Origin of the sequence: Kutzneria buriramensis (assembly GCF_003387475.1) — a bacterium.
Lineage (GTDB): Bacteria > Actinomycetota > Actinomycetes > Mycobacteriales > Pseudonocardiaceae > Kutzneria > Kutzneria buriramensis.
The window spans coordinates 1-57,671 of sequence record NZ_QUNO01000019.1 but is presented as its reverse complement, the minus strand read 5'-3'; the positions used below and the strand labels follow the sequence as shown (position 1 = coordinate 57,671).

Annotated in this window: 46 protein-coding genes (1 of these 46 running past the window's edge); 22 read left to right on the top strand and 24 right to left on the bottom strand. The window is 70.5% G+C overall.

What is annotated here, in order from left to right; all coding sequences use genetic code 11:
* Positions 1-1,383, bottom strand: the start of a protein-coding gene (locus tag BCF44_RS42475) for a serine/threonine-protein kinase (RefSeq protein WP_281283208.1). It extends 3,096 nt beyond the left edge of the window; only the first 1,383 of its 4,479 coding nucleotides appear in the window; its start codon is at positions 1,381-1,383; the stop codon falls past the left edge of the window.
* 169 nt (positions 1,384-1,552) lie between these two features.
* On the opposite strand from BCF44_RS42475, the gene BCF44_RS42470 reads away from it, so the two are divergent.
* The 3 genes from BCF44_RS42470 to BCF44_RS59015 all read left to right on the top strand — a co-directional run bounded on the left by BCF44_RS42470 (position 1,553) and on the right by BCF44_RS59015 (position 4,177).
* The gene (locus BCF44_RS42470) at positions 1,553-1,975 is read left to right on the top strand and encodes a hypothetical protein (protein ID WP_147328844.1); all 423 of its coding nucleotides are present in this window, start codon (positions 1,553-1,555) and stop codon (positions 1,973-1,975) included.
* Between the two features lie 76 nt (positions 1,976-2,051).
* The gene (locus BCF44_RS42465) at positions 2,052-2,912 is read left to right on the top strand and encodes a TIGR04222 domain-containing membrane protein (RefSeq protein WP_116180183.1); all 861 of its coding nucleotides are present in this window, start codon (positions 2,052-2,054) and stop codon (positions 2,910-2,912) included.
* The gene (locus BCF44_RS59015) at positions 2,909-4,177 is read left to right on the top strand and encodes an MbnB/TglH/ChrH family RiPP precursor modification enzyme (protein ID WP_116180330.1); all 1,269 of its coding nucleotides are present in this window, start codon (positions 2,909-2,911) and stop codon (positions 4,175-4,177) included. Before BCF44_RS42465 ends, BCF44_RS59015 begins: the two co-directional genes overlap by 4 nt.
* Here BCF44_RS59015 and BCF44_RS42455 read toward each other — a convergent pair.
* From BCF44_RS42455 to BCF44_RS42405, 11 genes are all read right to left on the bottom strand, one after another.
* Positions 4,080-6,362, bottom strand: a complete 2,283-nt coding sequence (locus tag BCF44_RS42455) for a helix-turn-helix domain-containing protein (protein ID WP_116180182.1) — start codon at positions 6,360-6,362, stop codon at positions 4,080-4,082. The genes BCF44_RS59015 and BCF44_RS42455 overlap by 98 nt on opposite strands.
* 163 nt (positions 6,363-6,525) lie before the next feature.
* Positions 6,526-7,347 (bottom strand): CHAP domain-containing protein, encoded by an 822-nt coding sequence (locus BCF44_RS56090; protein WP_246016134.1) that lies wholly within the window; start codon positions 7,345-7,347, stop codon positions 6,526-6,528.
* 45 nt (positions 7,348-7,392) lie between these two features.
* Positions 7,393-8,265: a peptidoglycan-binding protein gene (locus BCF44_RS42445; protein WP_246016133.1), complete on the bottom strand. Its 873-nt coding sequence runs from the start codon at positions 8,263-8,265 to the stop codon at positions 7,393-7,395.
* Between the two features lie 22 nt (positions 8,266-8,287).
* Positions 8,288-8,752 (bottom strand): hypothetical protein, encoded by a 465-nt coding sequence (locus BCF44_RS42440; protein WP_116180181.1) that lies wholly within the window; start codon positions 8,750-8,752, stop codon positions 8,288-8,290.
* Between the two features lie 23 nt (positions 8,753-8,775).
* A complete protein-coding gene (locus tag BCF44_RS42435) occupies positions 8,776-9,216 on the bottom strand; it encodes a chromo domain-containing protein (RefSeq protein ID WP_116180180.1) in 441 nt (146 codons plus the stop codon).
* A gap of 473 nt (positions 9,217-9,689) precedes the next feature.
* Entirely contained in the window at positions 9,690-11,696 is a 2,007-nt protein-coding gene (locus BCF44_RS42430) for a glycoside hydrolase family 32 protein (protein WP_116180179.1), read from the bottom strand.
* 24 nt (positions 11,697-11,720) lie between these two features.
* A complete protein-coding gene (locus BCF44_RS42425; RefSeq protein ID WP_116180178.1) occupies positions 11,721-12,671 on the bottom strand; it encodes a glycoside hydrolase family protein in 951 nt (316 codons plus the stop codon).
* A gap of 86 nt (positions 12,672-12,757) precedes the next feature.
* The gene (locus BCF44_RS42420; protein WP_116180177.1) at positions 12,758-13,663 is read right to left on the bottom strand and encodes a carbohydrate ABC transporter permease; all 906 of its coding nucleotides are present in this window, start codon (positions 13,661-13,663) and stop codon (positions 12,758-12,760) included.
* A 3-nt stretch (positions 13,664-13,666) separates the two neighbouring features.
* On the bottom strand, positions 13,667-14,620 hold the full coding sequence (locus BCF44_RS42415; RefSeq protein ID WP_116180176.1) for a carbohydrate ABC transporter permease: 954 nt from the start codon (positions 14,618-14,620) through the stop codon (positions 13,667-13,669).
* Positions 14,621-14,677: 57 nt separating this feature from the next.
* Positions 14,678-15,958 (bottom strand): sugar ABC transporter substrate-binding protein, encoded by a 1,281-nt coding sequence (locus tag BCF44_RS42410; protein ID WP_246016132.1) that lies wholly within the window; start codon positions 15,956-15,958, stop codon positions 14,678-14,680.
* A 93-nt stretch (positions 15,959-16,051) separates the two neighbouring features.
* A complete protein-coding gene (locus BCF44_RS42405; protein WP_170218052.1) occupies positions 16,052-17,086 on the bottom strand; it encodes a LacI family DNA-binding transcriptional regulator in 1,035 nt (344 codons plus the stop codon).
* Positions 17,087-17,304: 218 nt separating this feature from the next.
* On the opposite strand from BCF44_RS42405, the gene BCF44_RS42400 reads away from it, so the two are divergent.
* From BCF44_RS42400 to BCF44_RS42390, 3 genes are all read left to right on the top strand, one after another.
* On the top strand, positions 17,305-17,649 hold the full coding sequence (locus tag BCF44_RS42400) for an iron chaperone (RefSeq protein ID WP_116180327.1): 345 nt from the start codon (positions 17,305-17,307) through the stop codon (positions 17,647-17,649).
* A gap of 156 nt (positions 17,650-17,805) precedes the next feature.
* Entirely contained in the window at positions 17,806-18,564 is a 759-nt protein-coding gene (locus tag BCF44_RS42395; protein WP_246016131.1) for a glycoside hydrolase family 75 protein, read from the top strand.
* 195 nt (positions 18,565-18,759) lie between these two features.
* Entirely contained in the window at positions 18,760-21,471 is a 2,712-nt protein-coding gene (locus BCF44_RS42390; RefSeq protein ID WP_147328843.1) for an ATP-binding protein, read from the top strand.
* Here the strand turns inward: BCF44_RS42390 and BCF44_RS42385 are convergent.
* The 5 genes from BCF44_RS42385 to dhaM form a co-directional block, all read right to left on the bottom strand.
* Positions 21,468-22,334: an alpha/beta hydrolase family protein gene (locus BCF44_RS42385; RefSeq protein ID WP_116180173.1), complete on the bottom strand. Its 867-nt coding sequence runs from the start codon at positions 22,332-22,334 to the stop codon at positions 21,468-21,470. The two genes, BCF44_RS42390 and BCF44_RS42385, sit on opposite strands and share 4 nt — an antisense overlap.
* 177 nt (positions 22,335-22,511) lie before the next feature.
* Entirely contained in the window at positions 22,512-23,228 is a 717-nt protein-coding gene (locus tag BCF44_RS42380; RefSeq protein WP_116180172.1) for a YcnI family copper-binding membrane protein, read from the bottom strand.
* 40 nt (positions 23,229-23,268) lie between these two features.
* Complete coding sequence (locus BCF44_RS42375) at positions 23,269-23,817, bottom strand: hypothetical protein (protein ID WP_246016130.1); 549 nt, start codon at positions 23,815-23,817, stop codon at positions 23,269-23,271.
* A 68-nt stretch (positions 23,818-23,885) separates the two neighbouring features.
* Positions 23,886-24,152 carry an HPr family phosphocarrier protein gene (locus tag BCF44_RS58140; RefSeq protein ID WP_116180171.1) on the bottom strand — a complete coding sequence of 89 codons (267 nt, stop codon included), beginning with the start codon at positions 24,150-24,152 and terminating at the stop codon, positions 23,886-23,888.
* Positions 24,136-24,528 (bottom strand): dihydroxyacetone kinase phosphoryl donor subunit DhaM, encoded by a 393-nt coding sequence (dhaM, locus tag BCF44_RS58135; RefSeq protein ID WP_116180324.1) that lies wholly within the window; start codon positions 24,526-24,528, stop codon positions 24,136-24,138. Before dhaM ends, BCF44_RS58140 begins: the two co-directional genes overlap by 17 nt.
* A gap of 8 nt (positions 24,529-24,536) precedes the next feature.
* On the opposite strand from dhaM, the gene BCF44_RS42360 reads away from it, so the two are divergent.
* The 7 genes from BCF44_RS42360 to BCF44_RS42330 all read left to right on the top strand — a co-directional run bounded on the left by BCF44_RS42360 (position 24,537) and on the right by BCF44_RS42330 (position 30,818).
* Entirely contained in the window at positions 24,537-25,361 is an 825-nt protein-coding gene (locus BCF44_RS42360; RefSeq protein WP_211353483.1) for an IclR family transcriptional regulator, read from the top strand.
* Positions 25,362-25,519: 158 nt separating this feature from the next.
* A complete protein-coding gene (locus BCF44_RS42355) occupies positions 25,520-26,278 on the top strand; it encodes an MIP/aquaporin family protein (protein ID WP_116180170.1) in 759 nt (252 codons plus the stop codon).
* Positions 26,275-27,273, top strand: coding sequence for a dihydroxyacetone kinase subunit DhaK (gene dhaK / locus BCF44_RS42350; RefSeq protein ID WP_116180169.1), 999 nt, complete (start codon positions 26,275-26,277; stop codon positions 27,271-27,273). Before BCF44_RS42355 ends, dhaK begins: the two co-directional genes overlap by 4 nt.
* A 95-nt stretch (positions 27,274-27,368) precedes the next feature.
* Complete coding sequence (gene dhaL, locus BCF44_RS42345; RefSeq protein ID WP_116180168.1) at positions 27,369-27,992, top strand: dihydroxyacetone kinase subunit DhaL; 624 nt, start codon at positions 27,369-27,371, stop codon at positions 27,990-27,992.
* Positions 27,989-29,569: a putative PEP-binding protein gene (locus BCF44_RS42340; protein ID WP_116180167.1), complete on the top strand. Its 1,581-nt coding sequence runs from the start codon at positions 27,989-27,991 to the stop codon at positions 29,567-29,569. Before dhaL ends, BCF44_RS42340 begins: the two co-directional genes overlap by 4 nt.
* A 31-nt stretch (positions 29,570-29,600) precedes the next feature.
* Positions 29,601-30,281, top strand: coding sequence for an ArsR/SmtB family transcription factor (locus BCF44_RS42335; protein WP_116180166.1), 681 nt, complete (start codon positions 29,601-29,603; stop codon positions 30,279-30,281).
* Between the two features lie 24 nt (positions 30,282-30,305).
* The gene (locus BCF44_RS42330; RefSeq protein WP_116180165.1) at positions 30,306-30,818 is read left to right on the top strand and encodes a cupin domain-containing protein; all 513 of its coding nucleotides are present in this window, start codon (positions 30,306-30,308) and stop codon (positions 30,816-30,818) included.
* A gap of 51 nt (positions 30,819-30,869) precedes the next feature.
* Here the strand turns inward: BCF44_RS42330 and BCF44_RS56085 are convergent, their stop codons facing one another.
* The gene (locus BCF44_RS56085) at positions 30,870-33,035 is read right to left on the bottom strand and encodes an NEW3 domain-containing protein (RefSeq protein WP_170218051.1); all 2,166 of its coding nucleotides are present in this window, start codon (positions 33,033-33,035) and stop codon (positions 30,870-30,872) included.
* Positions 33,036-33,402: 367 nt separating this feature from the next.
* On the opposite strand from BCF44_RS56085, the gene BCF44_RS58785 reads away from it, so the two are divergent.
* The 4 genes from BCF44_RS58785 to BCF44_RS42305 all read left to right on the top strand — a co-directional run bounded on the left by BCF44_RS58785 (position 33,403) and on the right by BCF44_RS42305 (position 40,253).
* Positions 33,403-36,945 (top strand): choice-of-anchor D domain-containing protein, encoded by a 3,543-nt coding sequence (locus BCF44_RS58785; protein WP_116180164.1) that lies wholly within the window; start codon positions 33,403-33,405, stop codon positions 36,943-36,945.
* Positions 36,946-36,993: 48 nt separating this feature from the next.
* Positions 36,994-38,505, top strand: a complete 1,512-nt coding sequence (locus BCF44_RS42315) for an arabinofuranosidase catalytic domain-containing protein (RefSeq protein ID WP_116180163.1) — start codon at positions 36,994-36,996, stop codon at positions 38,503-38,505.
* Between the two features lie 113 nt (positions 38,506-38,618).
* Entirely contained in the window at positions 38,619-39,056 is a 438-nt protein-coding gene (mscL, locus tag BCF44_RS42310; protein ID WP_211353482.1) for a large conductance mechanosensitive channel protein MscL, read from the top strand.
* Positions 39,057-39,134: 78 nt separating this feature from the next.
* A complete protein-coding gene (locus BCF44_RS42305; RefSeq protein ID WP_147328842.1) occupies positions 39,135-40,253 on the top strand; it encodes a beta propeller repeat protein in 1,119 nt (372 codons plus the stop codon).
* Here BCF44_RS42305 and BCF44_RS42300 read toward each other — a convergent pair.
* Complete coding sequence (locus BCF44_RS42300; RefSeq protein WP_116180161.1) at positions 40,243-41,451, bottom strand: SGNH/GDSL hydrolase family protein; 1,209 nt, start codon at positions 41,449-41,451, stop codon at positions 40,243-40,245. The genes BCF44_RS42305 and BCF44_RS42300 overlap by 11 nt on opposite strands.
* Positions 41,452-41,672: 221 nt before the next feature.
* On the bottom strand, positions 41,673-44,510 hold the full coding sequence (locus BCF44_RS42295) for a GH92 family glycosyl hydrolase (RefSeq protein WP_170218050.1): 2,838 nt from the start codon (positions 44,508-44,510) through the stop codon (positions 41,673-41,675).
* Positions 44,511-44,720: 210 nt separating this feature from the next.
* On the opposite strand from BCF44_RS42295, the gene BCF44_RS42290 reads away from it, so the two are divergent.
* Positions 44,721-45,602, top strand: a complete 882-nt coding sequence (locus BCF44_RS42290) for a hypothetical protein (protein ID WP_147328840.1) — start codon at positions 44,721-44,723, stop codon at positions 45,600-45,602.
* An 18-nt stretch (positions 45,603-45,620) separates the two neighbouring features.
* Here BCF44_RS42290 and BCF44_RS42285 read toward each other — a convergent pair whose 3' ends face one another.
* Complete coding sequence (locus tag BCF44_RS42285; RefSeq protein ID WP_170218049.1) at positions 45,621-46,760, bottom strand: serine/threonine protein kinase; 1,140 nt, start codon at positions 46,758-46,760, stop codon at positions 45,621-45,623.
* Between the two features lie 121 nt (positions 46,761-46,881).
* Here BCF44_RS42285 and BCF44_RS42280 point away from each other — a divergent pair, with 121 nt between their 5' ends.
* The 3 genes from BCF44_RS42280 (at position 46,882) to BCF44_RS42270 (ending at position 51,243) form a co-directional block, all read left to right on the top strand.
* A complete protein-coding gene (locus tag BCF44_RS42280) occupies positions 46,882-47,721 on the top strand; it encodes a DUF3626 domain-containing protein (RefSeq protein WP_116180158.1) in 840 nt (279 codons plus the stop codon).
* 24 nt (positions 47,722-47,745) lie between these two features.
* Positions 47,746-48,534, top strand: coding sequence for a maleylpyruvate isomerase family mycothiol-dependent enzyme (locus tag BCF44_RS42275; protein ID WP_116180157.1), 789 nt, complete (start codon positions 47,746-47,748; stop codon positions 48,532-48,534).
* A 264-nt stretch (positions 48,535-48,798) separates the two neighbouring features.
* Complete coding sequence (locus tag BCF44_RS42270) at positions 48,799-51,243, top strand: DUF7617 domain-containing protein (RefSeq protein ID WP_246016129.1); 2,445 nt, start codon at positions 48,799-48,801, stop codon at positions 51,241-51,243.
* A 147-nt stretch (positions 51,244-51,390) separates the two neighbouring features.
* On the opposite strand, the gene BCF44_RS42265 is transcribed toward BCF44_RS42270, so the two are convergent.
* Positions 51,391-53,616 (bottom strand): RICIN domain-containing protein, encoded by a 2,226-nt coding sequence (locus BCF44_RS42265; RefSeq protein WP_116180155.1) that lies wholly within the window; start codon positions 53,614-53,616, stop codon positions 51,391-51,393.
* Positions 53,617-53,739: 123 nt separating this feature from the next.
* Between BCF44_RS42265 and BCF44_RS42260 the strand changes: the two genes are divergently transcribed.
* Entirely contained in the window at positions 53,740-55,674 is a 1,935-nt protein-coding gene (locus BCF44_RS42260) for a DUF5107 domain-containing protein (RefSeq protein WP_116180154.1), read from the top strand.
* Here the strand turns inward: BCF44_RS42260 and BCF44_RS42255 are convergent.
* Positions 55,647-56,903: an ROK family transcriptional regulator gene (locus BCF44_RS42255; protein WP_116180153.1), complete on the bottom strand. Its 1,257-nt coding sequence runs from the start codon at positions 56,901-56,903 to the stop codon at positions 55,647-55,649. The genes BCF44_RS42260 and BCF44_RS42255 overlap by 28 nt on opposite strands.
* A 32-nt stretch (positions 56,904-56,935) precedes the next feature.
* A complete protein-coding gene (locus tag BCF44_RS42250) occupies positions 56,936-57,376 on the bottom strand; it encodes a tetratricopeptide repeat protein (protein ID WP_211353481.1) in 441 nt (146 codons plus the stop codon).
* Positions 57,377-57,671 lie beyond the last annotated feature (295 nt).

The following is a 57,671-nucleotide window of genomic DNA, read 5'->3' as shown; positions in this document are numbered from 1 at the left end:
CACCGGGTGGACCGCGTCGTCCCCGACGGCCTGGGCGCACATCGCGCCGAGCCGGGACGGCTCCTCCCGGATCACCCGGATCCATTCGGTGGCGTCGACGGCGGTCCGTGCGGCGAGGGCGGCGGCCAGGCTGCCGATCGGGTCGGCGCCCGGGGTCAGCACGATCTGCGGCCACGCGGCGTGTTCCGGCGCGTCCGCGCTGGCCAACGCGGGCAGCAGACCGGCGAGCAGCACCGACGACTTGCCAGCGCCGGACGCGCCGAACAGCACCACCGGTTCCCCGGTGTCGAGCTGTTCGGCCAAGCGCACCAACAGATCCGTGACCACGTGCGCGCGACCGTGGAACCACGCCGCGTCCGCGCTGCCGAACTCGCGCAACCCGGGGTATGGACAGGGCGGCGGATCGGCGTCCGGTGCCGGCGGCGTCGGCTCGCGCACGGCCGTGGACCGCAGAATCGCCCGTACCAGCCGACTCTGGTCACGTTCCCGCGCCGCCGGTCCGGCCAGCGTCGGGGCTGCCTCTCGCCGCGTCTCGCCCGCGTACGCCGCGGACTGCGCGGCAGCCATCAGCTCGGTCACGGACGGGAAGCGGCGCGCGGGATCCTTCGACAGACCACGCAGCACCACCGCGTCCAGTTCCGGAGTGACGGTCGGGGCGAACACCGACGGCGCCGGCGGCGGCCGCAGCAGGTGTGCGGCCACCTTGGCCGCCGGGTCGACTTCAGGGTGCGGCAACCGCCCGGTCAGGCACTCGAACAGCACACACGCCAGCGAATACTGGTCCGCCCGGCCGTCGACCGGGCCGCCGGACAGCCGCTCCGGCGCCATGTAGTCCCATGAGCCGATCAATTCGCCCGACCCGGTCAGCGCGGTCGCCTCCGCCGCCATGTCCCTGGCGATGCCGAAATCGGCCAGATAGGCGTGCCCGTCGCCGTCGATCAGGACATTGGACGGCTTGACGTCCCGATGGACCAACCCGTTCGCGTGCGCCGCGTCCAGCGCCTGGGCCACCTGAGTGAGCACGAGCAGCGCCTGCTCCGGACCGATCGTCCCGGCGCCCAGCGCGCGGCGCAGATCGGTCCCCTGCACCAGCATCATGTCCAGGAACAGCTGCCCGTCGATCTCGCCGAAGTCGTTGACCGGGACCACGTTCGGGTGCTGTAGGTTCGCCACGATCCGGGCCTCGCGCCGGAACCTGTTGCGGAACTCGTGCTCGGCCGCCGACACCGGCAGCCGCTTGAGCGCGACGGTCCGGTCGTGCCTGGTGTCGTGGGCCCGATGGACCAGCCCCATGCCACCCCGGCCGATCAGTGCCACCAGGCGATACGGCCCGAACTCCGCTGATTCGGACGTCCCCGCCGAGCTCCCCGCACCGGACACCATCGCCCACCCCACCAGACCGTCGGCGCAAATCCGGGGGCACAGAGTACCCGTGATCAGCCGCGCTGCCGACGGCCACTCGGCCGCGACAGCGCCGGAAGTTTCCACTAGCCCGCGATCGACGGCCGCCCCGAACATGACGACGAAACGGGAATCACGAAGGAGTGGCGCCATGAGTCAACTCGCCGGTGAACCAGCAGACGCGCACCGCGTGTCCATGCCCGGCCGTCTCCGAGGCGTGCTGGCCGTCCTGGTCCTGCAAGTGCTCGGCAACGGATTCGTCGGTTGGGTGGTCGTCTCCAGCCTGAGCCAGGACGGCGGCAGCGGCACGGGCCTGGACTACCTCGTCGGCTACCTCAGCCTGGCACTGGCCGTGCTGCTGGTGCTGTGCATCGCCTGCACCGTGCGCCCACAGCCCTGGGTCCGGCCCACCGTCATCACCATCCAGGCGCTCCTCATCCTGAGCGGTGTCGTCAACCTGGTCGCCGGCTCGTTGACCGGGTTCATCGGCATCGGGGTCGGCATCGCCGTCATCGGCATGCTGAACAAGAGCGACGTGCGGAACTGGTACGAGTACGGCCCCTTCCGGGACTGACCGGGCCGCAACAACTCCACTGTGGACGCATCCCGACCGTCCACAGTGGTCATCGAGCTCGACGTGGGGTGAGGACATGGGTGATCCGTGGGGAATCTCCGGACCTGAGTTCATCTGGCTCTACATAGTGGGTTTCGTCGTCGCGGTGGTCCTGAACTACACTGTTGTGCCGCCGCTGTACCGGCCCGGCTCGAGCGCGCTCGGTGCCGATGTCCGACTGGACGCGTATCGAGCCGCCTATCTGGCCGACGGATCCGATCGGGTGGTGGACACCGCGATCGCCGCACTCGCCCTCCGCGGCTCACTTCTGGTCAACCGGACGGGCGAACTCAGCGCGGCGGCCGATGCCACCGTGCGCGACCTGATCGAGTTGGCGGTTCACCGCTCGGTGGGCACGGCCGGACAGCGGTCGGCAGCGGTGCGCCGGGAACTGCGCGACGCCCCGTCGATCCGTGCGATCCGTGATGAACTGCTGTCCAGCGGGCTGCTGGTCACGGGCTGGCGCCTGCTGCCGTACCGGCTGGCCTTGCTGCTGCCCGTCGCGGTGTGGGTCATCGGGCTGGTGCGGGCGATCAACGGCGCCCTCCTGGACCGGCCCGTCGGCTTCCTGGTCTTCCTGCTCATCGTCAGCGGGTTCGCGGTCCTGGCCATGGTGGTCATCGAGCTGGTCATCACAGAACGCCCCTCGGCCGGCGGCCGCCGGTACCTGCGCCTCGCACGTGCGGACCACGAGTACGCCGCGTCACCGCAGGCCGACTATCTCACGGCCTCGTCGCCGGGACTGCTGGCGATCGCGGTACTCGGCCTCGGGGCCGTCCCGGACCTCGACCTGCGCCAGGCGTTGATGACCGGCCCGGCCAGCGGAACCGGCGGTGACGGCGGTGACGGTTGCGGCGGCGGATGTGGTGGTGGCTGCGGGGGCGGATGCGGCGGATGACGACACCCAGCCCCGGGCCGGCCGTCGGCATCGGCTGGCGGCCGGAGATCGACCTCACCATCGAACGGCTGCCAGGAGTGGAATTCGTCGAGGTGATCGCGGAAGGCATTCGGCCCCAACGCCTTCCCGAATCGCTCCGCCTCCTGCGGGCACGAGGAATTCCCGTTGTGCCGCATGGTGTCTCCCTGTCACTCGGTGGTGCACAGCGGCCCGCACCGGGCCGCCTCGCCCATCTCGGGGCTTGCGCGGCCGCGCTGGACGCCCCTCTGGTCAGCGAGCACATCGCGTTCGTCCGCGCGGACGGCCGCGAGGCCGGGCACCTGCTGCCGGTACCCCGCACTCCCGCCAGTGTGGACGTGATCTCCGAGAACGTCCGCATCGCGCAGGACTTCCTCGGCGTGCCAGTGGCCCTGGAGAACATCGCCGCCGTGGTGGCGTGGCCGGACGACGAGCTGACCGAGGCCCAGTTCCTCGCCGAGATCCTCGACCACACCGGCGCACGGCTGCTGCTGGACGTCGCGAACCTGGTCAGCTCCGCCATCAACTTCGGCGCCGATCCGATCGCCGCGCTGGACGCGCTGCCGCTGGACCGGATCGCGTACGTGCACGTGGCCGGCGGCGAGTTACGGGACGGGGTGTGGCACGACACGCACACCTCGCCGGTGTCCGAGCCGATCCTGACGCTGCTGACCGAACTCGCCCACCGCACGGCATTGCCGGCGGTGATGCTGGAGCGCGACGGCAACTTTCCCGCCGCGGCAACACTTTCCGCCGAACTGGCCGCCATCAGGACCGCCGTCGGTCGAGAACCACCCACCGCCGGCGCGCCACGCGCCACCATGCCGCACCACCCGGTGCGATCACCCCACCGGCCGGGCCCGTCCGTCGCACCGGCCCTTCGGCGCGACCTGGCGGCGATGCAGTCCCTGCTGGCCGAAGCGTTGGTAGGGCTGACCGAGCCGCCACCGCGCTTCGACGCCGACCGACTCGGCGTCGCCCGATCCGCGTTGGTCCGCAAGCGATCCCACGCGGTCGCCCGCCACGCGCCCGCCGTCGCCGCCGAGCTCGGCGACCGCCTCGGCCCGCTGTTCGCCGACTACGCCGAATCCCGGCCCAAACCGCCCGGCGGCGCGTCCGCCGACGTCGCCGCCTTCCTGTCCTATCTGGCTACTCCGCCAGCAGCGCGCGGACGACGTCCGCGTCGGGGTGGTGCAGACCATCGAGGATGGGCAGAGCTCGCTGCCAGACCTGATGGGCGGCGGTGAAGTCACCCGCGTCCTGGTACGTCTCGCCGAGGCGCATCAGGGTGTCGGCCTGCGGATGGCGAGCGCCCAGCTTCTCGTACAGGTCCAGGGCGTTGTGGTAGCAGGCGACGGCCCGCTGGTGCTCGCCGAGGTTGTGGTGGGCGTAGCCGAGGCTGTCCCACGTGTCGGCCTCGCCGTGCCGACTGCCGACCGCGCGGTGCAGTTCGAGCGCTTGCCCGCAGGAGTCCAGCGCCTCGGCGTGCTGGCCCAGCTGCGTCTGCATCCAGCCGATCGCGTTCAGCGCGTCGGCCTGGCCTGCCCGGTGTCCGGCCGCGTGGAACAACGCGTAGGCGGTCTTGCCGTGCTCCAGCGCCTCCGCGTGGTCGCCCTGCGCGTGCGCCACGATGCCGAGGTTGTTGTAGGTGCGTGCCTGACCGCTCAGGTCGCCGAGCCGCTCGTCCAGTTCGAGGGCGCGGAGCAGGCTGGTGCGCGCGTCGGGATACCGGCCGAGGCGGATGTACGCCCGGCCCAGTTCCCGCAGGGACCACGTCTGTCCGTGCGGTTCGCCGGCGCGTTCGGCCGCGGCGACCGCGACGAGGTGGGTCGTGACCATCTGCGTCCACTGCCCGGCACGGATACAGAAGCTGGCCACGCTACAGGCGAGTTGCCAGGCGTGGGTGTCGAAGCCGGCGCCGGCGGCGCGGTCGATGGCTCCCGCGAACACCGGGCTCTCGGTCGTGAACCACTGCCATGCCTGCTCGTCGTCGGCGAGTTCGTCGACGTACGTGCCCGGCTGGAGTTCGGCCAGGGACAGCTGGTCGTTGGGCGGGTTGAGCAGCAGCGCCGCGGCGTGCGCCGTGTGGAGGTAGTGATCGAGCATGCGGTGCATCGCGGCACGGCGCGCCGGCTCGCTCTCCTCCTGGCCGGCCTGGCCTTCCGAGTACGCCCGCAGCAGGTCGTGGTAGGCGAACCGGCCGCCGCCGGGTTCGGTGAGCAGCTGCGCCCTGGTCAGCTCGGCCAGAGCAGCGCGGGCGTCGCCGCGGCCGGTTCCGACGAGGCTCGCGGCGGCCGACAGCGAGATCACCGGGCCCGGGTGCAGGCTCAGCAGCCGGAACATCCGCGCCGCCCCGGCGCTCAGCGTCCGGTACGACCAGGAGAACACCGCGCTGAGGTTCACGCTGGTGTCGCCGATGTCCAGGGCGTGCAACCGATCCCGGACGTCGCGCAGCTGGCCGGCCAGCTCGGTCAGCGACAGCGTGGGAGTGAGGGTGGCTCGCGCGGCAACGATGCTCAGCGCCAGCGGCAGGCTCGCGCACAGCTCGATCAGGTCGCTGACGGCCCGCGGTTCGGCGGCCAGCCGCTCCGGACCCAGCCGGCTCGCCAGCAGGTCGTAGGCCTCGGCGGCGGTCATCAGGTCCAGGGGGATGGCCTGCGCCCCCTCGCTGACGATCAGGCCGCCGAGGTGGTCGCGGCTGGTGACGACGGTCACGCACTGGGCCGAGCCCGGCAGCAGCGGCCGGACCTGGCCGGCGTCGCGGGCATTGTCCAGCACCACCAGTATCCGGCGGTCGGCCAGCTGGGATCGGTACAGCGCCGCCTGCTCGGCCAGGCCGGTCGGGATCTGCTGGGCCGGCACGCCGAGCGCGTCGAGGAAGCCCCGGATCGCCTCGGCGGGCTGGACCGGCTGGCCGCTGGAGTCGAAACCCCGCAGGTTGACGTAGAGCTGCCCGTCGGGAAACCGGTCCGCGACCTCGTGCGACCAGTGCACGGCCAGGGCCGTCTTCCCGACGCCCGCGGTGCCGCTGATCGTCGAGATCACCACGGCGCCGTTGCGATCCAGCAGGCTGGTGAGCTCCTTGAGCTGGGACGCCCGGCCGGTGAAGCCGGCCACCGCGGCCGGCAGCTGCCGGGGTGCGGCCACGTTCGACCGGGCGGCGGCCGGCGGGGCCGGTTCCGGGGACGGGATCAGCGCGGCCGGGGTGGCGACCGTGCGCGCCGCCGCGAGCAGCTGTTCACGGCGGCCCGGGTCGAGTCCGAGGGCCTCGGCGAGCTGGCTCACCGAGGAGAGCCGGGGCTGTCGCCGCCCCGCCTCCAGCACGCTGATCGAGTGGGCGGACACCCCTGACCGGCTGGCCAGTTCGTCCTGCGTCCAGCCGACCGACAGCCGGCAGTCGCGCAGAAGCTCGCCGAAGGCGTTACCGCCCATTCCTCCCCCTGGAACGGTCAGCCGCCGAAACGGCACAGGCCAGTCGGACCATTGTCGGTCAGAGGCCTGTGCCGGTTCAACCGCCTCCCGTCCAGCGGGGAGGGCGAGCCGCTCGGGGCGCCGGTGCGGACCACCGGCGCCCCGAGGGCGGTTCACCTGCCGATCAGAAGTGGAGCATCCACTGGAAGTCGGCCTGGGCGCTGCTCACGTGCACGTTCTTGCGGGTGCCATAGGCGAGCGGGTTGTTCCAGTTGTACTCCTCGACGTCGAACGAGCCGTCGGAGTGGACCGCGTTGACGTAGGCGACGTGGCCGACCTTGTGGACGTCGTTGACGGCGATGGAGCCGACGGTCGGGGTGGTGTCGACCCGGACGCCGACGGCGCGGGCGGCGTTGTCCCAGTTGCCGGCGTCGCCCCAGGTGACGCCGCCGTAGGAGTTGCTGAAGTTGGAGACGCCGAGCCGGCTGGCGATCCGGTACGCCGCGAAGGCGGTGCAGTTGTCCTGCGCGAAGCCGCGGGCGTTGCCGTCGTAGTCGTTGACGGGGGTCTGCGAGCCGCCGCCGCCACCGGTGATGAACTGGTGGCTGGCGTTGTTGTTCTTCAGCGTGGCGTCGAGGTTGCCCTTCGCGCCGGGCGCGAAGTCCTGGCTGTGGCCGCCGAAGTCGCTGTTGAAGTAGACCCGAACCGTGTACCCGGTGCGGTTCCACACCGACGCCGCGTTGTTCTTCACGCACAGGCCCTGGCCGGCGCCGGCGCCCTTGAACTCGTAGCAGGTCGGCTGGGTCGCGCCGAGGTCGCTGATCGAGCCGGTGAAGTCGGAGACCGAGCCGGCCTCGTTGCTGTTGTAGTAGTAGCAGAACTCTCCGCTGTCGCAGGACCCGTCCCGGCTCGCGGCGAACGCGGGCGAGGCGGTGGCGGCCAGGAGGGGGGCGACCAGGGCCAGCGCGGCGCCGGCGACGGTGACCATCATGCGTGCGTTTTTCACAGTGTCCCTTTTCCGTGAAGTGTCAGTGATCGTGGTGTCGTCCGGTCAGTGCGTGCGCTGGTACTCCTCCCACGTCTGGATCGGGATCCGGGGCCCGTCGTCGGCGCCGTGGTTGGCCAGGCCGTTGAAGCCCAGGTAGTAGTCACCGGTCTGGTTCTGGGCCTGGGTCGACAGGTCGGTGTCGCTGATCGCCGCCGCGTGGATGTGCCACGGCCAGTCGCCCTGCGTCGGGTTGCGGACCCAGGCCGCGAAGCCGACCTGGCGCAGTGCCTTGGCGACGGCGGTGCGGGTGGTGGCGGACATGCCGTCGATGTTGATGTCCACGACACCGCCGCCGTCGTGGGTGCCGGCCGAGGTCGGGTCGCCGCCGGGGTTGTAGGAACCCTGCGACAGCACCAGCTTGAAGCCCAGCAGGCGTTCGGTCTCGGTGAGCATCGCCTGGGTGCGGGTGTTGATGGTGTACCCGTCGCGCTGGAGCTTCGCGCCCGGCCCGATCACGCGGGTGACGGTGAACCGGCCCTGCCCGAGCGCGGTCAGCGAGGTCGCGCCGGGCAGCCCGTTCGCGGCCAGACCGGTGTACCCGAGCGAACGCTGGAAGGCCGCGTACGCCGTGATGGTCGTGGTGCCGAAGTAGCCGTCGACCCAGCGGGCGTCCAGCAGGTTGCGGGCCTGGAGCGCCTGCTCGACGGCCAGCACGGAGTCCTTGGCGCCCGGGGTCAACGTGTTGTCGGCGCGCCGAGGGTCGATCTGGGCCGCCTTGACGACGGCTTCCATGTCAACGACGGGCAGCGCGGCGGTCTGGGCCGCGTGCGGCGTCACGGCTGACGCCTGCGTCGCGCTCAGCCCCAGGGAGCCCAGGACGGCGAAGGTCGCGAGCACCCCCGTGAGGGCGCGCCGGGTCATCGTCATCGTCTTCATGCGGTGTTTCTGTCCGTTCTTGTCAGCCGCACCGCTGGTCGGTGCGACCGTCGGTGGCGTAGGAGCCGTAGAGGAGGGCGGCCTCGGCGTAGGTGCAGCGGCCACCACCGGCGAAGCCGGGCGACCAGGCCTCCGCCTGCCGGGTGTCGGTGTAGCTCATGGAAACGGGGTTCGTCTCCACGCCGGGCGACTGCACCCAGATCTCACCCAGCGAGATGGTCCAGGTGCCGGGGTGGCTGTTGCGGAAGGACTGCCAGACGTAGGCGTAGGCGAAGTTCTCCTGACAGCGCGGCGACCAGTACTGCTTGATGGACATGGCCGACTGCCCGTGCTCGTCGGGCACCACCTTGGTGCTGCCCACCTGGTACGCGTCGGAGCAGGAGCTGATCGTGGTCGCGGAGGCCGGTGCGGCCGCCGCGATCATCGGCGTCACGGCGAGGGCGAGCGCGGCCAGTCCGCCGGCGACGCGCGGAATCGAACGCTGCATGGCTTCTCGTTCCTGTGTGGAGGTCAGCAGCGGACGTCGGTCTTGGCGGTGGCGTCCCCGGGGTCGGGCCAGTCGCCGAGGCCGTTCCATCCCAGAGCCTGGGTGCACTGCGACAGGGTCGAGGCGCCGAAGGACCAGATCTCGACGGGGTTGCCGCTGTTGCCGCAGCTCTCGTCCTCGAGGGTGTGTCCGCCGTTGGTGACGATGGACGTGCACGCGTTCCAGCTGCTGTGGGTGGACCGGTAGCCCTCCCAGACATACAGGTAGGCGTAGTTCTTGCCGCAGCCCTTGTACTGCTTCACCGAGGCCATGGTCTGGCCGCCGACGGTGAGGTACGCGGTGCTGCCGATCTGGGTGACGCTGGAGCAGCCGGACGGGGTCGAGGCCTGCGCGGTTCCGGCGGCGCCGATGAGGACGGGCACGGAGAGGGCCGCGACGGCGGCCATCTTGGCGATTCTGGACATGTGGTCACCTTCGTTCTGAAAATGGGGGCAGTACCCGACTTCCGCGGCCACTTCCTGCCGACGTAAATCAGGCGACGAGCCGGGTTGTCTCCTTTTGCCGGCGAGAGGCAATGGGTCCCTGCTCTCCGCCTGCCGTTGGACAACATCCTGTCGGCCGCGGATCGAAACCTCCATGACGACAGCTTGACGTTCGCCTGGCGTTCGCATGGTGACCAGCACGTCTTTCCCGGTGGCGTCCGCTCGGCGGGCCGCCGACGCCGCGAGGAGCATCGCCGCTCCGACGCCGGATCCGGCTGCGGGCCCAGGCCTCTTTTCGCGTGTTCGCCGCGTGCCGGCACGCGACCGGGAGGCCGCCGAAGGCGAATTCGACCCAACAGGAACTCGTTCGCCCGAAAATGCGATCCCGCCCGGATCGGGGCATAAAAAAACTGGTGCGAGGACGAAAAGCCCTGTCCTCGCACCAGTCGCTCCGCTCAGTCGCTCAGCAGCACCTGGTCGACCACGATGTGCCCCCACCTGCCGGTCGCCTGGTCGATGACCTGCACCTGGGCGCTCTGCCCCTGGAGTTGGCTGACATCCCAGTCGACGGGTTTGAGCACCCCGGTGTCGTCGCCGGTCGCCGTCCGCACCACGGCGCCGTTCACGACCAGGTTGATCGAGGTCTCCCCGTGCCGGCCGTGCGGATGGTTTCCGCCGGCGACCAGGAAGTGCAGGCGGTTGCGGCCCAGGGTGAACGTCGGTGAGGTGATCGTGCCGGTGGCCGGGTCGCCGCCGCCGGCGGACGTGTCCAGCACGGCATTGCCGACCATGCCGGGCAGGTGCTCGACCGACGGCCCGGTGCCCGCGAGGCTGCCGGTGGTGGTCCAGCCCGGGTCGTAGGAAGTGCCTTCGAACCCGGAGATCAGCTCGGCCGGGCGCTGAGCCAGGTTCTGGAACTCGGTGATCGTGGTGTTGGCGAACGTGCCGCTGCCGCCGCTGGTGTAGAGGTTGATGCCGGTGTCGGACGGGTCGGCGAACACCTCGCTGGAATGCACGTACCGCCCGTCGTCCACGAACACCTCGATCGTGGTGCGGTCGACCAGGATCCGCAGGTGCGCGCTGGTCTTGGCCGGATTCCACGGCGCGTGGCTCTCGCCCCGCGCCCCGGAGGTGTCGGGCTCGCCGGTCTGCCGCCGGTTCAGGTAGCTGTAGTCGTGGTAGATGCCGACGTCGGCATGGCGCGTCCCGTCGGCGGACGCCCGCAGCTGCAACCCGATGTTGTCCAGTTGGGTCCAGCTGACGTCGGTGTCCAGCTCGTACGCGGTGCCGTGGTAGGCCAGCGGCACCGGGCCGCCGTTGACCTGGATGGTGCCGAGGTTGGTCACGGAGGCGGTGCGGGAGGCCAGGGCGGGCGTCGGCCGAGAGGCCAGCGCGTACCTGTCCGCGTAGCGCTTCAGGGTGATCCGCCGGACGATCGAGTCGGTGCCGTTGAAGCCGTCCGCGGCCCAGGTCGGCGTGGTGTCCGCGTACGCCCAGTTGTTCATCCACGCCATCCCGAACCGCCGGTCCAGCGGCGCGGCCGGATCCTCCCACGTGACGCCGGCGTACCAGTCGAAGCCCTGGTCCAGCCACTGCGGCGTGGCCGAGTCGGCGGTGAACTTGGCCCCGTCGAAGGAACCGGTCCAGTACGCGTAGGTATTGGGCATCCCAGCCGACATCCCGTTGGCGCTCAGGCCCAGCACCCAGTGCGTGGTGCCGTCATCGGCGCGGATCTGGAACAGGTCCGGGCATTCCAGCGTGCCGTAGCTGGTCACGAAGTCCGACCGTTGCGTCCACGTCTTCAGGTCCGGCGAGGTGAACAACCCGATCCGGTCGCCTTCGGTGATCGCCGCGACCCACCGGCCGCGCGCGGCGTCCCAGACGACCTTCGGGTCCCGGAAGGCGCCGCGGCCGCCGTTGGGGATCACCGGCGTGTCGCCGTAGGGCCGGAACGTCCGGCCGCCGTCGATCGAGTACCACAGGAACTGCGCCTGCGGCCCGGAGCCGTTCGCGATCTGCGCGGCGCTCGGGTGGTCCATCTGCGTGACCAGTTGGACCACCGCGCCGGTGCCGAAACCGGCCGTGTTCCTGGTGTCCACGACCGTCGACCCGGACCAGAGGTCGTAGTTCGCGTTCGTCTTCTTCGGCGCGGCGACGCCCTGATCGGCGAAGGCGACCCCGTCGGTGCTCGTCGCGAGCCGCCAGGCGGTGCCGACCTGGGTCGGATAGTCGGCGTCGTACAGGTAGTAGTAGTTGTACTTACCGTCGACGTAGACCGGCCGCTGGGGATCATTCTTCCAGTGGTCGGGCACCGTGAAGTGGTACTGGGCGCGATACGTGGTCGCCGACGACGCCGCAGTGGCGCCGCCGGGACCGAACACGCCCGTGGCCACCACGGTCGCCGCGAGGGCGACCACGAGCACCGTCCGCAATAGTCGAGGCCCGCTCGTCTTTGAGCTCATGCCAACCTCCGGAACTGAGGAGAACTACACAACACTGAGGCGTTTGCCGTCCCACGCCACCGGCATGGGATCGCTGATGACACCGACGAAGCCGTCTTCGCCGCGGTGGTGGAAGGCGACCAGCACCCAGCGGTCGTCGGACCGGCGGCGGATCAGCCGTCCGCTGTAGAAGCGGTCGTCGGTGACGGGCTCGGCCGCCGCGATGTCGAACGGCCCGAGCGGACCGCCCGCCGGGGCGGCCCAGATGCCACCGGTCGTGCCCGTCGCCCGCCGGTCCACCGAGGCGTGCTCGGCCAGGCAGGAGAACACCAGGATCGGCCGGCCGTCGACCACCTCGACCTGGGTGACCTCCAGCTGCCCGAATCCCCGCGGTCCGGGGGCCGTCAGCGGCGGGCGCGGTTCCCAGCTCCGCAGATCGGCCGAGACCGCATGGCCCACGACGCCGCGCTCGAACGGCTCGCCGGCGGTGGCGCGGGCGGTGATGAGCATGTGCCAGCCGTCCCCGTTCGGGTCGGCGAACACCCAGGGGTCACGGAAGGCCTCATCGTGCCAGACGCCGACGTCCAGCGTCTCGTACCAGCGGGAATCGGCGGCCAGCACGGGATTCTCCGGATTCCGTTGCCAGGTCACCAGGTCCTGGGACGTGGCGTAGCCGATCCGCTGGACGTTCTTGCCGTCCGGGGCGGCCGCCGCGCCGGTGTAGAACAGGAACCAGGTCCCGTCCGGGTGCCGCACCACCGAACCCGTCCACGTCGCCAGGTCGTCGAACGCCGGGGCGTCCGCCCGCACCAGGGCGTCCTCGATCCGGGTCCAGTCGGCCAGGTCGGTCGAGACCGCGTGGCCGATCGACGCGCGGTAGTGACGGGCCTCGGGGTCGTGCAGGGCGCGCGAGGCGTACAGGAAGAACAGGTGATACCGGTCGCCGTCGTCGGCGAACCAGAAGTCCCAGACCCAGGAATCGGGCAGCGAGAACATCCACGAGCCTTTCGGAAAGGTCGGCAGGCACGGCGAACCGACACCGGCGCCCGGCGACGGTGATCACGTCGAGAAGGTGCGGGGCGTTATCCCTTGACGCCGCTGGCGGCGACGCTGCTGACGAAAGCGCGTTGGAAGGCGAGGAACACCACGAGCACCGGCAGCGTGATCATCGAGGTGTACGCCATGACTTCGCCCCAGGCGGTGTTGTCCTGGAAGAAGTACTGCATGCCGACCATGACCGGCCGCAGGTTCTCGTCCTGCACGACCATGCTCGGCCACAGGTACTGGTTCCAGGCCGGCAGGAACGTGAGGATGGCGACGGTGGCGAACGCCGGCCCGGACAGCGGCACGGCGATCCTGCGGTAGATGGTGAACCAGCCCGCGCCGTCGATCCGGGCCGCCTCGTCGATCGCGGTCGGGATGGTCGAGAAGTACTGGGCGAACAGGAATATCGAGAAGCCGTTGGCGATGAACGGGATGATCTGCACCTGATAGGAGTCCAGCCAACCGAAGTCGTACTCGACCTGACCGTGCTGGAACACCAGGGTCGGCAGCTGCGAGACCCAGTAGACCATCGGCACCGCGATGGTCTCGAACGGCACGATCAGCGTGGCGATGACGACGCTGAGCACGACGCCCCGGCCGGTCCAGCGCAGCCGGGAGATCGCGAAGCCGGCCATGGAGTTCACCACCAGCCCGGCGCCGACGATCGCCACCGTGACGATCACCGAGTTGAGCAGGAACCGTCCGACCGGGACCCGGTCGAACACCCCGGCGTAGTTGCGCAGGCTGATGTCGCCCAGCGGCAGGAACGCCCGCCAACCGCCGAGGTCGGACAGGATCTGGCCGTCGGGCTTGAGGCTGGAGACGAACATGAACACCAGTGGGAACAGGAAGAACACGGCGAGTCCGACCAGCACGAGGTAGATCCAGACGCGCCGGCGGCGGCGCAGCACCCGCTCACCCGCCTCGACCACGTGTGCGGCCATGGCTCAGTCCTTGTCTCGGGTCAGGAAGCGCTGCACCAGCGCGACGACGAGCACCAGCACGAAGAACACCAGCGACAGCGCCGAGCCGTAGCCGATCTGCTGCTGGTGGTAGCCCATCCGGACGGCGTGGTAGACCAGCGTCGAGGTGGCGTCCACGGGGCCGCCCTGGGTCATCACGTCGACCTGCACGAACAGGCCGAGCGCGGCGATGGTGATGGTGATCAGCACGAACACCCGGGTCGGGCGTAGGCACGGCCACGTCACGTCGCGGAACTGCCGCCAGGCGCCGGCGCCGTCGATGCGCGCAGCCTCGTACAGCTCCTCGGGGATGGTCTGGAGCCCGGACAGCCAGATCAGCATGTGGAAGCCGACCGCCTGCCAGACGGACAACACGATGATCGCGGCCAGCGCGGTGCTCGGGTTGTCCAGCCAGGCGGTGCCCCGCCAGGCGCCGAAGGTGATCGAGTCGATGAACGAGTTGACCAGCCCGTCCCGCTGGTACATGAACTTCCACAGGATCGACACCACGACGATCGAGGTCACCACCGGGATGAAGAAGATGACCCGGAACGCGACCGCGCCACGGATCTTCTGGTTCACCAGGATGGCCAGCACCAGCCCGAACCCGGCCTGCACCGGCACCACGACGGCGGCGAAGCAGAACGTGTTCAGCAGCGAGCGGACGAAGGTCGGGTCGGCGGTGAACGCCCGGACGAAGTTGTCGAGGCCGGCGAAGCCGACCGGTTCCGGCGAGACCAGCCGGGCGTTGGTGAACGACAGGACGAAGCCGAGGAGCACCGGGACGATCAGGAACGCCGCCAGCAGCAGCACGGCGGGGGCGACCATGGCCCAGCCGGCCCGGCGTTCGGAGCGCAGGTCGGCGCGGATCCTGCGGCGCGGGAAGGAACTCGCGGCCGCGCCGACCGCGCGGGTGTCCGGCGGGGAGATCGCCGTCATGGGAGGAGCCTTCCCTCTCGGCCCGCCCGGCGTCGCCGCCGGGCGGGGAAGGACGGTCTAGAAGCCGTAGTTGTTCTGCGACTTGATGTCGGTGTCGATCGCCTGCACGGCGGTGTCCAGCGTGGACTTCACCTCGGCGCCGTTCATGATGTCCTTGGCCGCCTTCTCGAAGGTCGAGGAGATCACCGGGTAGCCGGGCGTGGCCGGCCGGGCCAGCGCGAACTTCTGCGACAGCACCGCGAACTGGTGCAACGCGCCGGTGTCGCTGAAGTACTTCGACGCCGCCGCGGCCGAGGCGGTGCTCGGGATGACGACCTGGCTGTCGGCGAAGGCCGTGAGGTAGGAGTCCTGGAAGCTGAACTTCAGGTACGCGCGGGCCCCGTCGGCGTTCGGGCAGCCCGCCGAGATGCCCCACTGCCAGGAGCCGCCGCCGATCTTCGGCCCCTTGCCGAAGTCCACCGGGGGCAGGATCAGCAGGTCGCCGCCGACGGCGGCCAGCGCATCCTTGGCATTCCACACGCCGGTATAGCTCAGCGCCACCTTGTTGTCGATGAAGCGCTGGTTGCCGACCGGGCCGGAGTTGTCAGCCCACTTGTTCGTGAACGCCTGCTGGAACCAGGTGAAGAACGTCACCGCGTCCGGGCCGTTCAGCGCGCCGTCGGCGGACTTCATCGTGCCGCGGTTGATCAGGTCGCCGCCGGCGCTCTGGAGCATCGGCGAGTACGCGTACGACCACCACTCCCCCGTGTCGGCGGCGCCCAGGTCCAGCGGAGTGGCGTAGCCGTTCGCCTTCAGGGTGGTGACGGCCGCGTCGAACTCGTCCAGCGTCCACGGCTTGTCGACGGTGGGGATCCTGATGTTGTTCTTGTCCAGCACCGACCTGCGGGCGAAGATCGACAGCGCCGCGTCCCAGTAGCCGGCCGAGTAGACGGTGTTCCTGTAGCGGCCGACGGTGGTGGGCAGCAGGGAGTTGATCAGGCTGTCCGGTAGGCCCAGCGGCTGGAGGTAGCCCGCCCAGGCCCAGTTCGGCATCACCGGGCCGTCCATGTCCAGCAGACAGGGCAGCTTGTGCGCGGCGGCCGCCGCGGTGATCGCGTCGTTGTAGGAGCCCTGCGGGAAGTTCTGTTGGACGATCTTGTACTGGTGCTGGGATGCGTTGAAGTCGGCGATGATCTGCTTGTACACAGCCAACTCGCCGGGATTGCCGGCCGAGTGCGTCCACATCGTGATCTCGCCGGGGGCTCCGGCCGAGTCCTGGCTCGCGCGGGCGCAGCCGCCGAGCGCGAGCGCCGCGGACAGGCCGGCCGCTACTATGATCGAGAGGGACTTGCGCTTCACCGTGGAGTCTCTTTCTCGGAGCGCGACCGGCCGTCGCCTCCGTGCTGGATGGCAGCGCCAACTGCCATGTGAGTGCAGAGATCCGCCGCCGGTTCAGTCGCCAAACTGGGCCGGCGGCGGGCCCACCGAGGCCCGTCGAACGATCGGGCACGGCATGAGATGCGGGGCCGCCGGGTCCGCCCGGCGCAGTCCGAGGGCGACCTCCATCGCCCACCGGCCCATCTCGTAGTGCGGGAGCGCGACCGTCGTCAGCGGCGGATCGAGCTCGGCCGCGACCAGCTGCTGGTCGTCGTAGCCGACGACGGACAGATCGCCGGGAACCGACAGGCCGCGCTGGTGCGCGGCCGCGTAGGCGCCCATCGCCATGCGGTCGTTGAAGCAGAACATCGCCGTGGGGCGCCGGCTCGCCGGCAGGTCCAGCAGCCGCCGGGCCGCTTCCCGTCCGCCGCCCGCCACCGGCTCGGCCCTGGCGTGCAGGAAGGGATCCGGCTCGATCCCCGCCTCGGCGAGGACCTGGAGATACCCCTCGTGCCGCAGCCGTGAGGCGACGAGATCGAACCGTTCCTCCGCGTCCAGGAACGCGATCCGGCGGTGCCCGGCGGCCACCAGCTCGCGTACCGCCGCCATCCCGCCCGCCCGCTCGTCCGGAACGACCGCGGCCCGGTCCGCCGACGCCGGCGCGCAGTCGAGCAGGACCGCGTCCTCGGGCAGCCCCTCCGGCACCTCGACCACGCGGTGCCACATGCACGCGTAGATCATGGCGTCGACCTGCTGCCCGCTCAGTGCCTGCAGCGCCTGCCGCTCGGCCCCGACATCGCCCTCGGTGTCGGTCAGGATCACCAGGCGCCCGTGTTCGCGCGCAACGTCGTTGGCCCCGGCCAGCATCCGCCCGGCGAACGGCGTGGTCGCGATCGTGTCAGAGATCAGGCCGACCAGCCGCGTCTGCTGGGTTCTGAGGCTTCGGGCCACGGAGTTCGGCTCGTAGCCGACCGCCTCGGCCGCCTCGCGCACCCGCTGCTGGGTCTGTGGGGAGATGCGCGTGCTGTTCACCCCGTTGAGGACCATCGACACCGTCGCCGTCGAGACCCCGGCACGGGCCGCCACGTCGGACATCCGGACTCTGGCCATCGCGGCGCCCTCCTTCCGGGCTCCCGGCTGTTTAATCGATTAACTTGAGGTTAAGCGCGTATGCAGGCCGGTAGTTCACCCGTCAAGGGTCGGCAGGCGCCGAGCAGCCATCGACTCACGGCGACCTCGACGAAGCCTCTTCCGGTTGCTGCCAGTCCGCGAGGCGATGGAACCCTCGGCTGCGGCTGCGATTGCGAGACCAGTTCCCCGAGGCCACCATGACGATCGTGGCGCCGGCGACCGTGCAGGACTACATCGAGGCCATCCCGGCCCAGCACCGGGCGCTGTTCGACCGCGTCCACCGGCTCGTGCTCGAGGCCCGGCCCGACGCCGAGGTCGTCCTCTCCTACGGCATGCCGACGTTCCGCGTCGGCAAGCGGCGGCTGCACATCGGCGTGTGGAAGCACGGTGTGTCGCTCTACGGGTGGCGGGACGAGGGGTTCCTCGACCGCCACCCCGGCGCGCGGGCGGCCAAGGGGACCATCCGGCTGCGTCCCGAGGACGCCGCCGATGTCACCGACGATGAGCTGCGCGAGCTGGCGAGGACCAGCCTCGGCGCGTGACCGGATCGCCGCCCACCTCAAATTTTCCTAAAGTTTGATCACGTGACACGGGTCGCCACTGGTGCTCTAATGCGTTAGGAAACCTTCCTAACGATTGTGGAGGCCCTGCACATGTCATCAGCCCGCACGCGCATAGCGGTGGTAGCCGCTGCGGCCATGGCGCTTGCCACGCCGCTCGCTGTCAGGTCCGCCGCCGCCACCGTGAACACTGCCACCACGGTCGGCGACTCGGCCGAGGCCGCTCAGTCCCCGAACGCTCCGGCGTCGTTCACGGCGGCCCAGGTGCTGGCCGGCGTGAAAAAGAACAGCACGACCGCGAACAAGGTCAACACCAAGCCCCACATCAACACCATGACGCGGGCCCAGAACGTCAACGTCTACCAGGTGACCTCGGGCGTCTACGCATACAGCTCCAGCCTGGCCGTGGACGACGACGGCAGCGACCCCGACTCGGATCCGGACCACCAGGACCAGACGACGTTCCAGGACAGCAACGGCAAGCAGCTCGCTGCGCACCACGTGCCGTTCTACGTCCTGGGCGACGACTGCTGGGACCGCAAGAGCCCGTGCCCGCACTTCTTCTACAAGGAGCACGGCATCAAGGGCCGGCAGTTCGCACTGATGTTCTACAAGAGCAAGGTCATCGGCGCGATCTTCGGCGACACGCAGACCGGTAACGACCAGACCACCTCCCAGAACGACTCGCGCGAGCTGGGCGAGGCGTCGGTCAAGGCAGCCGCGCTGCTCGGCATCAACAGCAGCGGCACCAGCGGCGGCGTCGACAACGGCGTGACCGTCGTGATCCTGTCCGGCTCGCAGTGGGTCGTCAACGGCTCCAACGCCAACCTCAACGCCAACGCCCAGGCCATGGTCCAGAAGGCCCTGGACACCCTCGGCGCGAGCATGCACCTGTAAGTCCATGCGAGGCTGAACGCGATCACCAGCAGTTCGTCGGCGGCGGTGAACATGGTGGTAATCGCATTCAGGTAGGTCCGGTTCGACCCGGCTGATGGTGGATCCACCACCGGCCGGGTCGAATTCGTCGAATACCCATCTGGTCACCCGGTCGGCGTGCTGTTGCGGCGCGGCGCGCTGTGTACGTTGCCAATCATGGTGGCCGTGTCGACGCCGAAGACGTTGTCCGGTCGGGACAACGAATGCGACAGGCTGATCGGTTGGCTGGCCGGTATTGCGCGCGGTGAAGGCTCGGCTCTGGTCCTGCACGGCGAGGCGGGCATCGGCAAGAGCGCGCTCATCCGGTTCGCGACGGCCGAGGCAGTGGGTGTCCGACTGGTGTCAGTCAGCGGACACGAGGCCGAGACAGGTATCGAGTTCGCGGCCCTGCACCAGGTGCTTCACCTGCTGGCCGCGCATCTGCCGGGCATGCTGGCGGACCGGGCGGCCGAGTTGGCGCGATCCCTTGCGGCGAAAGAGGATCCGGGGCTGTGGTCGCGGGTCCAGGTGCTGGAGCTGTTCCGGGCGGCGGCCGGCGAATGTCCGTGGTTGTGCGTTGTGGACGACGCGCAGTGGATCGATGAGCCCTCCCTCGACGCGCTGGGCTTTGTCGCCAGAAGGCTGAGATCCGAACGAATCGGCATGCTTTTCGCCCGCCGCGACGAACATAGAGACAATGCGAGCCTGGCCGGTCTGACGGCCCTCCGGCTCGCCCCGCTCGGCCGGCAGGCGAGCATCGAACTGCTCCGTACGGTCGTCGGCACGCCGACCCTGTTGCCGGCGTTGACCGACATCGCCTGCGGCAATCCCCAGGCGCTGCTCGAATTGGCCGACGCGCTCACACCGGGTCAGCTTCGAGGTGAGCAGCCGGCGCCACAAACGCTGCCCCCGAACAGTCTTCTGCGCCGCGACTACCAAGCACGACTGGACCGGCTCCCGGCCGACGCCCGCTGGCTGGTGCTGCTCGCCGCGGCCGACGACGAGGCGGACGTCGAAACCCTGGTGCGCGCGGCCAATCTCAGCGGCCTCGACATTGCCGCGCTGGAACCCGCGGAGGCGGCCGGAATGGTTCACGTGCAGGGACGGGCGGTGGTCTTCCTGCAGCCGCTTCTCCGCTCGGTCGCCTACCACGAAGCGCCGCTCACGCAACGGAGAGCGGCGCACCGCTGCCTCGCGCGGGCGCTCGACCCGCGGACGGATCCGTTACGCCAGGTGCTGCATCGGGCCGCCGCCACTGACGGCCCGGACGTCCGGCTGGCCGCCGAACTGGAGCGGGTCGCGACCGCGGAGACCGGCCGGTACGCCACCTCCTCCCGTGCCCTGGAACGAGCCGCCGAACTGAGCGGCGACGCGACCCGCTTCCTGGCGGCGGCCCACCACGCCTGGCTCGCCGGCGAACCGAGCCGGGCGGCAACCCTGCTCCGGCGGATCCCCGCGTCACCGGTGGACGTTCGGGCTCGGTCCCGGGTCCTGGCCGGCGAGATCGAGATGCGGACGGGCGAGCCCGCCGCCGCCAGCCGGATGTTCCTCGCCGCCGCGAAGGACCTGGCCACCCGCGACCGGCGGCTCGCGATCGCGGCGCTGATGCGGGCCGGCGAGGCCCTGTACCAGTCGGGCGGCCACGAGCGGTATCCGGAGATCGCCCGTCAGGCCCTGGCGTTGCGCCGTCCTCGGGAAACGCCCGTGGTCCAATCGATGTTCGACTACTTCGAGACGTTGTCGGAGACCTTCCAGGGACACCAGAGCCGAGCGACCACATCGTCGCGTCGTCTGCTCGCCCTGGCCACCACGCTCGACGACAGCGACATGCTGAGCCGGACGAGCATGGCCGCGCTCTTCCGTGGCGACGAGCAGCGGGCGCACCAGCTCGCCGGCCGCGCGATGCGGATCGCGGAGACCACCGGTGACCCGCTGGCACTGGCCCAGGCCCTGGACGCAACGTCGCTGGCCGAGTTCGTGCTCGGCAGGTTCGACGACGTGACGACCACCCTGGACGGGCTGCGACTGGCGCAGGACAGCGGCCAGGACACGATGACCGGCAACTACCTCGCCCAGCTCGGCGCGGTCGCCGGGATGATCGGTGACAAGCGGACGTGCCTGCTGCGGCTGCGTCAGGCCGCGGGCCGGGGCACCAGGCGGGCCACGGCGTACCGGATCTGGGCACTGGCCGCGCTCGACCTCGCCGAGGGCCGCTACGCCCACGCCGTGGACCACCTGCGCGACGTCATCGCCGACCACGACAGCCGAGGGCACCTCATACTCCAGATCCACACCACGCCGCACCTGGTCGAGGCCGCCGCGCGGTGTGGGCGGCGATCACTCGCCGCCAGAGCGCTCAGGGTGTACGACTCGTGGGCCGACAGCACCCGCAACCCGTACTGGCTGGCGCTGTCGGCGCGGTGCCACGCGCTGCTGACGGACAACCCGGCCGAGGCCGAAGCGCGTTTCCACGAAGCGATGCGGCTGCATGCCTTGAGCGCCAACGCATTCGACCGCGCCCGCACGGGACTGCTGTTCGGTCAGTTGCTGCGTCGACGTCGCAAACCCAAGCGGGCAAGGGATCTCCTGCACGACGCCCTCACCACCTTCGAGCGATTCGACGCCACATGCTGGGCCGAGCAGGCCGCCGGCGAGCTCCGCGCCGCCGGCCACCCCACCCGGACCACCCGGACCCGTCCCGCGGCCGTCGACGGGGCGCTGACCCCGCACCAGGCCCGCATCGCCCGGTTGGTCGCCGACGGGGCGACCAACCGGGAGGTGGCTGCGCAGCTGCTCATCAGCGCCAGGACAGTGGATCACCACCTGCGCGCCATCTTCGCGAAGCTGGGCGTGCGGTCACGGGTGGAACTGGCGAAGCTGATGGGCTAGCAGGCCGTGCTCCGGAAGGCCGACACCGCCGCGCCGGCGAACCCGCAGGTGAACGGAGTGAACCGGTCGTCGGAGCTGACGAAGCGCTTCAGCCAGGACACCATCGCCCTGGACACCGTGGGGTTGGCGGTGGTCGGGAAGAAGTGGTCGGCGCCGGCGAGTTCCAGATAGGACTTCGGTCCGGCAGCCGCGTTGTAGAACGGGACGGCGTGCTGGGCGGGCGGCGCGATGGTGTCGTTCTGCGCCCCCACGATGAACACCGGCTTGGTGACCTTGCTGAAGTCCTGCCCGATGTCCCACGGCGCCAGTGGCACCCCGGCCTTCACCGTGCCGGTCGTGTCCTTGGCCAGCGCCTCAAGGGTCCCGCCGCCGCCCATGGACCAGCCGGCCACGCCCCGGCGCGTGCCGTCGACCTTGCCCCGCACGGCCGCCGGCGCGGAGTTCACCGCCCAGTTCAACGCCGCGAGCAACTCGTCGGCGCGCTGCGACGGGCTGTCGAACCCGCTGGTGGTGTCGGCGCCCACGACGACGAAGCCCCAGGACGCCACCCGCGGGCCGAGCCAGCTGATCTGGCTCCAGGTGGACACGAATCCGGGAACGACGGCGACCACCGGATACGTGCCGGCCGCCGTCGGGTAGTAGACGGTGCCGCCGCCGAACCCGGTCTGGTTGGTGATCGGGGCGGACGCCGTGGCGAAGCTGCCGTCACCGGTGATGTTCGCCGCGGTGGGGGCCTGGCCGACCTGGTCGGCGTAGGCGGGTGCGGCGGTGGCGGCCAGGCCGCCGGCCGCCAGCGCCAGGACGACCGCCAGCACCGCCGACGATCGGGTGAACCACCGCCGTGCCTTCTGCTGTGGCTGCATGGGGCTTCCTTCCGGCCCCGGACACGGCGACGGCCTCGGTGCCGGCGGCGATCCGGGATCTTCGACCGGAAGGCTGGCGGCGCGGCCCCACCGCCGGCATCGGCGAAATCACCGGCCTCCGCTGCGTGACGAGAGGGGCGGGACGCCGCGGCCTCGGCGTCCCGCCCCCGACAGCCGCTAGTCCTTCGTGCCGCGCCGGCCACGCGCGGCGATGACGATCCCGAGGGCGAGCCCGAGGATGCCGACTCCCAGACCTGCGCCGCCCAGCCAGCGGGCCGTGTCGTCCGAGGAGGACGTGGCGACGGGGGCAGGCTTGGCCGCGCCGGCATCGGCCTCGTCGGAGACCAGGGTGAGCGTCGGCGCGGGGTGCTCGGGCTCCGGCGCGCCGTTCGCGGCCGGCGGGTCGATCCACCGCACCACGTCGCCGTTGCTGTAGGTCTGCAACGCCTTGAACGTCAGCTTGTCGGTGTTGTCGGGCAGCGGACCGGCCAGCACCGCGAACCGCAGGAACTCGCCGGGCTTGATCTGGGTGCCGGGGTCGGCGGTCCAGGTCACGGTCTGCACGGCGTTCTTGACGTCGGAGTTGTTCTGGTGCACCGCCTTGGGCAGCGTCGTCATGGTGACGGCGGCCGTCCAGCCGGGCATCGGCGTCGTGTTCGCCTCCGGCACGGGATGGTCGAGCGGGAAGCTGACCTCCAGCTTGACGACGCCGGCCGAGTCCTCCTCGTTGGGCACGCGGAAGGTGACGACGGACTCGTCGCCCTTGGTGGCCTGGCCCGGATCGGTTTCCACGTGCGCGGCGGCGATGCCGGCGGTCAGCAGAGCGGTGGCGAGCGTGACGGTCGCGACCGCGCCGACCCGTGTCAGCGCGCGCGAGGGTGAACGAAGTGACATGGCTCCTGACTCCTGTCAGTACGGTGGGGTGAAAGGGGATTCAGGAGTCGGACGGGGGTCCGCGGCGGGACCGGACCCGCCGCAGCAGGAGCATGACCTCGGTGCCCGGGCACGGCGCCGTCACCGGCACGGCGACCGGAGCCCAGGCCGGCAGCGCCGGAACCGGGCGCGGCACCACCGTCGAGAGCACGTCGGCGACGGCGGCCAGCACCGCGTCGGCGTGGGTGAGGACGACCGCGAGGACGGCGGTGGCCAGAACGTGCGCGATCGTCATCGGCACCGGCCCGGCCACCGCGTGGCCGGCCAGGAACATCTCATAGCTGGTGGCGTGCATCGCCAGCAGGCTGTGGACCGCGAGCTGGGTGCCGCCCAGGACCGCGAACATGACGCCACGCCCGCGGACCCGCTCGGCGAGCAGCGTTCCCGCGCCGGCCAGCAGCACCGTCGGCAGCAGGAACAGGCCCAGATCGGGGATACCGCCGCCGGCCGCGGCGTGCGCGGTGACCGTCAGGGCGGTCGAGGTGCCGGCCAGCAGGCAGCCCCGCAGCGCGCGGAGCACGGGGTCGACGGGGCGTGGTGCGGCTGGCACCGGCGCAGCCTAGCGATACGGGCTCATCGGTCGGTTACACCGTCGACAAATCACACGCGGGACCGTCGCTACTCGGCGGTGGCGAGGATGTGGGCCAGGGATGTGACGGCGGTGTCGGCGTCGGGCCCGTACGCGGAGATGGTGACGGTGGAGCCGGCGGTGGCGCCGAGGCTCATCACCGACAGCACGCCGGTGGGGTTGATGGCGCGGCCGGCGTGTTCGATCCGGATGGTGCTGGTGAACTGCGCGGCGGCCTGGGCGAGCTTGCCGGCGGGGCGGGCGTGCAGGTTGGCCGGCAGGACGACGGTGGTGTGGACGTCAGAGCTTGGGGACATCGCGGGCCTCCTGGGCGGCTGAGACGACGGCGTTGAGGTCGCCGCCGGCGGCGGCGGTGACGGCGGCCGCGACGGCGCCTTCGACGAACGGGGCGTCGACGACGACGGTGTCGGCCCGGGGGTGGTCCTCGAGGACGGTCCGCGTGGTGAGCACGGAACTGCCCAGGTCGGGCAGCACGACCACGCCGGCGCCCCGGTCCGCCTTGTCGATGGCCTCGGTGACCAGGTCGTAGCTGGTCCCGATCCGGCCGTCGGCGGTGCCGCCGGCGGCCACCACGGGCACGGCGTCCGAGCCGATCTGCCCGAGCAGGTCACGCAGCCCGTCGGCGAGCCCGGCGCTGTGTGACACGAGTACGATCCCGACTGGTCCGGTCATGAACACGGATGCTAGATATCGGAACGCTGTTCAGCAATACCGAATCGGGGTTGCAGATGCTGGTTCAGTCGGTACGCAGGGCGTCGGCCATCCTGCGGGAGCTGTCGCACGGTGGCCCCCGCCTGGGCGTGACCGAGCTGGCCGACCGGATCGGCGTGGCCAAGCCGACGGTGCACGCGCTGCTGCGCACGCTGGAGGCGGAGGGCCTGGTGGCGCAGGACAGCGAGACCGGCAAGTACCGGCTCGGCCCCGGCCTGCTCCAGCTGGGCAACGCCTACCTGGACACCCACGAGCTGCGCACCCGCTCGCTGACCTGGGCCGACTCGCTGGCCAAGCGCAGCGGCGAGGCGGTGTGGGTCGCGGTGCTCACCGGCGACCACGTGCTGGTCGTGCACCACGCCTTCCGCCCGGAGGGCTCCCTGCAGATCCACGAGGTCGGCGCGAGCATCCCGTGGAGCACCTGCGCCCTGGGCAAGGCGATCGTGGCGTTCGGGCCCGCCGCCGACCGCGACCGCCTGCTCGCCGGCGAGCTGCCGGTGCTGACCGGCACCAGCATCACCGACCCGGCCGAGCTGGCGGCGCAGCTGGACCAGGTCGCGACCACCGGCTACGGGGTGGAGGACCAGGAGTCCACGCTGGGCGACGCCGGCATCGCGGCGCCGGTGTTCGACCGGTCCGCCGAGGTCGTGGGGGCCATCGGCGTGGTCGGCCCGGTGGAGCGCGTGCTGGCCGACCCGGCCCGCCAGGAGCTGGCGGTGATGGTCCGCGAGACCGCCCGGATGCTGTCCCGCGACCTGGGCGCCGCCCGCACCCCGGCGAGGCGCGGCGCCTGAGGGCCGTTCCCACCCTCTTGACAGGGTTCTTCCGCGCGCCTAATTTCTCGGAATCCTGTTCAGCAATGACGAACACGGTACGCCGAGTTCGCCCCGTTCCGCCCCTCGCGCGGAGGAGGTGAGACGTCCGCCGGCGCCGCTGCCGACGGACGCATGTCATGGACGACAACTCCTACCTGCAAAAACTTCTCGCCGAACTGATCGGCACCGCGACGCTGGTCTTCATCGGCGTCGGCTCGGTGCCGGCGACCCTGATCGTGGGCGGCGACGCGCCGTTCACGATGGCCCAACTGGGCGTCATCTCGTTCGCCTTCGCGATGGCCGTGGTCGCCCTGGTCTACGCGATCGGCCACATCTCCGGCTGCCAGATCAACCCCGCGATCACCGTCGCGCTGGCCGCCACCGGGCGCATGCCGTGGCGGCAGGTGCCCGGATACCTTGCGGCACAAGCACTCGGCGCCGTCGTCGGCGCCCTGGCCATCGTCGGCGTGCTCGGCGGCAAGGCGGTCACGGTCGGGCTCGGCATCGCCGGCTACGCCCCCACCGTCGGCGTCGGCCAGGCCTTCCTGGCCGAGGCGATCGGCACGTTCCTGCTGGCGTTCGTGGTGTTCGGCGCGATCGACCGCCGGGCCCCGGGCGGCTTCGCCGGCCTGGCCATCGGCCTCGCCGTCTTCGCCGTCATCATCCCGGTCGCGCCGGCCACCGGCGCGTCGATCAACCCGGCCCGCACCCTCGGCCCGATGCTCGTCGGCCAGCTGTTCGGCGGCACCGTCCACTGGGAACAGCTGCCGGTGTACCTGATCGCCGAGTTCGCCGGGGCGGTCGCCGCCGGCCTGGCCTACACCGCCCTCAACCGGCGCCGCCGGGCGGCGACCGTGACCGAGGGCAGCATCGCGAGTGAGGTGGCGGTGTCGTGAAGAAGTTCCTCAACAGCCCGGACACGGTGCTCGCCGACGCGCTCGCCGGTCTGGCCGCCGCTCATCCCGACCTGTCCGTCGACCTCGACCAGAGGATCATCACCCGCGCGCACGGCCCGCACCGGGCCAAGGTCGGACTGATCTCCGGCGGCGGCTCCGGCCACGAGCCGCTGCACGGCGGCTTCGTCGGCGCCGGCATGCTCGACGCCGCCTGTCCCGGCGAGGTGTTCACCTCCCCCGTGCCCGACCAGATCCTGGCCGCCACCAGGGCCGCCGACCGCGGGGCCGGCGTCGTGCACATCGTCAAGAACTACACCGGCGACGTGATGAACTTCCAGATGGCCGCCGAGCTGGCCGGCGACGAGGGCATCGCGGTGCGCACGGTCCTGGTCGACGACGACGTGGCCGTGCAGGACTCCACCTACACCGCCGGCCGCCGCGGCACCGGGGCGACCGTGTTCGTGGAGAAGATCGCCGGCGCCCACGCCGAGGAGGGCGCCGACCTCGACGGCGTCGCCGAGATCGCCCGGCGGGTGAACGCGGCCTCCAGGTCGTTCGCGGTCGCGCTCACCGCCTGCACCACGCCGGCGTCCGGCCGGCCCGGGTTCGACCTGCCCGACGACGAGATCGAGGTCGGCGTCGGCATCCACGGCGAACCCGGCCGGCGGCGGGAGAAACTGGCCGGCGCCAAGGAGATCGTGGCGACCGCGATGGACGCCATCCTGTCCGACCAGCCGCTCGACCCCGCCGACCGGACCATCGTGATGGTCAACGGGCTGGGCGGCACCCCGCTGCTCGAGCTGTACCTCGTGTTCGGCGAGGTGTCCGCGGTGTTGGCGGACAAGGGAATCACCGTCGCCCGCACCCTGGTGGGCAACTACGTCACCAGCCTGGAGATGGCCGGGGTGTCCATCACGGTGTGCCGGGCCGACGAGCAGATGCTGGCGCTGTGGGACGCGCCGGTGCGCACTCCGGCCCTGCGCTGGGGCTGCTGACCCGCCCACCGACCGGGCGTGCCCGCGCGTGTGCCACAGGCGCGCGCGGGCACGCCCATCCATCACCACACATCACCGGTTCGAAGGAGTACCTGGTGGACGCCGCACTCGCCCGGGCTTGGGTACAGGCCATCGCCGCCGCAATCGACGAGCACACCGACCAGTTGACCCAGTTGGACTCGGCCATCGGCGACGCCGACCACGGCGCGAACATGCGCCGCGGGTTCAGCGCCTGCCTGGACGCGCTGGCCGACACCCCGCTCGAGACGCCGGGCGACGTCCTGGTCCGCACCGGCGCCACGCTCATCTCGAGCGTCGGCGGCGCGGCGGGACCGTTGTACGGCAGCGCGTTCCGCGCGATCGGCAGGGCGCTGGCCGGACCGGACGCCGGCGCCGAACAGGTCCTGTCGGCGCTGACCGAAGGGCTCACGGCCGTCAAGCGGCTCGGCGCGGCGGTGCCCGGGGACAAGACCATTGTGGACGCCTACACCCCGGCGGTCGCCGCGTTCGAGCAGGAACTGTGGGAAGGCGGCGGCCTCGCCGCCGCGGCGGCCCACGCCGCGGAGGCCGCCGAAGCCGGGGCCCGCGCCACGACCACCATGCAGGCCCGGAAGGGCCGCGCCTCCTACCTCGGGCCCCGCAGCGTCGGCCACCAGGACCCGGGCGCGACGTCCACGGCGCTCATCTTCCGCGCCCTCGCCGAGGTGACGGTGCGATGAGCCGGACCGTCTACAGTGGAACCACGGCGTCGCCGGGAACGGCGTTGGGCGTTGCCTTCCGCACCGACCGCCCCCATGCCCAGACGCTGCCGCACCGCCGCCTCGACGATCCGGTCGGGCAGATAACGGAAGCCTTCGACGCCGTCACCCGCCGCATGCGGGAGCTGGCGGAATCCCTTCGCGCGCAGGGGCAATCCGAGCAGGCCGACATCATGGAGGTCGCCGGGCACATCGCCGCGGACAACGATCTGCGCGCCCTCGCGATCGGCAACGCCGAGCAGGGCAGCCCCACCACTGTCGCCATCAAACGCGCCGTCGACAGCTACGCCACCATGCTGGCGTCCCTGGACGACCCGATGCTCGCCGAGCGTGCCACCGATGTTCGCCAGATCGGCCGCCGCGCCCTCGCCTGGCTGCACGGGGACGACGACAACGACGTGGACGGCCCCCTTGTGCTGCTGGCGCACGAGATCGGCGCTGCCGACCTGCTCGAACCGCACGCCCCGGTGGTGGCCGCCGCGTCCGTGGTCGGCGGCCCCAACTCGCATGCCTCGATCGTCGCCCGCTCCCTGGGAATCCCCCTGCTGCTGGGGATCGACGAGGCGGCTCTGCGGTGCCCCGACGGCGTCGAGGTGCTGGTCGACGCGCAGCGGGCGGCGCTGGTCGTCACTCCCGACGCCGAGGAGAGGCAGACCGCGCTGACGACGATGGAGTCCGCCCGGACGCGCAAGGCGAAGCTGGTCGCCGAACGCGACCTGCCCAGCGTGACCCGCGGCGGACGCCGAATCGTGTTGCGCGCCAACATCGCGACCCCGAGCGACGCGCAGGCCGCGCTCACCGCCCGCGCCGAGGGCGTGGGCCTGCTGCGCACCGAACTCCCGTTCCTGGACGCCCGCAGCTGGCCCAGCTACGCCCAGCACACCGCTGCCCTGGTGCCGGTCTTCCGGCGGCTGGCCCACCAGCCGGTCACCGTGCGGACCCTCGACTTCGCCGACGACAAGCTGCCGCCGTTCCTGGCCGGCGAGGGCGGGCGGATCGGCCGGGGGCTGCCCCTCATGCTCGCCGAGCCGGACGCCTTCGCCGACCAGTTCCGGGCGATCCTCACCGCCGGCGCGGCCACCGACCTGCGGATCATGATCCCGATGGTCGCCTCCGCCGACGAACTGGCCGTCTGCCGCGACCTGCTCGCCAAGGCGGCCGTCGATGTCGGCGTGGCCCCGCCCCCGCTCGGCGCGATGATCGAACTGCCCGAGGCGGTGGCCGACATCGACTCCATCGCCGCTGCGGCGGACTTCCTGTCCATCGGCAGCAACGACCTGACCTGCCAGGTACTCGGCCTGGACCGGCGCGACCCCGCCGCCACGCCGGCCATGGCGGCCCACCCCGACGTGCAGGCCGCCATCGGCGAGGTGGTGACCGCCGCGCACCGGCGCCAGTTGTTGGTCTCGGTGTGCGGGGACGCCGCCGCCGACGCCGAGGTGATCCCGCTGCTGGTCGCCCTCGGCTGCGACATCCTCTCGGTCGCCCCCAGTGCCGTGGACGAGGTCCGCGCCCACATCCGGCAGCTCGCCGATTGACCAACTCCCATATTCGTGCGATCGTTGGAATATGAGCGCAGAGGACCGGGCCCGCTCCGGCTTTCCCGAGGAGCCGATCTACGCCGAGCTGGCCCGCCTCGGCAAGGCCCTCGCCAGTCCGGTGCGGCTGCGCCTGCTCGACGTGCTGGAGTCCGGCGAGCTGACGGTCGACGAACTCGCGGCGACGGCGGGGCTGCCGGTCAAGAACACCTCCGCGCAGCTCCAGCAGCTGCGCGCCGCGCACCTCGTCCAGTCGCGACGGGACGGGACGCGCATCCACTACCGGATCGCGAGCGAAGCGGTGTCGATGTTCCTGGGCCAGCTACACGACTTCGCCCTGGACACGGCGGCCGAGCTGCGGGAACAGGTGACCGCGCACCTCGGCACCGGCGATCAGCTGGAGCCGGTGACCGCTGACCGTCTCGCCGAACTGCTGGCCGACGGCAACGTCACCGTGATCGATGTGCGCACGGAGGCCGACTACGCCCGCGGCCACATCCCCGGCGCCCTCTCCGTGCCCATAAGGGAGATGGCAGAACGGGTCCAGGAACTGGGGGGCCACGACATGATCGTGGCCTACTGCCAGGGCCCGTACTGCGTCAGCTCGCCGAGGGCCGTCCGGCTCATGACCGAGGCGGGCCACACGGCCCGGATCCTGCACGGTGGCTGGACCGCCTGGGCTCGCGCCGGCCATCGCCGACAGACCGCTTGATCATCCACGAAAGGCTTGTCGCACATGAGTTTCTTCCTGCCGCCGCACGACTACCCGGCCGCCCGCTACGACGGCGAGCAGGGTGAGAAGAGCGCGCGCTGGCGTCCGCAGGACGCGCCGCACGACATCGAGCAGACCAACGGCGGCTCGTGCGACTACCTGGCCACCGGGGCCACCACCCGCGGCGATTACGGGCTCTACCGCTGGAACATGTCCGCCGCCAACGCCGGCCCCGCGCCGCATTTCCACCGGACGCTCTCCGAGTCGTTCTTCGTCCTCGAGGGCGCGATCCAGATCTTCGACGGCACGGACTGGAAGGAGGCGCGGCCGGGCGACTTCTGCTTCGTGCCCGAGGGCGGCGTGCACGGCTTCCGCAACCGGTCCGAGCAGCCGGCCTCGATGCTGATCCTGTTCTCCCCCGGCGCGCCCCGCGAGAAGTACTTCGAGGGCCTCGCCGAGATCGCGGCCACCGGGCAGCGCCCGTCCGACGAGGAGATGGCCGAGTTCTTCGCGGCGCACGACACGTACTGGGTCTGACCGCGTGAGTGGCTCACCTGGAAGCCCAGGCGAGCCACTCACCTGCCGCCGTCAGGCGATCGTGAAACCGTGGTAGCCGATGAGCGCCGGCGAGCCGGACGAGGCCGACACCACGAACAGCCCGGCGTCCTGGGTCGCGGCCTGACCCGGCACGGTCGCGGTGCCCACGGTGGTCCAGTTCTGACCGTCCGTGGAGTAGTAACCGGTGTAGGTCGCACCGGAACGGACCAGCCTCAGGTGCACCGGAACCGTCTCGGGGATGGTGCCGTTGCCCGGGGTGACGGAGTCGATGTACGGATTGCCGTCGCTGTTCCACTCCATCTGGATGCCACCGGACGGGGAGACGTAGAGGATCACGCCTTCCGGCCCGGAGCCGGCGGTGGTCATCCCGTTGCGGACCATGATACCGGCCTTGGCGTAACCGCCGAACGCGCTGGTCGAGGTGACCTGGGTTTCCACCGTGGCGGCGTTGCCGACGGCGCCGGAGCGATAGATCGCCGAGTAGTTGTCGTTGCCGGACCACACGTCCTGGCCGGCGCCGGAGATCGCGAAGTCGCTGCCGACCTGACCGAACTGCGCGGGCGCGTCGGTCGCCGACGAGTACGTCGAATACGGGGCCTGCACCGGCGAGACGAGCTGGGCCTGCCGGCTGGTGGACACGGTGTCGGTCCGGTCCCGCCATGAGTATTTGGCGGTCGCGGTGATCGTGTCCGTCTCGATGGGTGTCGTCGGAGTCGGGGGCGTCACCGTGAACGTCGCGGTGACGGTCTTGCCGGTGCCGACGTTGGTGAACCGGGTCGAACCGTTGGCCGTGACCGACCAACCGGCCGGCGCGGTCAGCGCCAGATCGGCCTGCCTCACTGCGGTCCGGCCGTTGTTGGTGAAGGATTCCGTTACGGCAGTGGGCTTTCCGGGCGTCGCGCCGGACAGGTCGCTCTCGTTCAGGGTGACGTTGGGACCGACGTTCGCGCCGACCTTGCTCGACGCCCGGTACATCACGACGCCGTGCGCCGGAACGCTGGCCGTGATGGCGCCGGCCGTCTCGGTGGCGGTGTGCGCCCACAGGTCCCGCAGCTGGTAGTCGCTCGCCTTGGACAGGCCGACCTCGGCCGCCGTGGCGGAAATGGTGGCGGTGCTCCCGGTCGAGTTGAACAGCACCACCGCGCGGTCGCCGCCGGCCAGCGGCTTGGACAGCACCCACAAACCGTTGTTCCCGGCCGGATTCCCGCCGACCGCCACCGGAACGGCCTGCTTGGCCAGCGGGTCCTGGTCGACGGCGATGACGTCGGCGTTGGTGTAGGTGGCCAGGTCGGCCGCGCTGATGTGCCGCAGGTCGGTGCCGGCGATCAGCGGCGCGTTCATGGCCGCCCACAGGCTGAACTCGGACCGGTACTCCGCGGTGGTCATGTGCCCGTTGCCGACCTCGAGCATGTCCGGGTCGTTCCAGGCGCCCGGCCCGGAGTACGGGTAGAGCCACACGTTCTGCTGGAAGATCGACAGCATGCTGCCGTAGCCGTCGCTGATGTCGCCGGTGGTGCGCCAGGAGTTGCCGACCTGCGGCCCCCAGGTCCAGGGCTGGTTCACGCCCCATTCGCACAGGCTGTAGAGGATCGGGCGGCCGGTCGCGGCCAGCGCGTCGCGCATCGCGGCGTACCGGTCGACGTACTGCTGGGTGGTGCTGCTGCCGGCGTTGTTGCAGTTGTCGTACTTGAGGTAGTCGACGCCCCAACTGGCGAACGAGGCGGCGTCCTGCTTCTCGTGGCCGAGGCTGCCGGGATAGCCGGCGCAGGTGGCGGTGCCGGCGTCCTCGTAGATGCCGAGCTTCAGCCCCTTGGCGTGCACGTAGTCCGCGACCGCCTTGATGCCTGCGGGGAACTTCGCCGGGTCCGGCACGAGGTTGCCGCCGGCGTCGCGCTGCTTCTCCAGCCAGCAGTCGTCGATATTGACGTACCGGTAGCCGGCCTTCTGCATGCCGTTGGCCACCATGGCGTCCGCGGTCTGCTCGACCAGCGCCGCGCTGACGTCGCAGCCGAACGCGTTCCAGTCGTTCCAGCCCAGCTGCGGGGTCGTGGCCAGGCCGTTGGCCAGGGCGTTCGCGGCGGGGGCGGTGGCCAGCGGCACCACTGTCGTCAGACCGGCGACGAGCAGTGCGGCGGTGAGTGCGGTCGGTCCACGGCGGCGTCTCGCGTCGTTCCGTGGCGCCCATCTGATGCCCAATGGATCGCCTTCCGTCCAGGTTGCAGGGAACCCAGCGCTGTTCTGTCATGGGCGGTCATGTTGAAATACCGCTCGTAACCGAACGGAAACAACCAGGCAACCACCTTCTTAGCCCCACGAACAGGGCAATCGCAAGAGCCGATTTCGTGACTGTTCACTGTTGTTTGATTCATCCGTCCGACGTTCGATCACGACAAGCCGACCGCTTGCTTTCACATGTAACCACTTACGTGTGAATGTTCGACATATTGCAGATATATGTCGACCGGATTACGGTCCAGAGCACCTGCCCCTGTTCTGCCCAAAACCGCTCATGTCGAGCTGTCGACGACGTTGTCCAGCACTCCCTGCCGAGAGTGAGCGCCCCATGGTCCGTTTCACGAGAATTCTCCGACACACCACCGTTTTAGCCACGGGCGCCGCCCTCGCCGTCGCCGGCGCGGTCGCCGCGCCAGCGGTGTCCGCCGCGACCGCGACCGGCGGTTCCGGAGCCGCACTGCCCTATGTCGAGCTGCAAGCGGAGAACTCCGCCACCAACGGGACCGTGATCGGCCCCAGCTACACCCAGGGCCAACTCGCCGACGAGGCCTCGTACCGCAAGGCCGTCACGCTCCAGGGCACCGGCAAGTACGTCACCTTCACCACGCCCGTCGCCACGAACTCCATCGACTTTCGGTACAGCATCCCGGACACCGGCAGCGGCTCGGTCTACACCGCGCCGCTGTCGCTGTACGTCAACGGCGCCAAGCAGAACGACTTCACGCTGACCAACGCCTACAGCTGGTTCTACGGCAGCTATCCGTTCACCAACACGCCCGGCAGCAACCCGCACCACTTCTACGACGAGACCCACCGGCTGTTCACCACGACCTACCCGGCCGGCACCACGTTCACGCTCCAGGTCGACAGTGAGGACACCGCGTCCTCCTACACGATCGACTTCGCCGACTTCGAACAGGTCGGCCCGGCGGCGAGCCAGCCGGCCGGCTCGGTGTCGGTGACCAGCGAGGGCGCGGATCCCTCCGGTGGGGCCGACGCCACGGGCGCGTTCAACGCCGCGATCAGCGCCGCGGGCGCGGGCGGCACGGTGTGGATTCCGCCGGGCACGTACAACATCCCGGGCCACATCGCCGTGAACAACGTGACCATCGCTGGCGCCGGCATGTGGTACTCCACGGTCACCGGCGCCGCGCCGGGCTTCTACGGCAACTCCGCGCCGTCGCCGAGCGCAGGCGTGCACCTGCAGAACTTCGCGATCTTCGGCGACGTCCAGGACCGCTGCGACAGCTGCCAGGTCAACGGCATCGGCGGCGCACTGAGCAACTCCGGTGTGAGCAACGTGTGGATCGACCACATGAAGGTCGGCGCGTGGATGGACGGGCCGATGAGCGGGCTGACGTTCTCCGGCATGCGGATCCGCGACACCACCGCCGACGGCGTCAACTTCCACGGCGGCGTCACCGGTTCGACGGTGACCAACAGCGACATCCGCAACACCGGCGACGACGGCATCGCGACCTGGGCCGACTCCGGCATCGGCGCGGACGCCAACGACACCATCTCCAACAACACCGTGCAGTTGCAGATGCTCGCCAACGGAATCGCGATCTACGGCGGACACGACAACACCGTGAGCGGAAACCTGGTGCAGGACAGCGGCATCACGCAGGGCGGCGGCATCCACGTCGGCCAGCGCTTCACGTCCACACCGGTCGGCACGACCACCATCCAGAACAACACCTTGATCCGCAACGGCAGCCTCGACCCGAACTGGCAGTTCGGGGTCGGCTCGCTGTGGTTCGACGGCAGCCAGGGCGCGATCGCCGGTCCGATCAACGTCACCAACGCGCTGATCGAGCAGAGCCCGTACGAGGCGATCCAGTGGGTCGAGGGCACGGTCAGCGGCGTCAACCTCAACAACGTCACCATCGCCGGCGCCGGCACCTTCGCCTTGCAGGAGCAGACCGGCGGCACCGCGTCGGCGACCAACGTGGTCGCCACCGGCGTCGCGCAGAACCCGCCGAGCTACAGCTGCGAGGGCGGCGGCTTCACGATCGCCGACAACGGCGGCAACTCCGGCATCACCCCGACGCAGTGCGCGGGCGACAACCCGACCCCGGTCTTCCCGCCGTACCCGCCCTCGGGCGTCACCGCGTCGCCTAGCGCGCTGAACTTCGGCGCAGTGGCAACGGGTTCGACCAGTCCCGCGCAATCGGTCACGGTTTCCAACCCCACCAACGCGGCAGCTTCGGTCTCGTCCATCTCGATCAACGGTGACTTCGCGCAGACCAACACCTGCGGATCGTCGATTCCGGCGAACGGTTCGTGCACGGTCGGCGTGACCTTCAAGCCGACCGCGACCGGCAGCCGAACGGGCACCCTGACCGTCAACGCGGGTGGCGTCACCAACACAGTGGGCCTCTCGGGCACCGGCACCGCGCCCGGACCGGTTCTCGGCTCGAACCCGGCAAGCCTGTCGTTCGCCGGCACGGTTGTCGGCTCCACGGCGACGGCGCAGACCGTCACCGTGACGAACACCGGCACCACGACCGCCACCGTATCCGGCGTCTCGATCACCGGGGACTTCAGCCAGACCAACAACTGCACCACGATCGCCGTCGGCGGCTCCTGCGCCGTGACGGTGTCGTTCAAGCCCACAACCGGCGGCACCCGCGCCGGCACGGTCACCATCACCAGCAACGCCAACAACAATCCCTCCAGCATCGCGTTGTCCGGGCTCGGCATCGACAGCAGCACCAACATCGCCGCCGGCCGACCGGCCTCGGCGAGTTCGAGCAACGGCCAGTTCGCGCCGGCCAACCTCACCGACGCCGACGCGTCGACGTACTGGGAGAGCGCGAACGGCTCGTTCCCGCAGTGGGCCCAGGTCGACCTCGGCCAGAACTACGGTGTGGGCAAGGTGATCCTCAAGCTGCCGCCGTCGACGGCGTGGGGCGCCCGCACCGAGACGCTGTCGGTACTCGGCTCCACCGACGGCTCCACCTTTGCCACCGTCGTCGGCTCGGCCGGCTACACCTTCGACCCGAACGCCAACAACAACACCGTCACCATCACCTTCCCGGCCGCCACCGCGCGGTACGTGCGGGTGAACATCACCGCCAACACCGGCTGGCCCGCCGGCCAACTGTCGGACTTCGAGGTCTTCCCTAGCGGCGGCGGCTCTCCGGCCACGCTGACCGCCGCCCCGTCGTCACTGACCTTCGCCAGCCAGGCCGTCAACACCACCAGCGGCGCCCAGACGGTGACGCTGACCAACAGCGGCACGGCCGCCGCGGCCATCTCCGGCATCACCACGTCCGGTGACTTCCGGCAGACCAACGCCTGTGGCGCCTCGGTCGCGGCCGGCGCCTCGTGCACCGTCAGCCTCACCTTCACCCCGGCCGCTTCCGGCACCCGCACCGGCACGCTTACCGTCACCAGCAATGCCGGCAACAGTCCCACCACCGTCGCGCTCACCGGCACCGGGGCCGGCGGCAACACGAACCTGGCGGCGGGCAAGCCGACGAGCGAGTCCAGCCACACCCAGAACTACGGGTCCGGCAACGCGACCGACGGCGACCAGAGCACGTACTGGGAAAGCGCGAACAACGCGTTCCCGCAATGGGTGCAGGTCGACCTCGGGGCAACCACCGGCGTCAGCCGCGTCGTGCTGCAACTGCCGGCGGCGTGGGGTGCGCGCAGCCAGACGCTGTCGCTGTCGGGCAGCACCGACGGCAGCACCTTCACCACCCTGGTGGGGTCCGCGAGCTACACCTTCGATCCCGCCGGCAACAACTCGGTGACCATCACCTTCCCGGCCGCCAGCACACGGTACGTGCGGGTGAACATCACCGCCAACACCGGCTGGCCCGCGGGCCAGGTGTCGGAGTTGCAGGTCTGGAACACCTGACCGCCAAGCGCTGTCCCGATCACCCCGACATCGACGACGGAGGTTTTCGTGCCCGCCCTACCCGTACGCCGACGGCGCCCGCGGCTGCTGGCCGCGCTGCTGCTGGCAGTGGCGCTCGCCGTGCCGGCTGTCGGCATCGCGGCAGCTCCGGCTTCCGCCGCGGCAACGCAGAAATCCTGTGACATCTACGCTTCCGGCGGCACGCCCTGCGAGGCGGCGTACAGCACCACCCGTGCGCTGTTCGCGTCGTACAACGGCCCGCTCTACCGGATCCAGCGCGCCTCGGACAACGGCACGTTGAACATCGGCTTGCAGTCGACCGGCGGCGTGGTCAACTCCACGCCGCAGGTCTCCTTCTGCTCCGGCACGACCTGCACCATCACCCTGCTCTACGACCAGACCGCCAACGCCAACAACCTGCCCATCTCCCCCGGCACCTCGTGTTCGGGCTGCTCCGGCGGCCTCAACGGGCCCGGCCCGAACGGCGCGGACATCGGCGCGAACGCGATGGCGCTGCCGGTGACGATCGGCGGCCAGCCGGCGTACGGGGTGCTGATCAACAACATCGGCACCGGATACCGCAACAACGCCGTCAAGAACGTGCCCACCGGCTCGCAGCCCGAGGGCATGTACATGATGACCTCGTCCATGCTCACCAGCGATTCCTGCTGCTTCGACTTCGGGTCGGCCGAGACCAACGACTCCGACGACGGCAACGCGACCATGAACGCGATCTACTACGGCTCCGCGTGCTGGGTCGGCGGCTGCACCGGCCCCGGCCCCTGGGTCGGGGGCGACCTCGAGAACGGCATGTACTTCAGCGACAACGGCCGCAACCCGTCGAACATCACCAGCGAGACCGGCATGTTCGTGTCGGCGTGGGAGAAGAACAACGGCACCACCAACTTCACCCTCAAGTACGGCAACGGCCAGTCCGGTGGCGTGACGACCGCGTATTCCGGCGCCCTCCCGAACGGCTACAACCCGATGAAGGTCCAGCCCGCCATCGAGCTGGGCACCGGCGGCGACAACAGCCCGATGGGCACCGGCGAGTTCTTCGAAGGCGCCGTCACCGCCGGTTTTCCCTCCGACGCCACCGAGAACGCGGTGCAGGCCGATCTTGTCGCCGCCGGATACGCCAACAACACCACCACGTTCAAGACCAGCACGTCAGTGGTGAGCTTCCGGGCCCACGCCAACGGGGAGTACGTCGACGCGGCGAACAGCACCACCTCACTGATCGCCGACGCCACCTCGATCGGCACGGCGGAAACCTTCGACATGTTCACCAAGACCGACGGCACCGTCAACCTCCGGGCGCACTCCGACAACCAGTGGGTCACCGCGGAGAGCAACGGATCCGCGCCGCTGATCGCCAACCGCGGCGGGCCCGGGCCGTGGGAGACGTTCTACCTGATCCACAACCCGGACGGGAGCGTGACCTTGCGCGCGTACAACAACCAGCACCTCGTGACGGCGGAGAACGCCGGGGCGTCGGCGCTGATCGCCAACCGCACGGCGGTCGGCCCGTGGGAGGAGTTCGACCTCATCACCCACTGACACGTCGCTCCGTCAGCCCGGCCGAACCCACTACGCCGACCGGCGTAGTGGGTTCGGCTTCGGCGGCGGGTACCCGATGTCGTTGCTGCCGTGGGCATCGGGAAGGAGTGGCGATGAGGACCGACCGGATCCACCTGCCGAGAATGCGAGGGTTCCGCAACTTCCTCCTGCGCGGCAACGTCGTGGACCTGGCCGTCGGCATCGTCGTCGGCGCCGCGTTCACCTCGGTGGTCAACGGCTTCGTCCGCGCGTTCCTCACCCCGGTGGTCGGCGTGGCGGTCGGCGCGTCCGGCGACTTCAGCAACGACGGCTTCCGCATCGCCGGCGTGCTGTTCCCCTACGGCGCCTTCCTCACCGCCGTGGTGACCTTCGTCCTGGTCGCGGCGGCGGTGTACTACTTCGTGGTGCTGCCCGTGAACCGGCTGATGGCGCACTTCAAGCCCGACACCGACCCGGGCACACCCAAACGCGACTGCCCGGAATGTCTCAGCTCCATCCCCGCCGACGCCCGTCGTTGCGCGTTCTGCACCACGCAGCTGGTCCGCGACTGACCGCCTTTCGAGCGAGCGCAAGGGGGTCTAGCCCTTCGAGCGGGCCCGGACGCCCTGCGACGCCGCAAGACTGTGGGCATGAGAACACTCGTTGGCGCTGTCGCCATGGCGGCCGCCGCCGTGCTCGTGACCGGCACGAGCGCGGAGGCGGCCGCCGGTCTTCAGCCGGTGCCGAGCCCGAACGTCGCCGGCTCGGACTTCAACCAACTGGATGGTGTCTCCACAACGACTTCCGGCGACGCCTGGACGGTCGGGTTCACGCGGCCGGCCGGCACGCTGACCTTCCACGCGCTGGCCGAACACCTCGTCGGCGGCAAGTGGGCCATCGTGCCCACCGCGCCCGTGCCGGCCGTCGACGACACCCGGTTGCACGCCATCGCCTTCCGTGCGGCAACCGATGGCTGGGCGGTCGGCGAGGACACCAACGCGGCCGGCCCCGCCAACATAGCCCAGAGCATGATCGAGCACTGGAACGGCATCTCCTGGGCACGTGTCCCGTCGCCCGGCGGCGAGCCCGCCAACACCCGACTGACCGCGCTGGCCATTGTTTCGGCAACCGATGTCTGGGCGGTCGGCGGCTCGACCATCGAACACTGGAACGGCGTGTCCTGGACCGTCACCTTGAGCGCCCTGCCCGTCGCGCGGCTGCTGGGCATCGCCGCCGTCGCCGCCAACGACGTGTGGGTCGTCGGCTCCAACGGCGCCCGCCACCCCACTCCGGTCATCCAGCACTGGGACGGCACCTCGTGGTCGCAGGTGCCGCAACCCGTCACCGGCTTCGACAGCGTCCTGCACTCCGTGTCCGCCGTGAGCTCCACCGACGTCTGGGCCGTCGGCGAGCAGAACCTCAACCAGACCGTCACCGAGCACTGGGACGGCAAGTCGTGGACGCTGGTGCCCAGCCCGTCGATCAGCGCGAACAGCGCCCAGGACACGCTCGACGGCGTGATCGCCCTGGGCCGCGACGACGTGTGGGCGGTCGGCCAGACCCTCCAGGGCTTCACCACCGACCAGACGCTGGCGCTGCACTGGGACGGCACCGGCTGGCAGATCGTGCCCTCCGCCAATCCCGGACCGGGCTCCAACGCGCTGAACGCCGTGGCCGGGGCCGGTGCGGGACAACCGTTGTGGGCGGCGGGCTTCGCGACCGGCGGCACCCCGCAGTTCGCGACCCTGATCGAGACCACTACCGGCTGAGCAGCTTGAGGTCGACGGCCCGGCCCATCGCCTGGTAGCCGGCGTTGTCGGGATGGAGGTGATCGCCGCTGTCGTACGCCGGCCGCAGGCGCAGCGGATCCGCCGGATCGGCGACGGCCGTGGCGAAGTCGACCACGCCGTCGAACGCGCCGCTCGTCCGGATCCACTCGTTGACGGCCTGGCGCTGACGTTCCATGTTCGCGTCGTAGCGGGCGCTGCCGGCCACCGAGGTGATGGTGGCGCCGAGAATTCGCGCGCCGCGGGCATGGACCCGCGCGATGACCTGCCGGTAGCCGGCGATGATCTGCTCCGCCGTGGCCGGCGGCGTCGTGCTGCGCAGGTCGTTGATGCCCTCCAGCATGATCACCGTCCGCACGCCGGGCTGGGACAGCACGTCGCGATCCAGGCGATGCAGCACGCTCTGGCCGCTCACCGGGTCGTCGGTGAGCACCTTGTTGCCGGCGATCCCCTCGTCCGCCACGGAAAGGTGGCCGCCCGGCGTAGCGGCGACGCGGTCGGCCAGCACGTCGGGCCAACGGTGGTTGCCGCCGGAGGATCCGGAACCGTCGGTGATGGAGTCGCCCAGGGCGACCACAGTGCCGACGTCGGAGGTGCCGGTGACGGCGACCGAGTCCAGGAAGAACCAGTGCCCGGCCGTCGTGGTGAAGCTCGTGGCGGTCGGATCGGCGGTGTGGTCGCCGGCCGTCGACACGTAGTTGGTCTGGAACGCCGCCCGGTGGTAGGTCGCCGGGCCGGTGTCCGTCGGCAGGTACACACTCACCGCGAGATCCGCACCGGCCGACACCCGCAGCGGCACGGGGTCGCTCGCCACCTCGTGGCCGACCGGCACCGTGACCGAAGCCGCCCGGCCGAAGGTGATCGCGCGCAGCGTGCCCGCCGCCACGGCCCCACCGCCCGCGCTCAGGCCCACGGTGGCCCGGCCGAACGTCACCGGCCGGTCCCCGAAGGTGTTGGACAGCCGGATCCGCACGGCCTTGCCGTCGGCGCGCGAGTGCACGATCAGGCGGAGGGTCTGGTTACCAAACATCGGAGGTGGGATCAGCGTGGTGGTGGACTGCTGACCCGCAGCCCACGCCGTCACCCAGGACGTCGACGCGGTCGCCTGACCACCGAATGCCACGACACCAGCGACCGCCGCGGCCACCAGCATGCTGCGGCGCAGCCCGGATCCGAACATCACACACGTCCCCTCTGGCTCGCGCGGCGGCCACCCCACCGTAGGAAAGCTCCGATGTCTGGTCAATATCGACCAAAGGCCACATCCGGGTCGGGCGCGACCACCATGACGCCGACCACTTCGCGGAGATCCTCGAGTTCCCGTCCTACGACGAGGCCAAACGCAACTCCGAAACGCCGGCAGCCCGCCGTGCGGCACGGGACCGCACGGCGGGCTGGAGGTCAGCTGTAGGCCTCGAACTCGTAGATGCGGGCGGCACCGCCGCTGCCCTGCTCGGGCGTCAGCACGTTCAGTCGGAGGAATCGGGCGGTGACGTTCACCGAGTGCGTGGTGACGTTGGCGGTGTTCCCCCGCGCCTGGACGATGGTCGTCCACGACGTGCCGTCGCTGGACGCCTGAACGTCGTAGTCACGGGTGTTCCAGCTGGTGCTTTCCCCGCCGGCGCCGGCGTGCTGGACGGTGACGGTCTTGACGGGGACGGCGCCGCCGAGGTCGACCTGCCACCACTTGGTCGCGCCGGTCGAACACCACTTGTCGCTGGTGCCGCCGGACACGCTGCCGTTGACGGCCTTGGCCGGGCCCTCGTTGCTGTTGCACGAGGAGTCGGCGGTGGCGGGCTTGTTCAGGGCCACGTCGGTCGCCGACGTCGAGCCGGTGTCGAACGACGGCGGGGCGTCGGCCGCCGCGCTGCCCCACGAGGTGTTGGCGGCCGTGCCGAGCGTCATGTCGACGGTCCCGCCGCTGCTGACCACCGACTCGGGCAGCCAGGGCTTCGTCGAGGTGGTTCCGTTGAGCCGCAGGCTCTGGATGTACGGGGCGCCGGTCGCGGCGCCGGTGGCGTTGAGGGTGAGCGTGACGCCGTTGCCGCGGTGCACCACGACCTGGCTGAACAGCGGGCTGGCCAGCAGCAGGTCGGCCCGGCCCGGGGCCAGCGGGTACACACCGATGGCCGCGAAGACGTACCACGACGACATCGCCCCGAGGTCGTCCTGGCCGGGAATGCCTCCCGGGCCGGTGGTCCACAGGGTGTTGACGACCTGACGCACCGTCAGCTGGGTCTTGTACGGCTGGCCGGCGAAGTCGTACAGCCACGGCGTGCCGATCGACGGCTCGTTGCTCAGGTCCGAGTGCGTACCGTCCGAACTGGACAGTGCCCAGCTGCCGTCGGCGTTGTGGAAGAAGCCGTCCAGCCGGCCGGCGGCCGCGGTGCTGCCGCCCACCTTGGTGAACAGACCCTTGGCGTTGAAGGGAACCATCCAAGTGTACTGGGCGGCGGTGCCCTCGGCGAAACCGTCGTCGCTGGCCGGGTCGAAGGGCTGCCAGGCTCCCGACGAGTCGCGCTGCTGGATGTAGCCGGTGGCCGGGTTGAAGACGTTCTTCCAGTTCTGGGCCCGCGCCAGGAACTGGTCGCCGACGCTCGGGTTGCCGAGCCGTTGCGCCAGCTGGGAGATGCCGAAGTCGGCGGACACGTCCTCGAGGGTCTCCCCCGCGCCACCCCAGGCGTGCCCGTCCGACGGGACGTAGCCGATCGACAGGTACTTGTCCAACGACGGCCGCTCGCCGACGACCATCACGTTCCAGCCGTCGTCGCTCTGGTCGGCGGCGGTCACGGTGGTGGCGGCGTGCACCATGGAGGACAGTGCCCCTGACGCGTCGAAGTTCGTGCCGCCGAAGGCGTAGATGCTCGACACCGCGGCGTGCCCGGGGTCGCCGGTCATGACGTGGGTACCGCCCTGGTTGTGGGTCCAGCGGTCCCAGATGCCGTTGTTCTGGCTGGCCTGGTTGTAGAGCGACTGGGCGATGTCCGAGCCGATGTCGGGTCGCAGCAGGGTAACCAGCTGAACCTGGTCGCGATACACGTCCCAGCCCGAGAAGTTGGCGTACTGCGCGTGTTGTGCGCCGGAGACCGTGTGCACCTTCTCGTCCATGCCCGTGTACTGGCCGTTGGTGTCGCTGAACACGTTGGGGTGCAACAGGGAGTGGTAGAGGGCGGAGTAGAAGGTCGTCTGCTGGGCCGCGCTGCCGCCGGTGATCTCGATCCGGCTCAGCTCCGTGTTCCACGCGTCGTGGGCCTGTTGCCGCACGGTGTCGAAGGAGGTCCCGGCCGGATTCTCGGTGTCGACGTTGGCCTTGGCGTTGGCGAGGCTGACGTAGGAGATGCCGACCCGCATGCTCACGGTCTGGCCCTGGCTGGTGTCGAACGTGACGTAGCCGCCGGAACCCTTGCCGGCGACCGGCCAGCCGTCCGTGCCGTAGGTGGTTGCGCCGCTGACGCTGGTGCCGCCCGCCGTGCGGGTGCCGTCCTGCCAGGTTCCGGTGGCGCTGAACGGCTTGTCGAAGGCGGCATAGAAGTACAGCGTGTAGTAGCTGCGCCGATCGACGTTGTTGATGTAACCGCAGAAGTTCCCGCTCGTGACCGATCCGCTGATCACACGATTGCCGGCGTCGATGGTGGTCTGGGCGGCGCTGCTGCCGACCTCCGAGTTGGAGGTGCGGACCAGCAGCGAGGCGGTTTTCCCGGCGGGGTAGGTGAAGCGTCCGGCGCCGCTGCGGGCGGTCGCGGAGAGTTCGACGTTGACGCCGGAGTCGAGGCCGACCCGGTAGTAGCCGGCGGTGCCGGTCTCGTTGGCGTGGGAGAAGCCGCTGGCGTAGGTGGCGTCGCTGCGATCCGAGCTCGGCGACGAGGACACCGTCCCCGGGAACGGCAGGATCGGGATGTCGCCGGAGCCGCCCGCGCAGCCGGTGCCGGACATGTGGGTGAGGCTGAAGCTGCGCACCCGGGTCACGCCGTAGTCGTAGCCGCCGGGCTGCGGGGTGCGGGTCTGGTTGCCCGCGGTGTTCTCCGGGCTCCACTGCACCATGCCGAACGGCGTGTCGGCGCCGGGGAAGGTCTCGCCGCTGTTGCTGGCGCCGATGAGGGTGTTCACGGCGCCGGCCGGGTCGCTGACCGCCGCGGCGGCAGCCGGCGTGGCGACGCCGGCTGCCGCCAGTGCGACACCGGCCGCCAGTGAGATCGACAACGCGGCGCGAGCGCGCCGTCGGAATCGGGCGAAGTCCATGACATCTCCTCGTCATCACGGCCGGGCGAACCGAGCCGGCCGGGGGCAGGGACGCTCAGTGCGGCGGCTGGGCGGGGAGCCTGACAACGTTGCCGTCACCGAGCATCGGCACCGGCCCGGGCGCTGCGACAGGGCCGAAATTTCGGCCCGGGCGGCTGTGCCCGGCGGCGCGGCGGCGCTAGGGTTGTCCGAATTCGGCGAGGGATGGCGATGTCCGGACCGTTCCACGTGGTGTTGCGCGACGCGATCCGGCAGCGGGGACTGCCGTTGCAGCGGTTGCGCGCCCGGCTGGCCGAACGGGGCATCCAGGTCGGCATCGCGAGCCTCAGCGACTGGCAGCACGGGCGGGCGTGGCCGCAGCAGGCCAACTCGCTGCGGGCGATCGGCGCCCTGGAGGAGATCCTGGGGCTGCCCAGCCGCACGCTCACCGACCTGCTGGCCGGCCGCACCGCCACGCCCTTCCTGCCGCGGCAGGGCATCGACGAGTCCAGCGGCCCGATCAGCGAGCTCCTGGACCAGCTGCCCGGTTCGCGCGCGTGGGAGCTGGACACCCTCACCACCGAGCACATCGTCACCGTCGACGAGCACCGTTGCCCGTCGCTCGTGACGATTCGCAGCCTGGTCCGGGCGCGTAAGGACGGGGTGGAGCGGCTACTGGTGCGGTACTTCGGCGTGCCCACCGGCGACATCGACCGGGTCACCGTCCGCCCGACCCGCAACTGCCACACCGGCCGGCTCCTGCGCCACCGCGAGGGCCACGTCATGGTGGCGGAGCTGCTGTTCGGGCAGCCGCTGCGGCTCGGCGAGACGTGGATCTTCGAGGTCGAGCTCGCCGACCCGACCGCCGAGGCCCGGTCGGACTTCGCGCACGGGTTCCGCCGGATGGAGGGCAACTACCTGCTGGAGGTGCGTTTCCACCCGATGGCGCTGCCCAGCCACGTCAACGGCTACCTCCGGGCCGACCTGTACGCCGAGAGCCACCGCCTCACCGACCTGCGGCTGAGCGGCCATCACTCCGTGCATCTCACGGCGGCCGACATGACCGCCGGGGTGCTGGGGATCCAGTGGGAATGGCCCGCGGCACTGTCCTGAGCGGTTCTCACGGACGGATCACCAGCCCCAGCCGTCCCATTCCCACCAGAGCAGCTTCTTGAGCAACCCGGGCGGCAGGTGGAACGGCTTCTTCTCCAGGCCGGGGGGCGCATCGTCCGTGGTCGTCGGGGCCGTGGTCGTGGGATCGGCGCTGAACGTGGTCGGATCGGGGCTGGTGGTGGTCGGTTGCGTGGCTATCGGCGGATTCGGGCGCGCGGTGGGGCGCGCGCTCGTTGTCGGCGGACGCCTCGTGGTCGAGGAATGGCTCGGCGCCGACGGCGGATAGGACGGAGGCTGCGCAGGTATCGCGGTGGTGGTCGTGTCGGGCGGCGGGAGCTGCGACGTCATCGTCGGCACGGCCACGGCCACCGGCGGCTCGGCCTCTTGGGACATGCGCATGGGACCGAACGCGACCACCGCGCCGGTCACCAGCACGCCGGCGGCGGCAAGCCCGGCCACCCAGCCGCGGGGCACCGCCGCCGTCGGCGACCACCGTCCGGATTCCAGCGTGTGCGCCACCCGCCGGAGCGATCGAGCGCATTCGGCCGCGCTGGGACGTCGCGCCGGGTTCGCACTCGTCATCGCGGACAGCACCCGGGCCAGCGGCCCCGGGATCGGATCCACGCACCGCGCCAGCACGAGCCCCAGCGCGCGAACGTCGGCCGGGGCCTCGCCGTCCTGGTCGCGGCCGAATCCGAAGCCCACCAGACGGCGCTGGCCGTTCGCGTCGGTCACCACGCTGGCCGGCGTCAGATCGCCGTGGACGACGCCCTTCTCGTGCATGTGGGCCAACGCATCCGCCAGCCCGGCGCCGAGAACGGCGGTGTCCGGTGCGGACAACGGCCGTCCGGGCTTGGCGTCGAGCAGTTCGAACCCCTCGACCGTCTCCAGCACCAGGTAGGGGTGGCCGTCGGCGATGCCCCCGTCGGACAGCGTCATCAGATGGTCGTGCCGCAGGCCGACCAGCGCCTTGGCCCGCGCGGCGAACGCCCGCGCGGCCGGCTCGTCCACCGTCGACCTGAACATCTTGACCATGACGGCTTCGTCCTGGACGAGGTCGTGTGCCCGACAGAACCAACCATCACTTCGCTGCCCCAGTGGGGCGTCGAGTCGATACCTCCCGACGAGCACGAGGCTTGGTTGGCTGGCGACCGTCATATCACTCCCCAGACTCGGCCCGCGGCGATCGTGGGGGTGACTACGCCGTGCGAGCAGAAAAGGTTCACGACACCGGCGAACGAAACACGGCACGGACCGCCACATCGTGGATACTGCGGGAATGCAGCAACCGGCCGAACGGGCCATCGCCCATGTGACGTCGCTGTCCACAGGCGAACCGGTGAATCCGTCGGTGCGAGTTACGCTGCATTTCCATCCCGATCGGCTCGTGGCCGGCGTGCCGATCCTGGACCTGATGGCCCGCGACGGTGTTTACCGGTCGCAGTTCGAAACCGGTACCAGCAATGGGGGTCTGACCGCACACCCCGGCGGCGACCGCTGGCGATGGGAGAGCCGGATCTTCGCCGGCGCCTACGACGACGCGACGGCGGCGGAACGGCCGAAGTACGGATCGCTCAACTTCCGTCGCCGCGCGGTGGGCGGCTCGCCGCGCTTCGGCTCGGCCCATCTGCGCCTGGCCGGTCACACCCTGGCCGCTTCCACGTTCTGCTACCCGGACAGCGTCTTCGAGCCGGCGCGCTTCGGCGTGGCGTCGAGACTGTCGACGCTGATCGCGATGGCGGAGGCGGACGACAGGGACCGGCTCGACGACTACATCGAGGCCCACGTGCACGGCGTGCTCGACCTCGGCCGTGACGTGGAGGCGCTGGTCCTCGACCCGTGCTACCGAGACACCTCCACCGAGACAGCGGCCAGGCGCTTGGCGTGCCCGATCGAATGGCACGGCGGGTTCACCCTGACGACGGACGAGCTGCGGCGACACCCGGAGTACCGCGGGCACGAAGTCGTGCGCCTCGGCACCGCTCTCGCCCGCGACGGTCGCCTCGATCCGCGCGTCATCGGCGACGCGTCTCGCACCGGCCGCCACGACGAGCAGGCCCTCAAACGGGTCTGGCACTACGTGGTCAGGTTCGGGCAGCACGCCGAGGCGAACGGGTAGGCGCCGTACTGGCAGAGTGACGCCATGGACTACGTCCCCCACTTTCGGCGTGAGATCACGGCCCTCGAGGACGCGATGCGCCGGGCGGCCGACGCTCCCCTGGTCCCGTCCTGCCCCGGCTGGTCGATGTCGGACCTGCTGGTGCACCTGGGCTGCGTGCACCGATACGTGATCCACATCATCGGGCAGCGGCTCACCACACCGCCGGACCCGAGCGACCGCACCCTCCTCGGCCTCCCGGGGGACACGCGCGGTTGGCCCGTGCCGGAGCAGGCGCCGAATCGGGAACCGGTGCCGACGAGCTTGATCGACTGGTTCGCGGAAGGAGCGGCGACGCTCGAATCGCTGTTCGGCGGCCGCGACCCGGAGGAGCCGGTGTGGACGTGGTCGTGGGAGCAGACCGTCGGATTCTGGGCACGGATGCAGACCATCGAGGCGGCCGTCCACCGCTGGGACGCCGAGAACGCGCTCGAAGCGGCCCAGCCGGTCGACGGCGACCTCGCCGCGGACGCCATCGAGCAGAACTTCACGGTCATGGCGCCGTTTCGGCGAGCCCGCACGCAGGCCCCGCCCGGACTGGGTGAGCGGATCCGCTTCCGCCGGACCGACGGCGCGGACATCTGGACGGTGCAGTTCGACGGCGACACAGTCCGCCTCATCGACCGCACCGAGCCCCGCCACGTCGAACTGGTCGGCACGGCATCGGACCTGATGCTGTTCCTCTGGCACCGGATCGGCCCGGACGAACTTCTCGGTGTGGTGGGAACCCGCGCGGTGCTCGATCGCTACTTCACTCTCGTTCCACCAATGTGACCGATTTTCGGGCAGACCTAATCCATTTGAGTTCACAAAGCCGACCAGCAAACCGTTCGGCCCATCGGATGACCCGTTCCGCCCAGGGGTGCGGCATGCACTCGTGCCCAGAGTCTCCCTATCCACGCCTGCCCTTACGCAATCAGGCCAGCGGGCGACGGCGTCCCGGCGACCCTCATTGCCCGACCCGGAACCGGTTCCTAGGCTCCGGTTCATACGGGCGTGGAATTCTCCGCGACGGTCCATTTGGGGACGAGGGAGAGCATGCATCGAAGAAATCACCTGCGTAGGACATTGACCATCGGCGTGGTGGCCGCGGCGGTCGCGGCCGGCGTGGCGGCCCCCATCACGGCTGCACCGGCGGCGACCTCCGTGCTGACCAAGAGCGTCCAGGACGTGACGAACCCGGGCGCGAACCCGGTCAACCATGCGGACACCCTCAACTGGGTGCTGAGCTACGCCGACAACGGCCCGGCCGGGCCGTCGGCGGCGACGATCACCGATCCGATCACCGGCGCCGGCGCCACGCAGACCTACGTGCCGGGCTCGCTCCAGGTGCCGCCGGGCTGGACGCCGTCCTGGTCCACAGACGGCACGAACTTCCAAACCACCGACCCCGGCGCCGCCACGGTGGCCGTGCGGGCGACCAATCCCGGTGCCCGGCAGGGCGGCACCAACCTGGCGAACATCCTGCTAGCGCCGGTGAAGCCGACCGCGACCCCTACCGGCGGTGACGGCTACACCCCGATCATCTACCGCCAGGCCAACGGCACGGTCGAGGCGTGGAACATGTACCACCACCTGTTCGCCTCGGCCCCCAAGCTGGTCTGCACCGACCTGACGGCCGGCGCGCCGTGCGCCGGCGGCCCCTGGCCACGGCCGGTCAACACCGCGACCGGGCCGTTCGGCTCCGGCTCCACCGGCGACATCGCCAGCACCCTGACCCCGCAGTACGTCCAGGACCCCGGCCGCCCCGGCGTCGTCTACTACGCCGCGGTCACCGCCTCCTCGGTGGGCGTCGGCTGCCTCGACCTCGCCGCGCGGGCCAACTGCGGGTACTTCCCGCTGATCAGCACCGGCGCCGGCGGCGCCTACGGACTCGCCGGCCTCGTCACCACCGGCGGCAATCTCTACGGCGTCGGCAGCAACGGCCAGGTGCTGTGCCTGAACATCGCCTCCCAGTCGCCGTGTGCCGGCCAGCCGTACGCGGCCGTCGTGCCGGCCAACAACAACGTCTCCGGCGCCAACTACCTGGGGTCGATGGCCGTGGCCGGCGGCAAGGTGTTCGCCTCGTCCTCGCCGGGCGGCGGCACGCCGGTGCTGGGCTGCTTCGATCCGGCCACCGCGACGGCCTGCGCCGGCTGGGCCACCCCGCAGGCGATCGGGCCTGCCGGCACTTCGTCGTACAACGCCTACACCGCTTACGACACCGCGAACAACGCCGTCGGCGCGTGCGCGACGACGACCGGCGCTCCCGCGTCGACCACGACCTGCTACACGGTGGGCGGGGCCCCGCTGACCGCGCCGACCGTGTTCAACTCCCTGACCAACCAACTGGTTTTCGACCCGGAGACGGTGACCGGCCCGGACGGCCACCTGCGCACCTACACCGGGACCTGGGGCGGGTCGAGCTCGGGCGACACCGTCTGCTACGACTGGACGGCGGCCGCCGCGTGCGCGGGTTTCCCGCTGCCGGCAACGCATCCCTCCGCCAACGGCGGCGTCACCCGTGACTACGGCTACGCCTACGACCAGGTCACTCGCTGCCTGTTCGGCCTCGGTGACGCCGGCATCCTCTTCTCCGAGGACCCGACGACGTCGAACTCGCCGTGCATCCACAGCGGGGCGGACGTCACGCTGACGCCGTCGACGTTCTACTGCGACGGCGGCACCGGGCACATCCACGGCTACACCAATGCCCGCCTGGAGAACATGAACCTGGCCAACGTCGACCTGACCGCGTCCACCGCGGATGTCAGTGACGCCAACGGTTCGGTGTTCACCCATCCGGCCTTCGCCGCGGACGGTTCCCTGGACCTGTCGGGGATCTCACCGGCCGCACATCCCGGCATCACCGTGTCGGCGCACCTCGTGCTGAACAACAGCAACGACTTCACCGGCGGCAACCAGCCGCACCTGGTGGTGGGATTCGACGGCGACGCACCGCAGATCTGCTTCAAGACCACCGTCTCGCCGTCCTGCACCACGACAACCGCCACCGACACCGCGACCGGGAACGACGCCACCGGCGCGCTCACCTCCAACACCGTGAGCCTGTCCGTCGCGCCCGGGGCGGCCTGCCAGCCGAACGTGACGATCAACAAGGAGATCTGCGCCTCCATCGACGACCAGAACTGCCAACCCGGCGGCCCCGGACCGTGGACGAAACACGCCACGCCGGGTCTGCTCGGCCTGCTGCTGGCCAACCCGCACTGGCGGATCACGGTGACCGACGCCGGCCCGGTCGGCATCACCGGCGTCACCCTCAACGACAGCGCCGAGTCGTCGTGCCGATCCGCCGCGGGCACGTTCGACCTGGCGGCCGGGCAGAGCCGGCAGATCTACTGCTCGACGTCGCTGCTCGTGTCGCTGCTGCCGTTCACCAACACGGCGTCGGCCACGTACACACCGACGAACTCACCGGCCGGAACCCCGCCCTCCAGGACGAGCAACTCCTCGGCGGTGGCCTGCTCCCTCCTCGGCTGCTGAGCATCTGACCGCGGCGGTGCCACCGGCGGCACCGCCGCGGTCTTCCCGAGCTTTCGGTCACGATTCGGCGCGCCGCAGCGGCCGTGGGGGTATCGGCCCGGGACTAGTGGCGCCGTGCGGGGTGCCGGGGCACCCCGCACGGAGTCCTCAGTTGATCGTCCACTGTTGCAGCACGGAGCCGGTGTTCGCCTGCTGTGTCACCAAAGCGCCGTCGGTCGCCGAGGCGGTGGTGAGAAGAAGTCCACTGTGGACGTTGGTGAGCGTGTAGCCGCCGGACGCCTTGGCGGCGGTCCAGCGCTGGTTGCTGTTGCCGGTGCAGGTCCACTGGATCACCCGCGTGCCGGCGGCCGTGCCGCCGCCCTCGTCGTCCATGCACAGCTTGGAGTACGCGTTGGCGATGGTGTACGAGCCGTCGGTCTGCCGGGTGAACGTCCAGTTCTGGTTCGAGCCGCCGTTGAGCCGCCACGTGACGAGCTGGGTGCCCGTCGCGGTGGACCAGTTCGGGTCGTCCAGGCCCTGGCCGGACACCGAGATCCGATGCGTGCCGTCGAGGACGGCCGTCCCGCCGGCCGCGGTGAGGCCCAGGGTCTGCTCGGCCGCGGTGCGCGACCCGCCGGTGGCATCGCCGGTGGTGTTGGTCCAGGACCGGGCGGGCGTCGTCTCGGCGAGCCGGGTCGAATCCGAGGACAGCCCCAGCACCAGACCGCTGTACCGGTTGACCAGCCGATACGTCCCCGTCTTGGCCCCGGTCGCCGAGGTGTTGGCGAGGATGAACCACTGCTGGCCGACGGTGGATCCGATCGCGGTGACCGTCGGCTTGGTCGCCCACGCCCGGTTGGCGGTCGACGTCGAGTCGACGCCGAGGGCCTGGCCGGTGGCGCCGTTGGTGATCGTGTACGAGCCGTCGCCGTTCGCGGCGAAGGCCCACGTCTCCAGGTCTGAGCCGGTCGACGCCGGCACGGACGTGGTCGCCGAGCTGCCGCTGACCTGGGCGAGCACCCGCCCCGCCCCGTTGCTGATCCGGTAGGTCGTGCTCAGGTCCACGGGCGGCATGGCCGGAGACGCCGAGTCCACGGTCTCGTTCGCGTACTCGCCGTCCGAACCGGCGCAGGCGATGGAGCAGTAGGAGCGGAAGGTCTTGCCGACGATCGTGGAGCTCGTCCGGTTCGCCCCGTCGACGAACCAGCGGTACCAGGAGTTCGAGGCGTAGCTGCCGGAATCGCCTATGTAGTACCACTTCTGCGTGGACAGGTCGTCGGTCACGTAGTACCGCTGCGGCAGTTTGGACGAGCTGTCGGCCACTTCCGGCTCGCCGATGTACAGGCCGAGGTAGGCGTCGTAGGCGATGTTCATGACGAACAGTTCCGACTTCGGCGGCAGCGTGCCGGCCGTGATCTGCTGCGGCACCGAACCCGGGTTGGTGGGCTTGTAGTCGTGGTCGACCGCGGTGTAACCGGTCGGGGCGGCCGCCGTCACCGGCGTCATGTTGCTCTCCAGGCCGCCCACGCCGGGCTGGGACCAGGCGCCGTCGTACCACTTCTGCCACGATCCGGTGGCCATCTTCGACGACATCGGCGCGCGGGCGACGTGCGCCAGACCGTCGTAGCTGCCGGCGGTGCCGGCCTTCGGCACGATCCGGGACGCGTAGTAGACGTAGAAGTAGCCCGAGGCCTGGTCGACGAAGAGCCTCGGGTCACCGTCGCCGTAGTCGAAGGTGCCGTTCGGGAACGCCGTGGTGTCGCCGCGAGCCGTGCTGTACGGAGACGTGATGGCGTGTCCCTTGATGGTCCACACCTTGCCCTGGTCGGTCGACTCGGCGTAGTCGATCGCGTCGTAGTGCGAGAACGAGTTGGCGCCGAACGGCTCCGGAGTGAACTCGTTGTGCACCAGGCCGTACCAGTTGCCGGTGTCCGGGTCGACCCAGACGCCGACGAGGTCGCAGAAGTTCTTGTGCGAGTAGGACGAGCCCGCCGGCGGGTCGGTGGCGGCGACGCCGGTGGGGCTGTTGTCGCACCGCCAGCTCGTGTCGTTGTTCTTGTCCCTGGGCTCGGCGGGATTGACCGCGTCGCTGATCGCTGCGGACCGGCTCGCGCCGTCGAAGTCGACGCCGGTGTAGAAGTCCCAGTACCGGGGCTGCGTCGCGCCGTAGAGGGACGCGGACTGCTGGAAGTAGAACGTGCCGTCCTTGTCGAGGAACGGGCTCGCCGGGGTGTCGGTCGGGAACTGGTACGAGCTGGTGGACCCGACGGTGACGGTGTAGCCGGAGGTCGGCGGGCTCGCCGAGGCGGCCGGCGGCGCGCCGAGCAGCGCGACGGCCACGGCCAGGCCGACGGCTGTTCGCGGGCGGCGGGCGATGACGGGCAGGGTGCGCATCGCGACTCCACTGGGGATGAGGGCGGCTCTTGACTCCCGGGGCGTTAGTTATAACACTAGTCGAACTAATTAGGGTAGCGGCAAGGTTCGCGCGCCCGTCCCCATCACAACCGGAGGCACCGCGTGGTTCACCTCGACACGGTGACGCTGCCCTTCGCCGCGCTCGGTCCGGACAACCCGCTGCCGCCGCTGGCCCCGCCCCGTCCGGTGACGCCGCTGATCGACGCCTCGGCTGCCGGCCCCGACATGGCTCGCAACCTCGCGTACGGACGGCCGGCGACGCTGCTGCCCTACACCGTGCAGGACGGCTACACGCGAGAGCTCACCGACGGGAAGCTGACGGTGGCCGTGGTCGACAACGGCGTGGTCCGCGCCGAGTTCATGCTCGACTTCGGCGGCCGGATGCGGTCGCTGGTTCACCTGCCCACCGGACGGGAGTTGTTGCACCGCAACCCGATCCTCCAACCGGCGAACCTGGGGCTGCGCAACGCCTGGTTCGCCGGCGGCGTCGAGTGGAACCTCGGCACCACCGGCCACACGCCACTCACCTGCGCCCCCGTGCACGCCGCCCGGGTGGTGCGTCCCGACGGCGTCGAGGTGCTGCGCATGTGGGAGTTCGAGCGAAACCGGGAGTTGGTGTACCAGATCGACGCGTACGCGCCGGAGGGCTCCGCCGTGCTCCACGTGCACGTGCGGATCATCAACCCGAACGCGCACGAGGTCCCCGTCTACTGGTGGTCCAACATCGCCGTGCCCGAGACGCCCGACACCCGCGTGCTGGCCCCGGCCGACGCCGCCTACCACCTCGCCTACGACGGCGTGCTCCGGCGCGTGCCGATCCCCGTCCACGACGGCGTGGATCGCAGCTACCCGGCGAACGGCCGGCACGCCGCCGACTACTTCTACGACATCGCGCCGCCCCGCCGCCGCTGGATCGCCGCGCTGGACGCCGGCGGCAGTGGTCTGGTGCAGGCGTCGACCGACCGGCTGCGCGGCCGCAAGCTGTTCCTGTGGGGACAGGCCGGTGGCGGCCGCCGCTGGCAGGAGTGGCTGTCGCCGGCCGACCAGCCGTACCTGGAGATCCAGGCCGGCCTCGCCCGTACCCAACTGGAACACCTGCCGATGCCGCCCGGCGCGCAATGGTCGTGGCTGGAGGTCTACGGCCTACTCGCCGCCGACGCCGCCAAGACCGGCGATTGGGACAGTGCCTGCACAGCCGTCGAGGATGCGTTGGAGGAGCTGGTCCCCCGCCACCTCGTCGATGCCGAGCACGACGCCGCCCGGCAGTGGCTGGACCAGCCGCCGGTCGAGCGGCTGCACAACGGATCCGGTTGGGGCGCCTTGGAACGGCTCCACCGCTCCGCGACCGGCGACCCGTCGCTCGAGTTGCCGGGAGTGCCGTTCGACACCACCGGCGACGAGCAGGAACCGTGGCTGAACCTGTTGGCCACCGGCGACATGCGGGGCCCGCTGGAGGCACCACTGTCCTATCAGGTCACTCCCGGCTGGCGGCAACGACTCGAGCATGCCGGGGACAACTGGCTCACCTGGCTGCATCGCGGCGTGGCTCGTTGGCACGCGGGCGAGGCCGACGCCGCTCGCGACGCGTGGCACGCCTCGCTGGCGGCGACGGCCAATCCCTGGGCGCTGCGCAATCTCGCCGTGTGCGACGAGAACGCCGACAGCGCCGCGTCTTTGCTGCTACAGGCCGGAGAAATGCTGCCCACTCCCCTGCGGGCGCTGACCGTCGAGACGCTTCAGGCGCTCCTCGCCGCAGACCGCCTGAGGGACGCCCTCGCCCTCGTCGACGGGCTGCCGCCGGACCTGCGGGCGGACGGTCGGATCCAGATGCTCGAGTGCTCGGCGGCCATCGCCGAGGGCAGCCTCGACCGCGCCGGCCGCCTCATCGGCGCCGGCATCGTCGTGGCCGACCTCCGGGAAGGCGAGGACGCTCTGGACCAGCTCTGGTTCGCCTACCACGAACGGCGCGACCCGACCCTGCCCCGCACGGCCCATCCCCTGCCCCGCAGCTACGACTTCCGCATGACCGAAAGCTGATCCGCCGGCGCCGACACCGAGCCCGGGTCGTGGAACACGGGCTCCAGCGCGTCCTGGGCGGCGCCGCGCGCGGCGCTGGTGAAACCCAGCGTCGAGACCAGCAGCTGGCAGCCCCCGGCGTGCGGGGCCATGACATGCTCGTCTACCACGCGCCGGGTGGTGGCCAGCAGGTGGTCGCCGAGGATCGCGAAGTACCCGCCGAGCACGACCGCCTGCGGGTTGAGCACGTCGATCAGCAGACCGATGCCCAGGCCGAGGCCGTGGGCGATGCGGTCGAGCGCGGCCAGCGTGCGCTTGTCCCCCACCGCGGCCCGGGTCCGGATCTCGGCCAGCCGGATCTCCAGGTCGCGGTCGGGGTCGCGGACCGGATCGCCGGCATCGGCGGCGTGCCGCAGCAGGGCGGACAGGCCGACCATGGTCTCCCAGCAGCCGCGCCGGCCGCAGGCGCACGGCTGCCGTTCGGGATCCAGCGGCATGTGGCCGACCTCGCCGGCGAATCCGGTGGCCCCCAGCATCAGCCGGCCGTCGGTGATGATGCCGGCGCCGACGCCGACCTCGCCGGTGATGTAGATGAGGTCGTTGATGCCGACCGGGCCGACGATCGCGTGCTCGGCGATGGCGCCGAGCCTCGCGTCGTTGCCGACCGCGATGGGCGGGGCATCGGCGGCGAGCCTGGCCCGCAGGCCCGCCACCACAGGCAGCCGAGACCAGTTCATGTTGGCGGCGAACAACACGACGCCCGCGTCCCGGTCGATCTCACCCGGTGTGGCGACGGTGACGCCGATGACCTCGACTCCCTGCTCGCGCATGCTTTCGACGGCCCGGGCGATCAGCGCGGCGACGGCGTCGAGCAGCACCTCGCTGTCACGTTGGGCGTTGATGGTGATGCGCTGGTCCAGCAGCGTCTCACCGCGCAGGTCCAGCGCGATCGCGCGCGCGTAGTCGACGCTGATCTCCACGCCGAGCCCACAGAGCGTGCGGCCGTGCAGCTCCACCGCCTGCCGGGGTCGGCCGACGCTGCCGCCCCGCTGCACTTCGCCCTCGCGGACGAGGTTGCGCTCGACGAGTTCGTTGACCAGCGTGGAGACCGTGGCCTTGGGCAGGCCGAGGTCCTCGGCGAGCTGGGTCCGGGACCGGGCGCCGCGGCTGCGCAGGCGGCGGAGGACCAGGCCGAGGTTGGTGCGCCGGATCGAGGCCCGGCTCGCGACATCGAGGTTGTCCACCGCCACGCGTTAGTTATAACACTGCACGAACTAATGCGTCATGGCAGCGCCTTCACGTGGACCGCCGACGACGAAGCACTTCCCGAAGTCAGCCTCCTCCGGGTTGCGCCGACTTGTTGGCGCTGGCGAGTCTCTCGCGGGAGATCAGCGTGTGCGGGGTCGTCCTTGCCGAGCACCCGCACACGCCCGTCGAGGGTCTGCCGGTACAGCGGGATCGCCCGCTCCAGGTCCCCCGCCGCCTCGTACGCGGCGCCGAGGTTGTTGTAGGAGATCAGCGTGTCGGGGTCATCCCCGCCCAGCACCCGCAGCTGACCGTCGAGGGCCCGTTGGTACATCGGGATCGCCCGGTCCAGGTCTCCCGCGGCGAGGTAGGCCCCGGCGAGACTGCCGCGGCACAGCAGCGTAAAGGGGTCACTCGTCGCGCACCGGCCATGCGTCCGGGACGACGCCGCTTCGGCCTTGCCACCTGAAGATCTCAAACACCTTCTCAATGGCTGGACCCGAATGTCGAAATGGTTTTCCCTGGCGTCCTGTCGTGGTCGTACAGAACACCGTGACCTACGTGCTGCCTGGTCGCAGCCATCCAGACGGGGTGCAGGGATGCGCTGCACCGCGTCACGGGGCGTGTTGCGGCGATGGCCGCTCTGGGTGACAACCGCCCTGGGGCGGCCTAGTAGTACTTCGTTAAGTCGGGTGAACTTGCTTATGTTGACAGCGGTTCGTGCCGTTGATCACGTTGTGAAGCTGGATCAGGTGGAACGCCTGCGTGAAGAG

Coding starts and splice junctions, on each gene's coding strand:
- BCF44_RS42470 (WP_147328844.1), top strand. CDS start 1,553: ATGAGTCAACTCGCCGGTGAACCAGCAGACGCGCACCGCGTGTCCATG.
- BCF44_RS42465 (WP_116180183.1), top strand. CDS start 2,052: ATGGGTGATCCGTGGGGAATCTCCGGACCTGAGTTCATCTGGCTCTAC.
- BCF44_RS59015 (WP_116180330.1), top strand. CDS start 2,909: ATGACGACACCCAGCCCCGGGCCGGCCGTCGGCATCGGCTGGCGGCCG.
- BCF44_RS42455 (WP_116180182.1), bottom strand. CDS start 6,362: ATGGGCGGTAACGCCTTCGGCGAGCTTCTGCGCGACTGCCGGCTGTCG.
- BCF44_RS42445 (WP_246016133.1), bottom strand. CDS start 8,265: ATGAAGACGATGACGATGACCCGGCGCGCCCTCACGGGGGTGCTCGCG.
- BCF44_RS42440 (WP_116180181.1), bottom strand. CDS start 8,752: ATGCAGCGTTCGATTCCGCGCGTCGCCGGCGGACTGGCCGCGCTCGCC.
- BCF44_RS42435 (WP_116180180.1), bottom strand. CDS start 9,216: ATGTCCAGAATCGCCAAGATGGCCGCCGTCGCGGCCCTCTCCGTGCCC.
- BCF44_RS42430 (WP_116180179.1), bottom strand. CDS start 11,696: ATGAGCTCAAAGACGAGCGGGCCTCGACTATTGCGGACGGTGCTCGTG.
- BCF44_RS42425 (WP_116180178.1), bottom strand. CDS start 12,671: ATGTTCTCGCTGCCCGATTCCTGGGTCTGGGACTTCTGGTTCGCCGAC.
- BCF44_RS42420 (WP_116180177.1), bottom strand. CDS start 13,663: ATGGCCGCACACGTGGTCGAGGCGGGTGAGCGGGTGCTGCGCCGCCGC.
- BCF44_RS42415 (WP_116180176.1), bottom strand. CDS start 14,620: ATGACGGCGATCTCCCCGCCGGACACCCGCGCGGTCGGCGCGGCCGCG.
- BCF44_RS42405 (WP_170218052.1), bottom strand. CDS start 17,086: ATGGCCAGAGTCCGGATGTCCGACGTGGCGGCCCGTGCCGGGGTCTCG.
- BCF44_RS42400 (WP_116180327.1), top strand. CDS start 17,305: ATGACGATCGTGGCGCCGGCGACCGTGCAGGACTACATCGAGGCCATC.
- BCF44_RS42395 (WP_246016131.1), top strand. CDS start 17,806: ATGGCGCTTGCCACGCCGCTCGCTGTCAGGTCCGCCGCCGCCACCGTG.
- BCF44_RS42390 (WP_147328843.1), top strand. CDS start 18,760: ATGGTGGCCGTGTCGACGCCGAAGACGTTGTCCGGTCGGGACAACGAA.
- BCF44_RS42385 (WP_116180173.1), bottom strand. CDS start 22,334: ATGCAGCCACAGCAGAAGGCACGGCGGTGGTTCACCCGATCGTCGGCG.
- BCF44_RS42380 (WP_116180172.1), bottom strand. CDS start 23,228: ATGTCACTTCGTTCACCCTCGCGCGCGCTGACACGGGTCGGCGCGGTC.
- BCF44_RS58140 (WP_116180171.1), bottom strand. CDS start 24,152: ATGTCCCCAAGCTCTGACGTCCACACCACCGTCGTCCTGCCGGCCAAC.
- dhaM (WP_116180324.1), bottom strand. CDS start 24,528: ATGACCGGACCAGTCGGGATCGTACTCGTGTCACACAGCGCCGGGCTC.
- BCF44_RS42360 (WP_211353483.1), top strand. CDS start 24,537: ATGCTAGATATCGGAACGCTGTTCAGCAATACCGAATCGGGGTTGCAG.
- BCF44_RS42355 (WP_116180170.1), top strand. CDS start 25,520: ATGGACGACAACTCCTACCTGCAAAAACTTCTCGCCGAACTGATCGGC.
- BCF44_RS42340 (WP_116180167.1), top strand. CDS start 27,989: ATGAGCCGGACCGTCTACAGTGGAACCACGGCGTCGCCGGGAACGGCG.
- BCF44_RS42335 (WP_116180166.1), top strand. CDS start 29,601: ATGAGCGCAGAGGACCGGGCCCGCTCCGGCTTTCCCGAGGAGCCGATC.
- BCF44_RS42330 (WP_116180165.1), top strand. CDS start 30,306: ATGAGTTTCTTCCTGCCGCCGCACGACTACCCGGCCGCCCGCTACGAC.
- BCF44_RS58785 (WP_116180164.1), top strand. CDS start 33,403: ATGGTCCGTTTCACGAGAATTCTCCGACACACCACCGTTTTAGCCACG.
- mscL (WP_211353482.1), top strand. CDS start 38,619: ATGAGGACCGACCGGATCCACCTGCCGAGAATGCGAGGGTTCCGCAAC.
- BCF44_RS42305 (WP_147328842.1), top strand. CDS start 39,135: ATGAGAACACTCGTTGGCGCTGTCGCCATGGCGGCCGCCGCCGTGCTC.
- BCF44_RS42300 (WP_116180161.1), bottom strand. CDS start 41,451: ATGTTCGGATCCGGGCTGCGCCGCAGCATGCTGGTGGCCGCGGCGGTC.
- BCF44_RS42295 (WP_170218050.1), bottom strand. CDS start 44,510: ATGGACTTCGCCCGATTCCGACGGCGCGCTCGCGCCGCGTTGTCGATC.
- BCF44_RS42290 (WP_147328840.1), top strand. CDS start 44,721: ATGTCCGGACCGTTCCACGTGGTGTTGCGCGACGCGATCCGGCAGCGG.
- BCF44_RS42285 (WP_170218049.1), bottom strand. CDS start 46,760: ATGACGGTCGCCAGCCAACCAAGCCTCGTGCTCGTCGGGAGGTATCGA.
- BCF44_RS42280 (WP_116180158.1), top strand. CDS start 46,882: ATGCAGCAACCGGCCGAACGGGCCATCGCCCATGTGACGTCGCTGTCC.
- BCF44_RS42275 (WP_116180157.1), top strand. CDS start 47,746: ATGGACTACGTCCCCCACTTTCGGCGTGAGATCACGGCCCTCGAGGAC.
- BCF44_RS42270 (WP_246016129.1), top strand. CDS start 48,799: ATGCATCGAAGAAATCACCTGCGTAGGACATTGACCATCGGCGTGGTG.
- BCF44_RS42265 (WP_116180155.1), bottom strand. CDS start 53,616: ATGCGCACCCTGCCCGTCATCGCCCGCCGCCCGCGAACAGCCGTCGGC.